The 56,726-nt window shown below is 52.3% G+C and carries 56 protein-coding genes (2 of these 56 cut by a window edge); 25 read left to right on the forward strand and 31 right to left on the reverse strand.

Annotation, left to right across the window (positions count from 1 at the left end; translation table 11 throughout):
• Together N6G83_RS22570 and cynR are read right to left on the reverse strand one after the other, a co-directional pair.
• Nucleotides 1-385, reverse strand: partial view of an ABC-F family ATPase gene (locus tag N6G83_RS22570; protein WP_074423417.1) — the beginning only. It extends 1,208 nt beyond the left edge of the window; 385 of the gene's 1,593 nt are visible here — the first part of the coding sequence; its start codon is at nucleotides 383-385; its stop codon lies beyond the left edge, outside the window.
• Nucleotides 386-561: 176 nt separating this feature from the next.
• Complete coding sequence (gene cynR / locus N6G83_RS22575) at nucleotides 562-1,449, reverse strand: transcriptional regulator CynR (RefSeq protein WP_024531254.1); 888 nt, start codon at nucleotides 1,447-1,449, stop codon at nucleotides 562-564.
• A 118-nt stretch (nucleotides 1,450-1,567) separates the two neighbouring features.
• Here cynR and N6G83_RS22580 point away from each other — a divergent pair, with 118 nt between their 5' ends.
• Together N6G83_RS22580 and cynS are read left to right on the forward strand one after the other, a co-directional pair.
• Nucleotides 1,568-2,221 carry a carbonic anhydrase gene (locus N6G83_RS22580; protein WP_211134763.1) on the forward strand — a complete coding sequence of 218 codons (654 nt, stop codon included), beginning with the start codon at nucleotides 1,568-1,570 and terminating at the stop codon, nucleotides 2,219-2,221.
• 26 nt (nucleotides 2,222-2,247) lie between these two features.
• Nucleotides 2,248-2,718 (forward strand): cyanase, encoded by a 471-nt coding sequence (cynS, locus tag N6G83_RS22585; RefSeq protein ID WP_074031725.1) that lies wholly within the window; start codon nucleotides 2,248-2,250, stop codon nucleotides 2,716-2,718.
• A 56-nt stretch (nucleotides 2,719-2,774) separates the two neighbouring features.
• On the opposite strand, the gene N6G83_RS22590 is transcribed toward cynS, so the two are convergent.
• Together N6G83_RS22590 and N6G83_RS22595 are read right to left on the reverse strand one after the other, a co-directional pair.
• Nucleotides 2,775-3,119, reverse strand: a complete 345-nt coding sequence (locus N6G83_RS22590; RefSeq protein WP_098928001.1) for an antibiotic biosynthesis monooxygenase family protein — start codon at nucleotides 3,117-3,119, stop codon at nucleotides 2,775-2,777.
• Nucleotides 3,100-4,077 carry a cytochrome P450 gene (locus tag N6G83_RS22595; RefSeq protein ID WP_211134764.1) on the reverse strand — a complete coding sequence of 326 codons (978 nt, stop codon included), beginning with the start codon at nucleotides 4,075-4,077 and terminating at the stop codon, nucleotides 3,100-3,102. Before N6G83_RS22595 ends, N6G83_RS22590 begins: the two co-directional genes overlap by 20 nt.
• A gap of 79 nt (nucleotides 4,078-4,156) precedes the next feature.
• On the opposite strand from N6G83_RS22595, the gene N6G83_RS22600 reads away from it, so the two are divergent.
• The 4 genes from N6G83_RS22600 to N6G83_RS22615 all read left to right on the forward strand — a co-directional run bounded on the left by N6G83_RS22600 (nucleotide 4,157) and on the right by N6G83_RS22615 (nucleotide 7,956).
• The gene (locus tag N6G83_RS22600; RefSeq protein ID WP_074031722.1) at nucleotides 4,157-4,840 is read left to right on the forward strand and encodes an ArsR/SmtB family transcription factor; all 684 of its coding nucleotides are present in this window, start codon (nucleotides 4,157-4,159) and stop codon (nucleotides 4,838-4,840) included.
• Between the two features lie 77 nt (nucleotides 4,841-4,917).
• The gene (locus tag N6G83_RS22605; protein ID WP_211134765.1) at nucleotides 4,918-5,625 is read left to right on the forward strand and encodes a glutathione S-transferase N-terminal domain-containing protein; all 708 of its coding nucleotides are present in this window, start codon (nucleotides 4,918-4,920) and stop codon (nucleotides 5,623-5,625) included.
• A 138-nt stretch (nucleotides 5,626-5,763) separates the two neighbouring features.
• On the forward strand, nucleotides 5,764-7,176 hold the full coding sequence (gene phoA, locus N6G83_RS22610) for an alkaline phosphatase (RefSeq protein ID WP_211134766.1): 1,413 nt from the start codon (nucleotides 5,764-5,766) through the stop codon (nucleotides 7,174-7,176).
• Nucleotides 7,177-7,512: 336 nt separating this feature from the next.
• Nucleotides 7,513-7,956 (forward strand): helix-turn-helix domain-containing protein, encoded by a 444-nt coding sequence (locus N6G83_RS22615; protein ID WP_021180553.1) that lies wholly within the window; start codon nucleotides 7,513-7,515, stop codon nucleotides 7,954-7,956.
• 99 nt (nucleotides 7,957-8,055) lie between these two features.
• Here N6G83_RS22615 and N6G83_RS22620 read toward each other — a convergent pair whose 3' ends face one another.
• The 4 genes from N6G83_RS22620 to N6G83_RS22635 all read right to left on the reverse strand — a co-directional run bounded on the left by N6G83_RS22620 (nucleotide 8,056) and on the right by N6G83_RS22635 (nucleotide 13,176).
• Entirely contained in the window at nucleotides 8,056-9,087 is a 1,032-nt protein-coding gene (locus tag N6G83_RS22620; protein WP_071682527.1) for a fimbrial protein, read from the reverse strand.
• Nucleotides 9,084-11,642, reverse strand: coding sequence for a fimbria/pilus outer membrane usher protein (locus N6G83_RS22625; protein WP_211134767.1), 2,559 nt, complete (start codon nucleotides 11,640-11,642; stop codon nucleotides 9,084-9,086). The genes N6G83_RS22620 and N6G83_RS22625 overlap by 4 nt, the downstream gene beginning before the upstream one ends.
• A gap of 75 nt (nucleotides 11,643-11,717) precedes the next feature.
• Entirely contained in the window at nucleotides 11,718-12,449 is a 732-nt protein-coding gene (locus tag N6G83_RS22630; protein WP_024527545.1) for a molecular chaperone, read from the reverse strand.
• 169 nt (nucleotides 12,450-12,618) lie between these two features.
• Nucleotides 12,619-13,176 (reverse strand): fimbrial protein, encoded by a 558-nt coding sequence (locus N6G83_RS22635; RefSeq protein ID WP_021180549.1) that lies wholly within the window; start codon nucleotides 13,174-13,176, stop codon nucleotides 12,619-12,621.
• Between the two features lie 471 nt (nucleotides 13,177-13,647).
• Here N6G83_RS22635 and N6G83_RS22640 point away from each other — a divergent pair, with 471 nt between their 5' ends.
• Nucleotides 13,648-14,364, forward strand: a complete 717-nt coding sequence (locus N6G83_RS22640; RefSeq protein ID WP_074031719.1) for an EAL domain-containing protein — start codon at nucleotides 13,648-13,650, stop codon at nucleotides 14,362-14,364.
• A 21-nt stretch (nucleotides 14,365-14,385) separates the two neighbouring features.
• On the forward strand, nucleotides 14,386-14,976 hold the full coding sequence (locus N6G83_RS22645; protein WP_024527543.1) for a helix-turn-helix transcriptional regulator: 591 nt from the start codon (nucleotides 14,386-14,388) through the stop codon (nucleotides 14,974-14,976).
• 79 nt (nucleotides 14,977-15,055) lie between these two features.
• Here the strand turns inward: N6G83_RS22645 and N6G83_RS22650 are convergent, their stop codons facing one another.
• From N6G83_RS22650 to N6G83_RS22665, 4 genes are read right to left on the reverse strand one after another with little or no spacing between them, the layout of a single operon-like run.
• Entirely contained in the window at nucleotides 15,056-15,307 is a 252-nt protein-coding gene (locus N6G83_RS22650) for a YdgH/BhsA/McbA-like domain containing protein (protein WP_080673319.1), read from the reverse strand.
• Between the two features lie 60 nt (nucleotides 15,308-15,367).
• Nucleotides 15,368-15,658, reverse strand: coding sequence for a pentapeptide MXKDX repeat protein (locus N6G83_RS22655; protein WP_024527541.1), 291 nt, complete (start codon nucleotides 15,656-15,658; stop codon nucleotides 15,368-15,370).
• A 60-nt stretch (nucleotides 15,659-15,718) separates the two neighbouring features.
• On the reverse strand, nucleotides 15,719-16,507 hold the full coding sequence (locus tag N6G83_RS22660) for a molybdopterin-dependent oxidoreductase (RefSeq protein WP_199063718.1): 789 nt from the start codon (nucleotides 16,505-16,507) through the stop codon (nucleotides 15,719-15,721).
• A 10-nt stretch (nucleotides 16,508-16,517) separates the two neighbouring features.
• A complete protein-coding gene (locus tag N6G83_RS22665; protein ID WP_024527540.1) occupies nucleotides 16,518-17,117 on the reverse strand; it encodes a cytochrome b/b6 domain-containing protein in 600 nt (199 codons plus the stop codon).
• Nucleotides 17,118-17,267: 150 nt separating this feature from the next.
• Here N6G83_RS22665 and N6G83_RS22670 point away from each other — a divergent pair, with 150 nt between their 5' ends.
• The gene (locus tag N6G83_RS22670) at nucleotides 17,268-17,981 is read left to right on the forward strand and encodes a response regulator transcription factor (RefSeq protein ID WP_024527539.1); all 714 of its coding nucleotides are present in this window, start codon (nucleotides 17,268-17,270) and stop codon (nucleotides 17,979-17,981) included.
• 3 nt (nucleotides 17,982-17,984) lie between these two features.
• The gene (locus N6G83_RS22675; protein WP_024527538.1) at nucleotides 17,985-19,451 is read left to right on the forward strand and encodes a HAMP domain-containing sensor histidine kinase; all 1,467 of its coding nucleotides are present in this window, start codon (nucleotides 17,985-17,987) and stop codon (nucleotides 19,449-19,451) included.
• Nucleotides 19,452-19,543: 92 nt separating this feature from the next.
• Here the strand turns inward: N6G83_RS22675 and N6G83_RS22680 are convergent, their stop codons facing one another.
• The 10 genes from N6G83_RS22680 to ygbI form a co-directional block, all read right to left on the reverse strand.
• Nucleotides 19,544-21,676: a fimbria/pilus outer membrane usher protein gene (locus N6G83_RS22680; protein WP_211134768.1), complete on the reverse strand. Its 2,133-nt coding sequence runs from the start codon at nucleotides 21,674-21,676 to the stop codon at nucleotides 19,544-19,546.
• A gap of 50 nt (nucleotides 21,677-21,726) precedes the next feature.
• The gene (locus N6G83_RS22685) at nucleotides 21,727-22,215 is read right to left on the reverse strand and encodes a hypothetical protein (RefSeq protein ID WP_024527536.1); all 489 of its coding nucleotides are present in this window, start codon (nucleotides 22,213-22,215) and stop codon (nucleotides 21,727-21,729) included.
• A gap of 410 nt (nucleotides 22,216-22,625) precedes the next feature.
• Nucleotides 22,626-23,291 carry a LuxR C-terminal-related transcriptional regulator gene (locus N6G83_RS22690; RefSeq protein ID WP_233169451.1) on the reverse strand — a complete coding sequence of 222 codons (666 nt, stop codon included), beginning with the start codon at nucleotides 23,289-23,291 and terminating at the stop codon, nucleotides 22,626-22,628.
• A gap of 94 nt (nucleotides 23,292-23,385) precedes the next feature.
• Nucleotides 23,386-24,045 carry a fimbria/pilus periplasmic chaperone gene (locus N6G83_RS22695; RefSeq protein ID WP_029710855.1) on the reverse strand — a complete coding sequence of 220 codons (660 nt, stop codon included), beginning with the start codon at nucleotides 24,043-24,045 and terminating at the stop codon, nucleotides 23,386-23,388.
• Nucleotides 24,046-24,057: 12 nt separating this feature from the next.
• Nucleotides 24,058-25,701, reverse strand: a complete 1,644-nt coding sequence (locus N6G83_RS22700; RefSeq protein WP_211134769.1) for a hypothetical protein — start codon at nucleotides 25,699-25,701, stop codon at nucleotides 24,058-24,060.
• Entirely contained in the window at nucleotides 25,691-28,174 is a 2,484-nt protein-coding gene (locus N6G83_RS22705) for a fimbrial biogenesis outer membrane usher protein (RefSeq protein WP_211134770.1), read from the reverse strand. The genes N6G83_RS22700 and N6G83_RS22705 overlap by 11 nt, the downstream gene beginning before the upstream one ends.
• A gap of 115 nt (nucleotides 28,175-28,289) precedes the next feature.
• The gene (locus N6G83_RS22710; RefSeq protein ID WP_074031712.1) at nucleotides 28,290-28,958 is read right to left on the reverse strand and encodes a hypothetical protein; all 669 of its coding nucleotides are present in this window, start codon (nucleotides 28,956-28,958) and stop codon (nucleotides 28,290-28,292) included.
• Nucleotides 28,959-29,035: 77 nt separating this feature from the next.
• Complete coding sequence (locus tag N6G83_RS22715; protein WP_024527530.1) at nucleotides 29,036-29,626, reverse strand: common pilus major fimbrillin subunit EcpA; 591 nt, start codon at nucleotides 29,624-29,626, stop codon at nucleotides 29,036-29,038.
• A 1,033-nt stretch (nucleotides 29,627-30,659) separates the two neighbouring features.
• Nucleotides 30,660-31,448, reverse strand: a complete 789-nt coding sequence (locus tag N6G83_RS22720) for a transcriptional regulator (protein WP_024527529.1) — start codon at nucleotides 31,446-31,448, stop codon at nucleotides 30,660-30,662.
• A 729-nt stretch (nucleotides 31,449-32,177) separates the two neighbouring features.
• On the reverse strand, nucleotides 32,178-32,942 hold the full coding sequence (ygbI, locus tag N6G83_RS22725) for a DNA-binding transcriptional repressor YgbI (RefSeq protein WP_024527528.1): 765 nt from the start codon (nucleotides 32,940-32,942) through the stop codon (nucleotides 32,178-32,180).
• A 260-nt stretch (nucleotides 32,943-33,202) separates the two neighbouring features.
• On the opposite strand from ygbI, the gene ltnD reads away from it, so the two are divergent.
• The 6 genes from ltnD to N6G83_RS22755 all read left to right on the forward strand — a co-directional run bounded on the left by ltnD (nucleotide 33,203) and on the right by N6G83_RS22755 (nucleotide 38,903).
• On the forward strand, nucleotides 33,203-34,117 hold the full coding sequence (gene ltnD, locus N6G83_RS22730) for an L-threonate dehydrogenase (protein ID WP_260524027.1): 915 nt from the start codon (nucleotides 33,203-33,205) through the stop codon (nucleotides 34,115-34,117).
• Entirely contained in the window at nucleotides 34,117-35,376 is a 1,260-nt protein-coding gene (gene otnK / locus N6G83_RS22735) for a 3-oxo-tetronate kinase (RefSeq protein ID WP_282440832.1), read from the forward strand. The genes ltnD and otnK overlap by 1 nt, the downstream gene beginning before the upstream one ends.
• A 2-nt stretch (nucleotides 35,377-35,378) precedes the next feature.
• Nucleotides 35,379-36,011: a 3-oxo-tetronate 4-phosphate decarboxylase gene (gene otnC / locus N6G83_RS22740; RefSeq protein ID WP_024527525.1), complete on the forward strand. Its 633-nt coding sequence runs from the start codon at nucleotides 35,379-35,381 to the stop codon at nucleotides 36,009-36,011.
• 3 nt (nucleotides 36,012-36,014) lie between these two features.
• Complete coding sequence (locus tag N6G83_RS22745) at nucleotides 36,015-36,791, forward strand: HPr family phosphocarrier protein (RefSeq protein ID WP_211136453.1); 777 nt, start codon at nucleotides 36,015-36,017, stop codon at nucleotides 36,789-36,791.
• 111 nt (nucleotides 36,792-36,902) lie between these two features.
• Nucleotides 36,903-38,273 carry a GntP family transporter gene (locus tag N6G83_RS22750; protein WP_024527523.1) on the forward strand — a complete coding sequence of 457 codons (1,371 nt, stop codon included), beginning with the start codon at nucleotides 36,903-36,905 and terminating at the stop codon, nucleotides 38,271-38,273.
• Between the two features lie 99 nt (nucleotides 38,274-38,372).
• Nucleotides 38,373-38,903 carry a GNAT family N-acetyltransferase gene (locus N6G83_RS22755; protein ID WP_024527522.1) on the forward strand — a complete coding sequence of 177 codons (531 nt, stop codon included), beginning with the start codon at nucleotides 38,373-38,375 and terminating at the stop codon, nucleotides 38,901-38,903.
• Here the strand turns inward: N6G83_RS22755 and N6G83_RS22760 are convergent.
• Complete coding sequence (locus tag N6G83_RS22760; RefSeq protein WP_024527521.1) at nucleotides 38,886-39,761, reverse strand: LysR family transcriptional regulator; 876 nt, start codon at nucleotides 39,759-39,761, stop codon at nucleotides 38,886-38,888. The two genes, N6G83_RS22755 and N6G83_RS22760, sit on opposite strands and share 18 nt — an antisense overlap.
• Nucleotides 39,762-39,855: 94 nt before the next feature.
• Here N6G83_RS22760 and N6G83_RS22765 point away from each other — a divergent pair, with 94 nt between their 5' ends.
• Complete coding sequence (locus N6G83_RS22765; RefSeq protein ID WP_024527520.1) at nucleotides 39,856-40,857, forward strand: nitrilase family protein; 1,002 nt, start codon at nucleotides 39,856-39,858, stop codon at nucleotides 40,855-40,857.
• A 112-nt stretch (nucleotides 40,858-40,969) separates the two neighbouring features.
• Here the strand turns inward: N6G83_RS22765 and ompX are convergent, their stop codons facing one another.
• Nucleotides 40,970-41,488 (reverse strand): outer membrane protein OmpX, encoded by a 519-nt coding sequence (ompX, locus tag N6G83_RS22770; protein WP_211136452.1) that lies wholly within the window; start codon nucleotides 41,486-41,488, stop codon nucleotides 40,970-40,972.
• Between the two features lie 393 nt (nucleotides 41,489-41,881).
• Between ompX and rhtA the strand changes: the two genes are divergently transcribed.
• Together rhtA and nanQ are read left to right on the forward strand one after the other, a co-directional pair.
• Nucleotides 41,882-42,769 carry a threonine/homoserine exporter RhtA gene (gene rhtA / locus N6G83_RS22775; RefSeq protein ID WP_024527518.1) on the forward strand — a complete coding sequence of 296 codons (888 nt, stop codon included), beginning with the start codon at nucleotides 41,882-41,884 and terminating at the stop codon, nucleotides 42,767-42,769.
• A 132-nt stretch (nucleotides 42,770-42,901) separates the two neighbouring features.
• A complete protein-coding gene (gene nanQ, locus N6G83_RS22780) occupies nucleotides 42,902-43,369 on the forward strand; it encodes an N-acetylneuraminate anomerase (RefSeq protein ID WP_024527517.1) in 468 nt (155 codons plus the stop codon).
• 44 nt (nucleotides 43,370-43,413) lie between these two features.
• On the opposite strand, the gene N6G83_RS22785 is transcribed toward nanQ, so the two are convergent.
• The 6 genes from N6G83_RS22785 to N6G83_RS22810 form a co-directional block, all read right to left on the reverse strand.
• On the reverse strand, nucleotides 43,414-44,619 hold the full coding sequence (locus tag N6G83_RS22785; protein ID WP_260524028.1) for an aldose 1-epimerase family protein: 1,206 nt from the start codon (nucleotides 44,617-44,619) through the stop codon (nucleotides 43,414-43,416).
• Nucleotides 44,620-44,890: 271 nt separating this feature from the next.
• Nucleotides 44,891-45,424: a shikimate kinase gene (locus N6G83_RS22790; RefSeq protein WP_211135838.1), complete on the reverse strand. Its 534-nt coding sequence runs from the start codon at nucleotides 45,422-45,424 to the stop codon at nucleotides 44,891-44,893.
• A gap of 66 nt (nucleotides 45,425-45,490) precedes the next feature.
• The gene (locus tag N6G83_RS22795; RefSeq protein ID WP_211135837.1) at nucleotides 45,491-46,453 is read right to left on the reverse strand and encodes an aminoimidazole riboside kinase; all 963 of its coding nucleotides are present in this window, start codon (nucleotides 46,451-46,453) and stop codon (nucleotides 45,491-45,493) included.
• Between the two features lie 23 nt (nucleotides 46,454-46,476).
• Nucleotides 46,477-47,844: a carbohydrate porin gene (locus tag N6G83_RS22800; RefSeq protein ID WP_211135836.1), complete on the reverse strand. Its 1,368-nt coding sequence runs from the start codon at nucleotides 47,842-47,844 to the stop codon at nucleotides 46,477-46,479.
• 181 nt (nucleotides 47,845-48,025) lie between these two features.
• Nucleotides 48,026-49,459 (reverse strand): glycoside hydrolase family 32 protein, encoded by a 1,434-nt coding sequence (locus N6G83_RS22805; RefSeq protein WP_199061990.1) that lies wholly within the window; start codon nucleotides 49,457-49,459, stop codon nucleotides 48,026-48,028.
• 18 nt (nucleotides 49,460-49,477) lie between these two features.
• Entirely contained in the window at nucleotides 49,478-50,719 is a 1,242-nt protein-coding gene (locus tag N6G83_RS22810) for an MFS transporter (RefSeq protein WP_065686931.1), read from the reverse strand.
• 245 nt (nucleotides 50,720-50,964) lie between these two features.
• Here N6G83_RS22810 and N6G83_RS22815 point away from each other — a divergent pair, with 245 nt between their 5' ends.
• The 6 genes from N6G83_RS22815 to glnQ all read left to right on the forward strand — a co-directional run bounded on the left by N6G83_RS22815 (nucleotide 50,965) and on the right by glnQ (nucleotide 55,835).
• Complete coding sequence (locus N6G83_RS22815; RefSeq protein WP_211135835.1) at nucleotides 50,965-51,972, forward strand: LacI family DNA-binding transcriptional regulator; 1,008 nt, start codon at nucleotides 50,965-50,967, stop codon at nucleotides 51,970-51,972.
• Between the two features lie 364 nt (nucleotides 51,973-52,336).
• Entirely contained in the window at nucleotides 52,337-52,840 is a 504-nt protein-coding gene (dps, locus tag N6G83_RS22820; RefSeq protein ID WP_021180512.1) for a DNA starvation/stationary phase protection protein Dps, read from the forward strand.
• Nucleotides 52,841-52,995: 155 nt separating this feature from the next.
• Entirely contained in the window at nucleotides 52,996-53,262 is a 267-nt protein-coding gene (locus N6G83_RS22825; protein WP_024527508.1) for a DksA/TraR family C4-type zinc finger protein, read from the forward strand.
• Nucleotides 53,263-53,599: 337 nt separating this feature from the next.
• Nucleotides 53,600-54,343 carry a glutamine ABC transporter substrate-binding protein GlnH gene (glnH, locus tag N6G83_RS22830; RefSeq protein ID WP_024527507.1) on the forward strand — a complete coding sequence of 248 codons (744 nt, stop codon included), beginning with the start codon at nucleotides 53,600-53,602 and terminating at the stop codon, nucleotides 54,341-54,343.
• Nucleotides 54,344-54,456: 113 nt separating this feature from the next.
• Nucleotides 54,457-55,116: a glutamine ABC transporter permease GlnP gene (gene glnP / locus N6G83_RS22835; RefSeq protein ID WP_024527506.1), complete on the forward strand. Its 660-nt coding sequence runs from the start codon at nucleotides 54,457-54,459 to the stop codon at nucleotides 55,114-55,116.
• Nucleotides 55,113-55,835: a glutamine ABC transporter ATP-binding protein GlnQ gene (glnQ, locus tag N6G83_RS22840; protein ID WP_024527505.1), complete on the forward strand. Its 723-nt coding sequence runs from the start codon at nucleotides 55,113-55,115 to the stop codon at nucleotides 55,833-55,835. Before glnP ends, glnQ begins: the two co-directional genes overlap by 4 nt.
• Before the next feature lie 119 nt (nucleotides 55,836-55,954).
• Here the strand turns inward: glnQ and N6G83_RS22845 are convergent, their stop codons facing one another.
• Nucleotides 55,955-56,726, reverse strand: partial view of a PAS domain-containing methyl-accepting chemotaxis protein gene (locus tag N6G83_RS22845; RefSeq protein ID WP_211135834.1) — the 3' portion only. It continues 533 nt past the right edge of the window; 772 of the gene's 1,305 nt are visible here — the last part of the coding sequence; its start codon lies beyond the right edge, outside the window; it ends in the stop codon at nucleotides 55,955-55,957.

Raw genomic sequence — 56,726 nt, forward strand, 5'->3', positions numbered from 1 at the left:
AGCCGTCCATCTCGCCATAGGCCACTTCCAGATCGGCCACTTTATAACCGTCTTCTTCGCTCATCTCCGCCATGGCGTAGATGCGGTCGCGCTCTTCCTTCACCGCCCACAGTTCGGTGTGGCCCATGATCACGGTGTCCAGCACGCTGAACTGTTCAAAAGCGAACTGATCCTGGCGCAGTTTACCCAGGCGCTCATTCGGATCCAGGAACACGTTACCGCCGCTCGGCGCCAGATCGCCACCGAGGATTTTCATGAACGTCGATTTACCGCAGCCGTTGGCTCCGATCAGACCATAGCGGTTACCGCCGCCAAATTTGACAGAGATGTTTTCAAACAACGGCTTACTGCCGAACTGCATAGTGATGTTGTTAGTGCTTAACACAGCGCTCGCTCTTAATTTGATTGGGAATGTGATTTGGCGCGCATTATGCCATAACGCAACACAGAGATCGTGGGAAGTTTTGGTGAAGATTTGCTCGGCGCTCGGGGTGTGGAGATATTCGCCAGCTAAATATCCCCATCAGAACGAATTAACGGATAACCAAACCCGTCACTTTTTTAGCCCATTTCCTTGACCTGATCTTGCAACATCGCAATCAACGCCCGTGAAGCTGCACTGCGGTAACCCTCTTTGCGTTGCAACACCACGGCATGGCGTTCGGGCATGGGAACCGACAGCTTGATAGGCAGCAGCAGCGGATTACTCCGTGCAATGGCCTGCGGCAGAATGGTCGCGAGCTGGCCGTGGCGCACAATCTCGACGATGGCGCTAATCGCATTCGCCTCCATGGCAACCTGGGGATGGATCGCGTGCTGCTGGCAATATTCGTCCACGTAGTGACGCGTGGCGAAATCACCGTTGAGTAGCACCAATGGCACCTGTTGCACCTCCGCTACGTTCAAGGCAGCGCGGTGCTTGGTAAGCTGATGCCCCTTCCCCACCATCAGTTGCAGCCGCTCCGTGAACAGCCTGGTCGCGGCTATATCCGCAGAGTGAACCGGCTCGAAGGCAATCCCGAGATCCAATTGGTCATCGCACAATAACGCCTCCATCTTATCCTGCGTCATTTCACGGATATTCAGCGTAATACCTGGGTAGCGCCGGTAAAAGCCGTCGACCAACGGGCCAATCAGGTAGGAGGTAAAGGTCGGCGTCATGGCCAAGCGCAGGTTGCCGCGTTCCAACGTCGCGACATCCTGAATGGCCCGCTTGCCAGCATCCAGATCCTGTAATGCCAACCGGGCATAGCGCATCCATGCCTGACCCGCATCGGTGAGTTGCACCCTCCGCCCGGAACGGTCAAACAGTTCTACCTGTAACGTCTCTTCCAACTGTTTGATCTGCTGTGACAAGGTGGGCTGAGAAACATGCAGCACCTCCGCCGCCCGGGTAAAGTTCCCCTGCTCGGCCACCGCCAGAAAGTAACGTATGTGCCGCAGTAACATAACGCCTCAACTATTAGTCATCCCTATCGTGGTGATTATAAATGAGTCTTGGAACCTATAGCTAGAAAAGTCCATTCTTGCCTCCATTGAAAGCAAGCCACACATTGATGGAGTCACCATGCAAGAGGTTATTGACGGTTTTCTGAAGTTCCAGCGCGAGGCTTTTGTTGAGCGTACAGAGCTGTTCAAACGTCTGGCTACCAGCCAGAACCCGCGCACCCTATTTATCTCATGTTCCGACAGCCGATTGGTGCCGGAACTGATCACCCAACGCGAACCAGGCGACCTGTTCGTCATCCGCAACGCAGGCAATATTGTCCCTTCTTTCGGGCCAGATCCCGGTGGTGTTTCAGCCTCGGTGGAATATGCCGTTGCTGCGCTTGGCGTAGAGGATATCGTGATTTGCGGCCATTCCGATTGCGGCGCCATGACCGCCATCGCCACCTGCAAATGCCTGGATCACATGCCCACCGTGGCCAACTGGCTGCGCTATGCCGATGCCGCCAAGGCGGTCAATCAGGCCAATGAACACGCCAGCGAGCACGATCGCATTAACTCGATGGTGCGTGAAAACGTCATTGCCCAACTGACCAACCTGAAAACTCACCCTTCGGTCGCGCTGGCGCTCGATCGAGGCAATCTGCGGCTGCATGGCTGGATCTACGATATCGCTACCGGCTGTATTGACGCATTAGATGGCAATACCCGCCGTTTCGTACCGCTGGCGAGCAACCCGAGCGTCACCGCCAGCCCAGCCATGCAACGTTTCTAACCTATTAATCATCAAGAGGATTTCACATGACACAATCTCTACAAAACACTTGCGCACGCCAGAACCTGACCGACATCATCATGGATGCCAAAATCCGCCAGGGCCTGACCTTTGAGGCGATTAACCAAGGCACCGGCTTGAGCCTGGCGTTCGTCACCGCCGCACTGCTTGGCCAGCATCCGTTGCCGGAACAGGCCGCCCGCGTGGTTGCAGCAAAATTGGGTTTGGATGAAGATGCGGTGCGCCTGCTGCAAGCCATCCCAGTACGCGGCAGTATCCCCGGCGGTGTGCCGACCGACCCGACCATTTATCGTTTCTACGAGATGGTACAGATCTACGGCTCAACCCTGCGGGCGCTGGTACATGAACAATTTGGTGACGGGGTGATCAGCGCGATCAACTTCAAGCTGGATATCAAAAAGGTCCAGGATCCCGATGGCGGTGAACGCGCGGTGATCACGCTGGATGGTAAGTACCTGCCAACCAAGCCATTTTAAGTTATCAAATTATTAAGTTAATACAATCCAGCGCCGGAACCTCGGCGCTGGATCATTCAACCATGAAAATGGCGGCTATCCGCCGGAGCCTGCTCACGCGGTTCCAAGCCATAATCCCGCACCACCTCTGCCACCCGCAGCCGGTAATATTCCAACACCTCATGCCTGCCACGCGCCTGGGCCTGACGGTGTTGCTCCAGGTTGCGCCACTGCTGTACCGCCGCCTCATCACGCCAGAACGACAGCGATAACAACTTGTCCGGCTCGCTCAGGCTCTGAAAACGTTCGATAGAGATAAAGCCGTCAATTTCCGCCAGCAACGGTTTCAGCTCCGCCGCCAACTCTAGATAGGTTTCCCGCTGCCCAGCGGCAGCCCGTAGTTCAAAAATCACCGCGATCATCATCGTTCTCCTCGGCAGTATAAAATTCAGGTACACGCGCATTTTGCGAAACACGCCAGCGAAACTGGCTTAACAGTTCGGGCTTAAGGTTGAGTTTGGATAAATGGCCGATCCCCACCAAGGCGATCAACCATGCCCAACGTTCTCCAGGGCAACGATGAGCACCATGACCAAAGGCAAAACTCTCCTGCGGCGTTTTCAACTGCACCAATACGCTCTGCCCCACCGCCAGCGTTTGACCATCAAGCAACGTAGCCTGTCGCGCAAACCTGCGGGTAGTATGGATCGGCGGAGTTTGCTGCAACACCGCCTGGATCAACGCCTCTGCCGGTTGATGGCGCTGACTTGTCAGTAACAGCGTCTGGCCGATTAATCCGGCGGTCCCCTCACAGGCTTGGAACAGTAGCCCGATGGCATTGGCTATCGCCAGAGCACGATCGCCAATGTATTGGCACAATTGATAGAACAGCGGCCCATCAGCCTGCTGCATACGAGTTTGCAATTTTCCGGCGGCAATGGCCCCCGCAGCCATCTGCTCTGCGCTACCGCCAGGAGCAATACAGCGCACAAAGTCCAACACCTCGTCCACCAAGGCAGATCGATCCTGATGGGCCACGCCCAATAAGTCTGCCAGCACGCAAATCGGCAAAGCGTAGTTAAACCGGGTGAGTTGCTCTGCCGTTGTCAAACCGGCCGCTAACCGTTGAGCCACGCAAACCGTAGTCTGGCGGATCTCATCGTCTGTGAACGCGGCCAGAGCCGCCTCGATCGCCCCCTTTAATTCACGCTGCCCGGCACCATCATTCATACGTACCAGAGAGGCGAAAATCGATTGAGCGGGCGTCCCAATTAAAGCTGCGGGCACCGGCTCATCCTTGGGGCGAACGCCGAGGTGAGGATGGGTTAAGGCTTCACGCACCGCTTGCTGCGATGCAACTGAAAAGGGGCAGGCCGTCATGGCAATTTCCTTCAGATGGTAATAGAGAGTAGCCATTGTCGGGTTAGACGAGCAGCAATACTTCGGTTATTCTCGAAGTATGAATGACAATACGCTTGAAGACCGCCTGGCCGCATTGACGGCCGCTATCGCCGATCGCACCCGAGCGCGCATGCTGTGCCTGCTGATGGATGGGCGCGCCTATACCGCAACGGAGCTGAGTGCGGCGGTGGACGTCGCGGCCTCCACCGCCAGCAGTCATCTGGCACGTTTGCAGGAACAGAATCTGATCGGCTGTGTCAAACAGGGCCGCAATCGCTTTTACCGTCTGGCGGGCAAACCGGTGGCCGACATGCTGGAAAGCCTGATGGCGTTGGCCGGTGTAGAACGCCCGACGGTCAAAAGTAGCACTCCGGCCTCATTACGTTATGCACGAACCTGCTATGACCACATGGCGGGTGAGATCGCGGTCCAATTACATCATCAGTTGCTGGCACGGGCCTGGCTAATCGGGGATAACGACTATCAGCTCAGTGAGGCTGGGCAGGCTGCCTTGACACAGTTGGGTATCGATTGCTCCCCAGCCCCGACCCGGCGGCGCTTTGCCTGCGATTGTCTGGACTGGAGCGAACGTAAGGCTCACCTCGGTGGCGCACTGGGCGCTGCCATATTGGCCGCATTTGAAAAGCGCGGATGGGTTCAGCGCCAGCTAGACAGCCGTGAGCTGCAACTGACCGCCGCCGGTAGAAAAGCGCTGAGCGCACATTTTGGCCTGGCGCTTTAAATGCCTGACGCGCTAGCTTAGCTGCCATACTCAATGGGTTTACCTGTTGACGATCCCGTCATATCCGAGGAGTTATCATGTCCGATATTAACCAATTCCCGATCGCCAAACGTTGGCCCGCCAAGCATCCAGAACGGTTACAACTCTACTCGCTACCGACCCCTAATGGAGTGAAAGTCTCCATCATGCTCGAAGAGATCGGCCTACCTTATGAGGCACACCTGATCGATATCGGCAAAAATGAAACCTGGACGCCGGAGTTCCTGTCGCTCAACCCTAACGGTAAAATCCCGGCGATCCTCGATCCTGCCGGCCCAGACGGCAAACCGTTAGCGTTGTTCGAGTCCGGGGCAATCCTGCTGTATCTGGCAGAGAAATGCGGTCAGTTGTTACCCAAGGACCCCGCCCAGCGTTATGAAACCATCCAGTGGGTGTTTTTCCAGATGGCGTCCGTTGGGCCAATGTTCGGTCAGCTAGGTTTCTTCCACAAATTCGCCGGGCGTGAATATGAAGACAAACGGCCATTTGAACGCTACCAGAAGGAGTCCAAACGGCTGTTGGGTGTGCTGGAAGAACGGCTGCAAGGGCGCGATTGGATCATGGGTTCGGAATACACCATTGCCGATATCTCCCTGCTCGGCTGGGTACGCAACCTGATCGGTTTTTATGAAGCGCGCGACGTGGTGGAGTTCGACAACTTCCACCTTGTTGGCCAATGGCTGGAACGCGGATTGGCAAGGCCAGCCGTACAGCGCGGCATCAATATTCCTGTCCGCCAAGCCTGATAACCTATTGGGATAGCCAGGAAAGGCTATCCCTTCTCACTCGTCTTTCGTCATAAAAATGTCACTTTCCTGCTCTACTCTCCCGTGTAACAAAATAATGCCAACCGTATTTTTGTATTACGACAAGGAGCCCTACCCATGCAGCAGTCCGTTTCCCTGATCGCCAGCGCCGTATTATCCGCTCTGTTATGCTCCACCGCCCTGGCTGACAACAATCAGCTCAACAACCGCGCGGCTCGTGGCGATATTACCGAACCCGGCGGTGCACGCCGATTGGCAAGCGATCAAACCGCCGCCCTGCAAGCTTCGCTGTCGAATAAAACCGCCAAAAACGTGATCCTGCTGATCGGCGACGGCATGGGCGATTCGGAAATCACCGGTGCACGCAACTATGCCGAAGGCGCAGGCGGTTATTTCAAGGGGATCGATGCCCTGCCGCTGACCGGCCAATACACCCACTACTCGCTGGATAAGAAAAGCCATAAACCGGACTATGTCACCGACTCTGCCGCCTCGGCCACCGCCTGGGCTACCGGCGTCAAGACCTACAACGGCGCGTTGGGCGTGGATGTGAATGGCAAAGATCAACCGACGATTTTGGAACTGGCCAAGGCTGCAGGTAAAGCCACAGGCAACGTATCAACGGCGGAACTGCAAGATGCCACACCTGCGGCACTGGTTTCGCACGTAACCTCGCGCAAGTGCTACGGCCCAGAGGAGACCAGTGAGCAATGTGCCAGCAACGCGCTTGAAAACGGCGGGCACGGATCAATCTCCGAGCAGTTGATTAAAACCCGTGCAGACGTCACGCTAGGCGGTGGGGCAAAATCCTTCGCTCAGTTGGCGAAAAGCGGTGAATGGCAGGGGAAAACGCTGAAAGCCCAGGCCGCCGCGTTAGGCTACCAATGGGTGGAGGATGCCGAAGGTCTGAACGCGATTAACCTCGCCAATCAGCAAAAGCCGCTGTTAGGCCTGTTTGCGCCAGGCAATATGCCAGTACGTTGGAAGGGGCCAAAAGCGTCCTACCACGGTAATCTCGATCAACCTGCGGTGACCTGTGAGAATAACCCAGAGCGCGGCACCAATGTGCCAACGCTGGCGGCGATGACCGAGAAAGCCATCGAGCTGCTGAAGAACAATCCGAACGGTTTCTTCCTGCAGGTGGAAGGGGCATCCATCGACAAACAGGATCATGATGCCAACCCATGCGGCCAGTTTGGCGAAACGGTCGATCTGGATGAGGCAGTACAAAAAGCGTTGGAGTTCGCCCGCGCCGATGGTAATACCCTGGTGATCGTCACCGCCGACCACGCTCATTCCAGCCAGATTATTGCCGCCAAGGCCAAGGCACCGGGGCTGACCCAATCATTAACCACCAAAGACGGCGCGGTGATGACCATCAGCTATGGCAACTCGGAAGAAGGCTCTCAGGGCCATACCGGCACTCAGTTGCGCGTTGCCGCTTATGGCCCGCATGCCGCCAATATTGTGGGGCTGACCGATCAGACCGACCTGTTCTTCACCATGCGCGACGCCATGAACATCAAGTGATCCAGAGGGGCATGTTCCCCTCACCCTAACCCTCTCCCAAAAGGAGAGGGGACCGATCGAGTTCGCTGATTTTTCTGCGTAATTCTTCATCCATCTTCTTTCTCATCACGTTCTCGAGCAGCGCAGCCTCATCAGAGACGCAGGGGGGCTCTCTCACCCTATGGGTTGAGGAGCAGCTAAACCCCTACCCCTGGCGGAGCATTTTTCGCCACGTCAATTATCCAAGTTTACCCTTGCGTAACCGCCCATGCGCGCCTATTATCAAAGAATAAACTTGGATTATTAAGTCCCATTTGACTGTGACCCGAATGTCGTCGCTGCAGGAGAATTAAACCAATGGATCGCGCCAATATCATTCACGACTTGCTGAACTGGATCGAAAACCACCTGGATCAACCGCTGCTGTTGGATAACGTGGCGGCAAAATCTGGCTACTCCAAATGGCATCTACAACGTATGTTCCGCAGTACCACTGGCCATGCGCTCGGTAGCTATATCCGCGAGCGCCGTTTGTCCAAGGCCGCACAGGCACTACGCGCTACCCCTCGCCCAATACTGGATATCGCCCTGCAGTTCCATTTTGATTCCCAGCCTTCATTTTCCCGGGCCTTTAAAAAGCAGTTTGGTGAAACGCCAGCGGTCTATCGCCGCACGCCGCAGCAAGATGAAGTGGCCCTCTCCTCAGAACATAGCTATCGGCACAGCACACCGAGCCTGCATTCACTGTACAAGCGTCAATGCGTAGACGAAGGCTGCACTAACTGGGTCGGCCAGCGTTAAAAGCAAAAAGGCCAACGGGTGTATAAACCCATTGGCCTTCTCAGCTCCCGCTAAACGGGCGCAGCAGCACCTCACCCCATTGAACTGAGTGATGTTTTATCAGTTATATTCGAGGGTAAAGGTGGCAATCGATTTGATGGTGCCGCCCTTCATTTTTGCTGCGGTCTGGTAGTAACGCGCCTTGAGCGGCAAAGTGATGGTATTGGTCTGGTTGGCAATGGTATGCCCGGCATACACCGCCGTGCCGCTAGTGATTGGCGTTGAGTTATTGCCGGTCAGCAGTTGGACACCGACGCCGCTGGCGGCATTGCTATCCTGTACCGGCTGGAGTACGCCCGGTGCATTCGAGGCATCGCGGGTATAGTCAAAACGTACGTTAACCAACCCCTCCCCCGTGCCGCCAGGTAACAGTTCCGTCCCCGTACCACCCACACAGTTGATGTTAATCGAAAAGTCCTGCTCTGCGGCGGTACTGCCCACGCCTTTAAACGCCGCAGTAGCCACCGTACTCAGGTTGATCACCTTGTTTTTCGAACCGGCGTCCACCGAACAGGACGAGGTGACAATGGTGATACTGTTTGCCAATACGTGGGAGATCAGGATCGGTCTTGAAGGCCCCGTCCCATCCGCATAGTAAGAAGAATACTGCCCGGGGGCTAACGAGCCGGTACCGGTATTCTGGGCAATTTTGATCACCTCAACCACAAAATACCCCTCAGCCAGATACACCCCGCCGTTACGGTAGATCTCGTGCGGGTAATAGGCACCTTCCTGCGAGCCGATCTGGCGATAAAGCCGCAACCCCACCCCCGGCACGTTGGTGGTCCAGATTTTGTCGCTGATGGAGCTCGGGCCGCCTTGTAAAATGCGACCATACAACGTGCTATTACCGCTGCAAGAAATATTGTTATCCCGGCTGATATCGAACTTGCCGGTGGCCAGGATATCGCCCACCTTGGTATCCGGCGTAATCAATACCCTGCCGACGTTCATAATGATGTCCTGCGGCCTGGTCGTGTTAACCCGACATTGAGCATATGCCTGTTGCCCGGCCAACATCAGTAACAAAAACAGCATGGCTTGTTTAGGGCGCTGGCGCATGGCGGTGAATTTATGGATAACGTTGATCATTTGCAGCTCGCCTCGATAATTTCGTAATCAGTGCTGTTTTGTGTTTTGGCTTGGTAATTCACGGAACACTGTTGTGTCGGCTGAGTACCCCATTTCACCAACAGCAGCCCCTGTAACGCTTCGGTACGCAGATAGATGCGGCTGCCCTGGCCGACGATGCCGATCACCTGGTTACGGGTATCCAATACTTCGGCACCAAAAGGTAATGCCGTGTTGTTCGGGCCCAACGCATGGATAATCAGCGCCTGACCTTTGATGGTCTTGAACTCCAGCTTGGCAATCGCACCGGCATAAGGCGCTACCTGCTGGCTACTGCTTTCCAACTCGACATCGCGTGACATGCCGTTAGGATCCAGCGTGACGTTGGTCATGCGGTATGGGGCAACATAAGGCACCACCGCATAGCCGTTGTCATCGATTCGCACCCCAGGAGAGTTGGTGACGATCGCCCCTGCGGCATCCGGCGCTTCAACCAGCACCATGGTTTGGCCACGCTGAGGCGTCATGGTCACGCCACCGGCATGTGCCACCACGCTGCCGGAAGCCCCGATGGACGACTGGCGGAAATCACGGCCATAGCTGTAAGAACCGTTCATGGTGGCGAAACGACTACGGTATTCCCCATTCACACTGGTGTTGGTCCCGCCGCTTTGGTCGTTAGCCAAGGTGGCACTGTAGCTGATGTTGTTATCCTCCCCGGTGGAACCGTTAATCCCGATGCGACTGCTGTCGTAGCCTTGGTCGTTGTAGGCCAATGCGCTGTTCAGGCTGATGTTTTGCGAGCCAATGTTGAACGGGATCGAGAAGTTCAGGAAGTAACGGGTTTCATCGTGGTTATTAGTATCGGTAGTACGCATGGCGGACAAACCGTAGGTAACTCGGCCGATGAAGTTGTTGTAACCCACCTGATACTGTTTGGAGGTACCGCCACGGTTCCAGTAATCGCGCACCGAACCGGTGATATACAGCGATCCCAGATTGGCACCCAGGCCCTGATTCAGCGTGAGCTGATATTCACTGCGCTGGCGGTTAACCGCATCGGCACTTAAGCCCCGGCTCTCGTTATCACGGGCATACACCGCATCACGCAGTGACAGATAGCCGGAAGTCGAGTAGCGGTAAGCCGCAATGGTGAAGTTGGTGTTGGTTTCCGACATCAGCTTGCTGTAGCTGATCTTGTAGCTCTGGCCGGACAGATCCCCCTGTTTCAGGCGGGTGTTAGCCTGAGTCACGTCGACGGCAAAAGCCCCCAACGGTGTTGCCACTGCACTCCCCAGCAGCACCGCGCTGTAACCGTCACTCACGGTCGCCCCGGTGTAACCAGTCAGAATATTGGTAAACCCGCGCTGATAAGTCGCCTGGAACATCTCGGGCAAGGTATGTAAATTATCATCGCGAACTTGGCCAGCGGTTAACGCATAGCGCTGGATCCCCGGGCGCAACATCTGTGCCACCGAAGCATAGGGAACGCTGAACTGGCGCACGGAACCATCAGCCTCATTGACCGTGACGTCCAGATCGCCGCCGTAGCCGGTCGGGAACAGATCGTTAATCACGAACTCGCCCGGCGCTACCGTGGTTTGATAGATCAACTGGTTGTTCTGGCGAACTTCCACCAAGGCGTTGCTTTGTGCCACACCGCGCACTACGGGTGCATAGCCGTTAAGGGAATCCGGCAGCATGCGATCGTCGGTACTCAGTTGCGCCCCGCGAAAACCGATCGAATCAAAGAAGTCCCCGCTGGTAAACGCATCCCCCAAAGTCAGCATGCCGCGCACACCCGGAATGGCCCGCTGCGCATAGGTGGCCGTATTCTGCCAATGGGTGCTTTCCTGACTACGCCAGTTCACATTCGAGTCATGGCGCAACTGCCAACCGGCAATATTCACCCCGGCGTTCATCGTCAGATAAGCGTTGGTCGAGTCCGAATTCCCGCCGCTATTGGAGCTGTGCGAATTAAAAGCGTTGAAGTTATAGGATAGAAAGCCTGCGGTGATCCCGCGATCCCAGAATTTCGGATCGACATAACCGCGTGCGGTACGTCGCAGCGCGACCTGAGGAACGCTGACATCCATACGCAAAGTGCTGGTATTGAGGCGGTAAGACGCTTCCGGCACCCATTCCCCCAGCGGCTTACAGCTGCTGGTCGTCACCGCCGGATCGCTGCCCATTGCCGCAGTATCGACGCCAAACTCTTCCAGAGACAGCAGGCTAAAGCAGGTATCGGCACTGTCTTTACCCGGCACGCTCTTGAATTCAATGTTCTTTTTACCCTTCCATTCCCCATTGACGTAGACATCCAGAGAATATTTCCCCGCCAATACCGGGTTACCATCACGAAAGCGCGAAAGATCCACGCCTTGTGCCTGGCCAACCAGGAAATTGCTGTTGAAAGTGGCTTCGACCGGTGCAGCGGCCTGGTTGACATCGCTTTGAGCCGCTGCCAGCGAAAATGCCGGGGTGGTCAGGCAAAGGGCACTTCCGGTCAACAGCAGGATGGATCTGTAATTGAAAAGTGCCGACTTGACGGCGGCAGAGATAGGTAACTCGTTCATATCCATGCATTCCTTTACCAAATTAAGCGTCCCCCGTCGGCTGACTTCACATCGCGGCATGGGGCTTTCCAGGAGTTACTTTTGCTGATTTTTGCTGCGTTGAACCCGGCCACCAAAGTCATTGATGGTGGTGTACTCAATATCAGCGATCCGTGAACTATCACCGGAAAAGGCCAGCGTTTTTTCCTGGCCAGGCGCCAGCATGTCGCCATGCGGTGCCAACGTGACTTTCTTACGGTTGACAACGGCATTGATTTCGGTGAAGGAGACATAAAACGGCGTGGGATTTTTCACTTTCACACCGCCAGCCACGAAGTTCCACTGCAGTTTTTCTGGCGCGTCATTGGCTACGCCGCTCAGGCCTTCCGGGCGATAGAACAATTTCACACGGGTTCTGAAGGCCACCTGCAGGAAGTTTTCTGGCGTAGTGTCGGCGGCCGTTCCGGTCGGTGCCGGGGGAATTTCCAGCACGTTCAACCAGAACAGAGATTCTTTGTCCTGCGTCAACGCCGAAGTCGTCAGCGAAACGCGCAGCGCCTGGCCACCGTTTGGCTCAATGCGGCTGATAGGAGGCGAAATAATAAAGGGAGCTTTGCTGTTTTCTGGCGTCGTTTCCGCGTTGCCCTCATCGATCCAGGCCTGGATCAGCGCCGGGGCGGTCCCATTATTGGATAATTGGACGGTCACTTCCCGCTGTTTGGCCGGATAAATAACGCGTGTACCGTTCACAATAACGCTGGCAAAAGCGCTGCTGCTGAAAAGCACGGCCATCAGCAATACGCTGTATTTCTTAATCGATGTTTTCATTTTAATATCACTACTATAGAAATACAGCGGGGGAAAAGTTTCCACCCGCCAGAATAGATACCCGATGATTTTCACTCCCTGCAATTAGAAGCTATCAGGGCGAAACTATTCGCCCCGAAAGGTCACAGGGAGGAAGCAACATTTAACTAGAAAAGGAACGGGTAATAATTTATTGGTAGATGATGGTGTATTGTACGTTAGAGGTCACATCACCAGCACCCGCCGCTGCGGTTGCGAAATATTCAGCGTAGTAGTTCAGGTCAGCTGAATCACCTTCATTGGCCACGGTAACCCACTGGGAGTTAGTCTGTGCACCGTTGTTGGTGGCAGCCAGAATTGGCAGGAACTGGTTGTTGCTACCCAGCAGCTGGATTTGCACGTTGGTCGCAGCATTGGTTTTGGTTTGGTTATTCAAACGACCCGTTTTGAAATCAACGGTTGAACCTGGTTCGAAATAGGTTGCTACCTGGCCTTTAGAGCATTTGGTCAGGTTAATTGCGAATGGAGTACGACCCGCAGTAGCGCTGACCGCATTCAGGGTAGAAGAAGATACGGTTGGCAGGGTAACGGTAAAATCTTTACCACCCGGGGTGCTGATAGTACAGGTCTGGTCGGTCACTTTACCGTTGAAAGTAATAGTACCATCGGCAGCCTGTGCTGAAAGAGAAGGAATGGCGGTGGCGCATACAGTCAGTGCTAATACAGCAGACAGCTTAGAGATTTTCATATTTTCGACTCTCGGTGAATTAATACATCCGTTAAGTACATTCAACGATGCTACTCCCTGTCAGGAATGAAGCCCGATGAATCCATTGCCCGGCGAAATATAGTCCAAGAACATTCTCATTGATAAATCGTTTAAAACATTCATAACGCCCCTCATGATAGGAAAAAACTATCAACAAATACCTATCGATCGATGTTGACGATTTACCCAGTTCGTAATAATCTTAATTCGTCAAGGTTAGCGGTCAAAAAATTCGATAAAACGCCGAAAAACCAGAATATAACTCTGTTATTGCGCTTTTAGCCATCTTGAGCGCAACCGTGTTCCCTCTGAAATTTCAATCTTTTAGAGGAATTTACCACCAGGCAAGATGATTCTTTCTTTAATAAGATTATTACCAATAAACAGTCATTTATTTCTTAGTTTATTGTTTAAAATCATACAGATAAATTTCAATCAAAGGATTGAGGAATGCGCAGCGTTTTTAACGGTAAAAATAACGGAATTAATTATGTTTTCCAGCCCATGTTCGCCAAATCTGGGCAACTGCTGGCCGTTGAATGTTTATCGCGCTTCTCTTTCGATAGCAAATTTGCGCATTTCTCTCCGGAACAATTCTTCCAACAGGCCGATCGCGAAACCCGCGTCGAGATCCTGCATCAACAAATTGAATTGATAGAAAAATACCGTGACTGGTTTCAACAACACCAGATCATTGCCACCATCAATGTCGACGACCATTCGCTGCAGGAGCTGGCGAACGGTGCGTTGGCCGATAAAATCCGCGCGATGAATTGCCTGCATTTCGAAATCAACGAAAACGCCAGCAGGCTGGTAAAAAATCGCGTCCATAACGACCCCTCTCTGAATAATTATTCATTTTGGCTCGATGATTTTGGTTCTGGCTATGCCGGGTTTTCCGCCTTGTATAACAGCCGTTTCCGCTTCGTTAAACTCGATCGACAGCTGCTGTGGGACTTTATGAAAAAGCCCGGTGGCGATGGGTTGATGCGTGCCTTGTTGCGCTTTTTTCACCTGAATCATTACCGGGTGATTATCGAAGGGGTTGAAACGCGCGAACAAAAAAAATGGCTGGACGAAATGCCCTACTATGCACTGCAGGGGAAGCTGTGGCAGGAATCCAGCATCAAAGATTTAAATCAGCTGCTTGCTGCTGAATACTTTTAACTCATTATGGGTATCCCCAATATGTCTAAAAACAATGTCCTGGTGATTAGTGAGTGTAAGTACAGCTATGTCGGGCTTTCAATGCTGTTGAAAAAGCATTATGGCAAGTACGATATCAAGCTGTTTTCGGACTTTATGCACGGTGGCGCAAAGGCGGAGAAAATTATCAAGCATGATATTGCGTTGATTTTCACCTCGCAAAATCTGGAGCAAAGCGTCAACGTGATCGAAAGCCTGGTGTCTGTGCATCAGCAACACATGAGCTCAACGCGTATTCTGGTGTTTTATGATGATGAGCGGGTGGCCAAGCTGTTGGCGATCCTGGGGATCTCTGTAGAACTGGTATCGGCTCGCATGCCGCTTTATTTACTAGAGGAAAAAGTGGAAAACCTGCTGGCGAGCGAAGAGTCGGGGCAATTGAAGGTGCAGAAAACCCGCGAGCTCAGCCCGGCAGAAAGCGATGTGATCTTCAACCTGTTGCGCGGCGATAGTCTGCTGAACATTGCAGCCAAGCGAGGCACCCATCCGAAAACTATTTTTTCACAGAAATACAGTGCATTGAAGAAATTGCGTCTGCGAAATATGAGCACTATTTTCGTCACCAACGGCTGACTCAGGCGAGTATAGTAAAGGGGCGAGTTCATCGATTGAACGTCGCCCCTCGTCGATATACCACCATGCCCTCTCCCGATTATTTATACAAATCCGCGGTGCCGTAAACGTGGTTATTAACGGTAACCGAAGTAATGCGATAAGCACTTGCCCCCTGCCGTTGCGCATCGGCGGCGATCGCCTGTTCAAAGCTGCTCAACGTTGTCGTCTGGCTGGAAACCTCTCCGATTTTTTGCAGCCCTTGTGCAGCACTGCTTGTTACCGGCATGGCCGCCATGACACCGCTGCTGGCTGCAGCCAGCACCAAAGCCAAAATTACAGTTTTCATCATAAAATCCTCTCACTAGCTTGGTGATAACCGGCAGCAAAAGCCGCCGGAGGGATTATGCCTTTACTGACTCATTGCGTCTTTCTTCATGCCATCTTTAGCCATAGAGTCTTTCTTCATGCTGTCTTTGGCCATGTGATCCTTCTTCATGCCGTCTTTGGCCATAGAGTCCTTCTTCATGCAATCTTTATCCATGCACTCTTTTTTCATTCCCTGTTTTGCCATCCCGTCGTGGGACATCTGGCTCATACCGTCCTTTTTCATCGCGTCCTTGCCCATGCTATCGGCCGCATTGGCTCCGGTGATACCCAGCATCAGCGCGCTACACATCATCATGGCAAATAACTTTTTCATGGTATTTCCTTTTCTTGGTTAATCGGCACGCGTCGTGCCATGAAACTACATCAGCGGCAATCAACTACCGCCAAACCAGTTGTATCCTTGGTCTTCCCAGTAACCGCCGGGAAAGTGGTTGGTGACTTCGATCACTTGAATATGTTTGGGATTCTTGTAACCCAGCTTGGTGGGCATCCGCAATTTCATCGGATAGCCGTATTTACGCGGTAAAATCTGCCCGTCGTAGGTTAGCGCCATCAGCGTTTGCGGATGCAACGCCGTGGCCATATCGATGCTGGTGTAATAGTCATCAGCACATTTAAAACCGATATAGCGGGCGTTCAGATCCGCACCAATCGCCTTCAGGAAGGTGGCAAACGGCACCCCACCCCATTTGCCGATGGCGCTCCAGCCTTCCACACAGATGTGCCTTGTGATCTGGCTGATTTGCGTCATCTGATGCAATTGTGCCAACGTCCAGGGCTGCTTGTGCAGCACCAACCCCGCCACTTCCAGCCGATAGTCATCACCATTGATATCCGGCGCCTGATCCTCGCTATAGAAAGCATTGAACGGGAATGGGCGAGTGATCATCGATTCGGCATACTCTGGTGCCAGATGATTGGCATTGAACAGCCAGCCCTGAACCCGATCGTTAAAGCGTGAGATGCGGCTCAAGGCCTGATCTACCTGAGTGTTATCGCTGAGATCGCAGCCAGTCAGCATCGCCACGCCCCCCAGGGTCAAGCCATTGCGCAGAAAACGGCGGCGCGACGACGATGCCAACTGGCGCGCTAGCAGGCGCTGTGCCTCTTTAACGATATCCTGGCCTTCGCTCAGGCTGAGAGGGGGTTTTTCCATTTTCATCTGTGTCTCCTTAGCGCCCACGTAACATGGCCAGCAGCGTACGTGGCACCAGGGCCACCATTACCAGATGGATCACCACGAAACCAACCAGCGTCGTCATGGCAAAAAAGTGAACATAGCGAGCCGCGTCGTAACCTCCAAGCAAGGTGCGAAGCAGAGGAAACTGCACCGATTTCCACAACACCAGCCCAGAAAGCACCATCAGGACGCTGACTGCGATGGCCACCAGATAGGCCACACGCTGTACCATGTTGTAGTGGCGTGGATCGGCGTGTGACAACTTGCCTCGTAGTGCGGCCCATAGATCGGCCACAAACTTCCTGGGGCTGAGCGGCCAGAATTGGCGTTTAAAGCGACCGCTGAACAGGTTGATCAGCAGATAGCACAGGCCGTTGATGCCAAACAGCCACATACCGGCAAAATGCCATTGCAGCGCGCCCCCCAGCCAACCGCCTAACGTCAGCTCATTGATAAAGCTAAAGTTAAACAACGGGGAAGCGTTATAAATGCGCCAACCGCTGGTGACCATAATCAACATGGCAAGTGCGTTCAGCCAGTGTGTCAGCCTTAGCCACAGCGGGTGGATAAGGGTCTGTTTCGCCGTGATCATCGCTTCTCTCCTGCCCCGTATCGGTTCGATGTCAGCAGTATTCAACGGATTTGTTCCCCAAGACCTCACGCAAAGTTAAATAAAATGTGATCACTTCCAGGGTGGGGGTTGTGTAGACTTCAGGTAGACCAGTTAACTGCGGTAGAGAAAATGGAAAAGGCAAAACGAATTTTGATCGTCGAAGACGACGGCCATATCGCCGAACTGTTGCAACTGCATCTGCGCGATGAGGGCTATGACATCAGCCACGCGGCCGATGGCAATCTGGGCATGGCAATGCTGGAACAAGGAGGTTGGGACGCGCTGATCCTCGATCTGATGCTGCCGGGCATCGATGGCCTGGAAATCTGCCGTCGCGCCCGCAATATGACGCGCTATACGCCAATCATTATCACCAGCGCCCGCTCTAGTGAAGTCCACCGGGTACTCGGGTTGGAGCTGGGGGCTGACGACTATTTGGCTAAACCCTTTTCCATGCTGGAGCTGGTCGCCCGCGTCAAAGCCCTGTTTCGCCGCCAAGAGGCGATGACCCGCAACCTCCGGATGGAGGCAGGAACGTTAAGCATGAACGGGCTGGTGATAGATCCCATCGCTCGCGAGGTTTTTCTAAACCAGCAAACGGTGGAACTGACACCGCGCGAGTTTGACCTGCTGTATTTTTTCGCCCGCCACCCTGGCAAAGTATTTTCCCGCCTCAGCCTGCTCAATCAGGTCTGGGGCTATCAACATGAAGGGTATGAACACACGGTGAATACCCACATTAACCGGCTACGGATCAAGATTGAGCGCAACCCGGCAGAACCCGAGCACATCCTCACCGTGTGGGGCATGGGCTATAAATTCGCGGCTTCGCCGCAAGGGTAAATGATGAAAAATCTCACGCTGACACAACGCCTGACTCTGGTTTTCGCCCTGCTGCTGCTGATCTGTTGTTCGATTTCCGGTTGGTTACAGGTGCGCAGCAGCACGCAATATAGCCAGGCGGTGATCCAACGGCTTTCCACCAATCTGGCGCAGCATATCGCCACCAGCAACCCACTGTTGAGTTCGCAGGGCTGGAACGATCGGTCGGTGCATACCCTGTTCGATCAACTGATGGCGGTTAATCCGAGCGTTGAGGTTTATCTGCTGGATAAACAAGGCAATATCGTTGGCAATGCGGCACCTGCCGGGCACATGAAACGCCAAAAGGTCGACCTGTTGCCGATACAGACATTGTTGAACGGGGCCGAAATGCCCCTCTATGGTGACGACCCGCGTAATCTCAATAATCAAAAAGTCTTCAGCGCCGCGCCGCTGCGGGTAAATGGTGAGATTGAAGGCTATCTCTACGTAGTGCTGCTGGGGGAGGATTATGATGCGCTGGCCAATAGCGCCCAGATCAACTCTGCCATTTATACCGCGCTGTGGTCGATGGGGCTGGTGGCGCTGTTCGGGCTGCTGGCCGGTGGCATTGCTTTCCACTGGGTGACACGGCCGATCCGCCGCCTGACTCAGCAGGTTAATGCGCTGGATAGCGATGGCATCGCAGCACTGCAAGCCTATGCCAATACCCCTGCAGAGAGCCACCGCCGTGATGAGGTCAGCCAGTTACAGCAGGCATTCCGCCGTATGGCACAGCGCATTACCGAACAATGGCAAACCCTGTCACAACAGGACCAGCAACGGCGCGAGTTTATCGCCAATATCTCTCACGATCTGCGTACTCCACTAACCTCTCTGCATGGTTATCTGGAAACGCTGTCGGTGAAATCAGCCAGCCTGACACCCACCGATCGTCAACGCTACCTGGAGATCGCCCTGGCGCAGAGCCGCAAAGTCGGGCGGCTGGCGCAAGAGCTATTTGAGCTGGCCAGGCTTGAGTACGGCGTAGTGAAACCTCAGAAAGAACCGTTCTCCCTCAGTGAATTGGTGCAGGACGTATTCCAGAAGTTCGAATTGGCCGCCGAGGCTCGCCAGCAGCGCCTGCTTGCCGATATTCAGCCGGGCATCCCCCAGGTGTTTGCCGACTTGAGCATGATGGAACGGGTGCTGACCAACCTGCTGGATAACGCGATCCGCCATACGCCAAGCGGTGGAGAGATCGAAGTGCGCCTGTGGCCACAGGGTAATAAGGTGATGGTTCAGGTCAATGACAGCGGGCCTGGCATTCCCTTGGAGCTGCGGCCTGATTTGTTTATCCGCCCGTCAATTCTCAACCATGCCCGCCGCCATGCGGGTGGTTTGGGGCTGATGATTGTCAAACGCATTCTGCAGTTACACGACAGTGACATTATGCTGGTGGATCAGCAGCATGCTGGAGCCTGCTTTCGTTTCTCCGTGTCGGTACTATGACTAAAGTACCGACAGCCAGTCCCCATGGAAGGGCTTAGGGCGTATCAGCGCCCTGTATGATTGCCACCTGTTGCCCTCTTCGGCACAGCGATTTAATTGAGCAACTCATAATAGGATAAGGCCCCTAATGTCGGCACTTTAACGACTTCATTGGCTGGCTCACCAAACTCTCGCTCTTGGCCTATCTCGTCATTGACCACGTTGACCTGATAGGGAATGAGATTGGGGATAATGGCATAACCACGGCTGTCGGTAACCACATCAACCTGCTCAGGGATCGTCGCATTGGGATACTTTTTGCTATATACCAGTGCGTTAGTGTCACCTAACGTTGGCCCTAAGGTGATCCCCGCCTGATGGGCAACCAACGAACCTGAGCTGTTCGCCGAGTAGAGCGCATAGTTTGTTCCAGACTGGTATCTGATAGCCGATTCCCCCGCAGCATAGCGGTAATTGGCATTCGCCTGATAATTTGCCTTGCTCTTTTTTCCCCTGCGGCTAGTCACCCGGTAGTTAAGGTTGTTATTTAAATGTCTACCGCTGACGCCAAGTTCCGTTTGATAGTGATCGTAGGGGTTATAGCTGTATCCCAGATTCAGGCTGGTGTTATCAATCCCCATGCTCTTTAAGGGTACCCTGAAGGTAATACCAAAGAGCATTTCATTTTTTTGCGTAGGATATTGATAGTATGTCAGGTCAAGATCATAGGATAAGTTGACGGTGTTTTGCATAAACTTCAGTGAGTAGAACGTCCGCTTGCCTTGATCTTCTTTGTATTTTTCCTGGTTAATACTTAACGATAAGCTCTGTGAGGTGCCGATCAATGCACTTAGCGAAAAATCAAAACCATATTCCTTTTTATAGTAATCACAGCAATAGTAATCTGTTTTAGCATTATAGGAGTAATTATTGAAATCATTATAATGAGGTTGTAGATAATACTCGCCATTTAACCTGATGCTGGCATTCGCCTTGTTGAAATTAGCCACATAGTGTAAACGCAACTTCTCACCGGTTACCTTTCCCTGCTCTGCCGATGTTATACTGCTGTACTGGTGATTAAAGGTAATATCACCGAATTGATTGAGTCGCTGACCAATACCCAGTGAGTGGCTATAGTAATTTTGCGCTATCAACGCGCCACCAAATAAAGAGCTTTGTGCAGTGAGTCCATACCCAGCGCCACCCTGAAAAAAATTGGGATTAGACTCCTCCATTCTCTCACTACTCATAAACTTTCCGAATGAGATATCATATTTCCACCTATTCTTATCCAGGATATTGTCAAGTCGACTCCAGGGTACGTCATAATAAATGATACTCCCGTCGCTTTCTCTCACCGTCATGGTAATAGAACCCGACTTGTCAAACAGTTTGATATTTCTCAGCACGAAGTCCCCGGATTGAACCATCGTTCGATAAACCGGTTTGCCGTTCTGCCGGATCTCAACTTCAGCATCACTGGTGGCCACACCGTATACCCAAGGCAACACCGGCCCCTGTGTCGAAGGAAACATATTATCGTCCGAGGACAATTTTATCCCGCGATAAGGAAAGGGATCCAGATAGAAAGTATTATTGTAACCCTCACCAAAATGCAGGCGAGAATTTATCACGGAGATGTCTCTTTCAGCGTAGAGATCGGAAAATTTTATCCGTTGCTGTGGCATACCTTCATTATCATGAAACTGCCGTGATCTTAACCGCCAGTGTTGATAGTTGATACCTGACTCTAACTCCACCACCACGTTATCTTTTCTTTTCCTCCTGACATAACGCTCGCCCTGATATTTCTTATAGTTAATATCATAGTTTATCAAAATGGCTGGAATGCCTTCATCTCTATACTCGATAGCCAGGCGAGGATCGGCCTTAACCTCCGTCGACTCCAAGAATGTAAAAATGAGAAAATTCACCTTATCAATTAAGGTAACGGTAATATTTAATGGATAAAGATCTTTAACTTTGATACAGCCGGTTTCTGGTACCTCACTGCTGTTTGCGGGTGAGAGGATGTGCCATTCTATAAGCTTTTGTCTATCAAAACACGGAAAACCGTCGTCCGCCACGTCCAATTCAATATGGCCTATATCCCGCTCTCCTTCGGATATATAAAAATACTCCCCTGCATTGGCAAAACAGGCTGCCATTAATAGAATAGGGAAAACGAATAAGTTTTTATTCATATTGCGCGGATGGAAATAATGGGATTTATAAAAATGCACCGGCAGTCATCATTAAACATACCGGTACATTATTATTTAATTAGAACAGGTTACTTACCTTCGACAGAAGGCAGGATCGCATCTAATTTATCAAGCTCACGCATCATAGCACGATAAACATAGAGTTTGGACTGAGCATGGCGCCCATCCAATTTGTTTGCTGCGGCAAGATCACGAAGCTTTTTAACCAATTTCAGGGTATTGGGTTGGTTGGCATCAGCCTTAGGAATGGCGCTATATTCTGCAAAGAGATCCTGCCACTCGGCTTCCCAAGCCTCTTGCTGGTTGTACCCTGGGGTGATTGCAGTTCTGGTTTTAGCGGCAACGGATCCGCAATATTTATGCGCACCACCGCGGGTGCCGTAAATAACCCAGAGAGGTGATTTATCCCGAGGATCATTGCCATATGACTGGATATCACTGACGCACTTGGTGACTTCATTACGCATATTTTGCTCTTGGCTGCTGATACCAGCAAAAGCATTCGCAGAGAACGCCAGAGTACCGAGCATCAAAAGCCCAATTTTGCTTTTATTCATCTATATAGATCCTTCTAGAATAATTAATTAAAAACATGAATACGCCGTTCTTAAAGGCAAAAGGACCTTAATTTATAGCATTTATTAAGACAATAAAATTCAGCTGAAATGTTTTACTTTCAGATCTTTCATGAGAAATTCTTTAACATAGCCAGTTAATTCTCAAATAAACACTGGAAATGATAATATTATCATGCTATTAATCACACCAAGATCGAACGCTTTATAACCAACTGTAATGTAAAACAGCGACCTGGTTCGCTTACAAGTGACCTATATCATTAAGAAAGCGTCTGAGATTCAGAATAAATCCAGACAAAGGCGACCTGACTAATTTTAGCCAGGCCGACTGACAGAGGAATTGTTTGAACTCACGCAGCTGGCGTAAACTCAGAAGGAGTCCTTCTTTCCTAGTGCGGTGATGCCGGATGTATTCCAAAAATGGCAGTTTCATCCCAGTAACGGGTTCTGAACGCCAACAGCAGCTGCATAAAGCCAACCGGATTCAGCCCCAGCTTGCGCATAATATTCAGCTTATGGGTGCAAACGGTCTTATAGCTCCGGCCAATAACCTGAGCGGCATGTTGCGCATTAGCTCCGGAAACCATCAACCCCAAAATGCGCCATTCACACGCTGATAATGGCAGCTGTCTCTGCGACAATAGCTGTCGCATCGTTGGGCTACGAAAACTGGCCGTGGGATGGGCCGCCGAAATGGCGGCCAGCAAATAATTCACCTTATCACGCTTGGCTACTAATGAGAGGTGTTTTTGCGCCGCAAGCAGCGATAAAATATCCGGGTTGCCGAGGTCGGTGAAAACCACCAAGGACGCCTTTGGCCAAAGCTTACCGGCGGTCAACACAAATCGCACCACCTGATAAATGTCTTCGGTATAATGGTAGAGCTCCATAATAACCGTTTGCTGTTCATTACTGTTGAGTGATGAAACAATCTCGTTCAGACTACTTAGACGGCTGATTTTTTTATTTTTCGGGTCAATCAATGACTGCAGACCGATATTGACCAAAGGATGGGGATCAAAGATAATAAAAGTATCGTTATAAAAGGTATGCATAATCAACTATTCCATTGAAATATTTTATTTTTTAGCTTATAGAAACCACCTGAAACCTGCGTTCCCTGCCGAACGGTCAATAAAAACCAGCTATTTAAGTGCAACTTTTATCCACGTTGATAAACTTATCGTTATAAATAATAAACTTCTGCCCCTGCAATTTGATGCCCGGATGCGACAGCGTATCCCCAGGGCGTAAATACTCGGTGATCCCCTCTTCATCGGTGCTATCACAGCCAGGTTTCAACAGAAACTTAAAAAAGGTATTACCGGTGTTTTTGAGCGTTCCGCGCTGCTTGTCAAGCTGGTAGTCAAACTTGCTCACACGCGGTCTGACCACCAGAATGGTATCCATAACCACGATCGGCTCCAGGTTGGCACCGGCTTTCTTGTTCTGCCCAGCCGTCAGCAGGTTAGTCGGTACCTCGCGAAATGAAACGCGATAATAACGCTCTTTATTATCCTTCGGCCCATGGTAATAGAACTTGTAATATTCCCCCTGCCCTGCCCGCAGTGTCAGTTGCTTAGGGGCAAACAGCAATTCACCCTCTGCCGGGCGGGTTCGCACCTCTTGCTCCCCTGGCCGATCGATGGCACGAATGGAAACCTGATAAAACCGGGCGCTGGCGTTATTGTTCAACACCCGCTTAGCGACAAAGGACTGATCCTGATCCATCGCAAACGTCATGGTACCCACGTTGATCGCCCCGGCGGTAAAGGGCAGGAATATTAGCCATAGCAGCAGAGTTTTCACATTACCCCCCCTTTAATTGATATTGCGCCAGGTTGCCTCAACGTGAATTTCACCGGCGGCATGCACATCGCCATACCAGGCGTTACCGTCCACCGTTTTCAGCGAGATCGGCGCGTTCATCGGGATCCTGAACTTGACCTTGGTCTTGTTCATCACCCCCACGTCACCGGAAATATCGTTCCATGGGGTACTGCTCCACAGAGCGTTGGTCATATCGTGCCACTGGCTGTCACAACCTGCATCAAACACCTGCTCAGTCCCCGTGCTGGTGGTGATACTGAGCTGAGCCGGGAAGGGTACCTGCGCGGTATTATCTGGCGAGGAGAAAATGCAGTAGTTGATCCCTCCCAGTGACTGAGTTGGACCGGTCGCCATCACCCTGACCTGATCGGCATTGGTCTTGGCGCTGGTGGTCACAATATAGCCAAACTCCAACGGTGGCTCTGAGGGGCCAACATAGCCTTCCCGGTGCGGGCTGTTATCGAAATCCTCGGAAATAATGCTGATACTGAAATCACGAGGCTTGATGATCAGTTGGTTAGAGGTCGAGAACTCATACCAGCCCGATTCCGGCGAAGTGGTGTTCTGGAAACGGAAGTTAATCAGATCGTGCGTACCGCCGTCGGTGATCCCCAGCCTGACCATCTGTTTGAAGAAATTACTGGCAAAAAACACGTAAACGGCATTGCTGCTCTTCAACTCGTTAAACGTATAGTAGCTGCCGGTACCCGAGGTATTTTTCCAACTGTTGCCATTCAAACTGAATTGCAGATCGGCCGCATTAACCGCCGATGACAGTGCGGCATGGTTGATCGACGGAAAAATATGGATCGAGGTGTTACTGACGCTGCCATCCGTTTGCAGATCGTAGCTGACCATCTTGCACATGATACCGCTGCGGGCACCGACGGTTTGGTTGCGGCAGTCCGCATTACCTTCACCGATGATCGGTATCCCATCACTGTTGACGAACACTTCCGATACCGCATTGGTATTGATAAAACGCAGGTGTGCCGCCTTGGCATGGGTGACGGTACGTCGATACCAGGTGCCACGTGCCTGATCCTGACAACGTTCGCCGTTGCTGGCATTGTAGACAACGTTGGTCTGACAACCGTTGATCTGCATACTGAACGAAGTGCCCGATCCCATCTGTTTCAGGTACTGATAAAAACTCGGTGACATCATGCCGTGCATCCATTTTGCCCCACCAGAGGTGACGACAGCACCGTAAAACCCTTTCTCATCGGTGGTTTCAGGCAAGATCAGGCTGGTGTCCATATTGCAACCGGCATACCAGTTGATACAACGCAGGCCGAGGAACGGATTTTTAATAGGCGCATTTTCCAGCCACATATCAAAGCGGTTGTTCGCCGTCAGCCCATAGTTATAACCATTATCAACGTAGCCCAGGCTCTGTTGATAAATGGTGCCGGATCCGCCATATTTCAGGCCGGTCCATTTATTGGCACCGGTCATACGCGGATCTAGCCCCCCTGCCGGGGTCACAAAGAAGTTATCGTCCGCATTGTTCTCAACAAAGACAAACTTCATCGTGGCGGCATCTCCCAGATTGGTCGGGTTCACCGCCTGCGCCGGGGCGATGCTCAGCAGGCCGCCGATCAACAACGCCAAACGTATGCTATTAGCCTTCATTGCTCATATCTCCTGGTTGGCCCACTTTGGCGTAGGACTTCAAGCCGCGGCAAACCACGTCGCCGACCCAGACCGCACCCTGTGCCTTGCTCAGATCCAGTGCCACCTCACAGCTTTGATTGTGACGGTAGGTAAAATCGATTACCGGGAATTTCTTGTCCACATCCATCACGAACTCCCCTTTTTCATCCGTACGGGTACGCCCGATATGGTTGTTGATATTGGCGTTGGCCAGCAGCGTACCGTCCTCGGCCTTGATGCGGCCAAATACCGTCACCATCTGCTTGATTTGCGGTTCGATGACCGCCACGTTGCCCGGGTACAGCGTCAGGCTGTTCTTACGGTTGGTGACGATGTCGAAACTTTCCGCCGAGTTTTTGTTGTTCATCAACTCCACCACATACTGACCATAAGGGGACAGTGGCAGATAGTTCTTGTCTCCGGTCAGCTTGACGACGCGGCCATCCACGCGCGCGGTCAGCATGCCTTCATTTTCCAGGCCGGTATTGATAATGATCCCTGAGTTACCTTCATTACGCCCACTTGCCGCGATATGACGCCCCTGCCAACCGACGCTACCGTTAGCGGTCAGGCTGGTATTCACATAACCGTCTGCGGAGCTGCTAACGTTGACGGTGCCGGTAGAATACTTGGTGTCAAAACGGGCGTAGGCACCGCCGTTAACGCTGTTATCACCGTTGGTGTCCCCGGAGATGGCGCGCGACATATTGGCCCCCACGGTACGGATCGGCCCATCGGCAATCTCTTTACGCGCCGCAATATTGGCCGTGGTGTAGCCGTTCTGGTTAGAAACCCCGGCGCTGAACCAGTTGCCCAGCGGCAAGGAGAAATCGAGCGCAATGTACTTACCGGTATTGCCGCCGGAATGACCATTATTGTATCGCTGTACCCCGGCACGTATGCCCAGCGTGCCGTAACGGCCGGTGAACAGATTCTGGTAGTAATCCACGTTGTAGTAATGGCTGCTATTTTTCTTGTCGTCGTTATAACTGACGCTGAGCGTGCCGAGGTGAGGCACAATCGCCCCCAGGTTCAACGAGCCGCCGATCGCCCGGTTATGGGCATCGTTTTGGCGCAGTTTGTTGCCGATCACCGTTTTTTCTTCGTTGGCCCACAGCGTACTGAAACCGCCGGGCAGCGTGGCGCTCACGGTGTTGATCAGCGTCCAGGATCGGTCTGTGGCTACCATGCTCTGGGTGCTAACCTGCACCGCATCGATGATCGGTATGCTTAAACGGCCTTCCGCCACCGAGGTGCTGTCCAGAGAATAACCGGAAAGCGCCCAGTTAAAACGAGACAGGTAGCCAGAGGCTGAAGCCCCCAACAGGTAGCTATCTTTAGCCTCAGCGAAGCGATCGTTGTCGCCACGCCACTCATCCATTCGCACCATGCCGCCCCAATACTGCCAGAACATTGGCGCACCCGCGGCGTGCAACGGACTATAGAGTTTGTTAACCCGTTGCATACGGCGGTTGATCACCTGACCATTGACGATCACCTCAACCTGCACATCGTAAATACCAAAAGGCAGCGTGCCGGTATCCACTTCATGGTTACCCATGGCGAAATTCTGTACGCTGAGCAGGCGGCCATCACGCGACAGGTGAACCTCACCCGCCGAAGGAAAGAAGGCAACAATCGGCGTTAACGACTGGGTATTATCAAACACCGTCGAATTGGCCCGGCTACCATAGGACATGCCGTAGATTTTGCTCGAATTGATGGTGGTCACTGGGCCCAGCGATTGCAGGTTCCAACTGTCGAGCATGCCTGCGGCAAAGCGTCGGCCAGCGAAGTCACGCTCATACATCACCTTATACAGCGTCGAATCCTGGTTGCTGCTGCCAATCCCATAGACAGAACCGTTCACTTCCACATGATGTTCACGCAGAGAGGTGACGTTATTCAGCGATAAATAGCTGGAGGTAAAACCTTCGCTGGCTTTGGTGCGGTTGTCGTAAACGCCCAGGTTATAGGCCAGCGTGCTGCTTATCTCATCAACACTCGACGCACCAATATCGCTGGCGCGCTCACGCAATACCGTACCCAGGGCCGATTGCTTGACCACCAATTGCAAGTTCAACTGGCGGAAATCCAATGCCAGCCAGGCATCATCCGACAGCGTAATGCGTTGCTTATCGTCAAAGTTGGCGTCATTGAGCGCATTGAGCTGCTTGGCGATCGCGGCGGTCAGCTGTGCGCCCCCCTCGTTATCTTCCAGGGTAATTTCGCTAATTTTCAGATGATTATCATCAAGCACCAGCAGTGCGCGCCCAATGCGTTGATCGTCTTTCTGGGTGTTGTTTTGTTCAAAATGCAGCAATAGCGGGATGCTCATCCCCTCACGCAATGCCATGCTGAAAGTCTGGGGGATCAACACGCCATCAATTTGGGTTAGCCCGGCGGCAAGAGCCGACTGCCCAGGGATCATCACGGCAGGGATAACGCTCATCCCCACCGCTACTGATATTTTGAGTAATGCACTATCCAGTGCTAGTTTCACGTCTAACTCCTTGAACTATTATGCATCCCTTTACTGCAACATCCCGTGGCAGCCCAACTTGGTGTTATTTGACTTGAATAAATTGCTCTCCATACCAAAGCGCAACGTGGCTTTTTTTGTCATTGATATCCACTTTGGACAGGCCACGATCTTTACCTGGCATGACAAAATAGTTTTCCTTGCAGTTGCTGCCTTCTTTCTTATTCTTGCAGGGACCATAGGCCACCATTTTGAAGGTAGCATTGCCGGTATTGACGACTTTGTTATTGGCAAACTGATGATTAAAATTAGCCTGCCGGGGCGTAACCACTAAAATGGTGCCAATACGCGCCGAGGTGGTGGCCACGCCATTGCGTTTGGCGGTATTCTGCCCCGCATCCGTTAATGCCTGATCGAACCAGACAATCCGGTAATAGCGTTCTTGGTTATCTTCTGGGCCCTTATAATAAAAACGGATCACGTCCCTGGCGTTGGCTGGCATCATCAGGCTGGCCGGTGACAACAGCATTTCGTCTTTCGTCGCCATCGGGATCACCACGCCGGATTCCGTCGGGTCGGAAATCCTTTCTATTTTTATATTCACCAGGCGGCCGCTATCCGTCGTATTTTTAATTTCTTTACTTAGCGTCGCGCTATTACTGGGCATAAAGGAACTGACCGAGCCAACATCCAGCGCCAAGGCGCTATGGCACAGGGAAAGCAACAGGGGAATAGAAAAATAGAAACGATTCATAGCGGTATTCCAAACTCTTTAGCTGACAAAAACAGGGGGTTTCCCCCCTGTTAAGACGCATTACTCTGGGGAAACGATTATGCTGTAGTCCAGGTAGCGTTGAACTCTACGCTCACGTCGCCACTCCAGATACCTTCAGGCAGGGTGCTGAAATCAGTCACAGCAGTTGTGCCATCAGCCGTTGCGCCGATGATGCTGAAAGTGAACTGATCTTGTGCACTGGTACGAACAGCTTTATCGTAAGCGCCAGACAGTGCGCTCAGGTTGCCACCCAAAATACCGGCTTTAACATCGATCATAGGGGTTTGAGCGGTTTTCTCTACGGCAGCACCGTTATAGTTAACGCCCACTTCCAGGGTAGAACCAGAGGTGTCGAGCTGAGTCAGAGTGTTGGATACCAGCTTGGAGGTCAGTTTAAAATCGGTGGCGGTTCCTTCGCCCTCGATAGTCACGTCGAACAGACCTTTCTGGCTGTTGAAGCCTTTGATGCCTTCAGCATACTGGAAAGACAGGCTGCCGATTGGCGTAACAACCAACTTGCTGGTGGTATCTTTCTTGGCAGTGGCTGACCAGGTAGCCAAGGCTTGTGCGGTAACTTCTGCTGCCTGAGCGGTGCCCACTACTGCGAATGCTGAAACGATTGCCAGAGCAAGTGTGATCTTTTTCATGGTAAAACTCCCTAAGTTATAGATTTCTATTGTCCGTTAAATTTGCCTTGCTTTGTCATCTCCACTCACTCTGGTATTGCCAGTTGCTAGCGGGATAACGCCAAGTGTTGATAGGCAACGTGAGTATGCCTCTCGTCCCACTTGGCGAGAAAAATCTTAACCCAAATAAATCTTAAGATAATCATTAACTAGTAAATGTGAAATGTTTAGATTTAAATCCTGCGTTTAATCTTTTTAATGCTGAATTAAGGATAAAAACTCCACCCATGCAAAGTGGGTAGCAGAATTATCCTAGATTAATTCGATCAAACATTAACCTTATTATAACTACCGTTATTCGGTGCCCTTTCTGGTGAAAAGTTAGCCTGTACATTTAATGTGTGTCAGTTAAGGCACCCATTTCCCCTCACCCCAACCCTCTCCCAAAGGGCGAGGGAGCTGGTACGGTGCCGTGTTCAGGTGCAGAAGTGAGCTGCAATAGGGTTGATGCAGAGGCGGAGTGCCGTAATAAATTGCGGCATGTTCGGTCGTCTCTCCTTTTGGACGAGGAAGTTGGTACATTGCCGTGCTCAGGTGCAGAAGTGAACTGTGACCGGGTTGATGCAGAGGCGGAGTGCCCTAATAAAATTGTGGCACGTTCGGTCCTCTCTCCTTGTGGACGAGGGAGTTGGTACATTGCCGTGTTCAGGTGAAGAATTGAGCTGCAATAGGGTTGATGTAGAGGCGGAGTGCCGTAATAAAATTGTGGCATGTTCGGTCCTCTCTCATTTTCGACGAGGGAGCTGGTACGGTGCCGTGTTCAGGTGCAGAAGTGAACTGCAATAGGGTTGATGCAGAGGCGGAGTGCCGTAATAAAAGTTTGGCACGTTCGGTTCCCTCTCCTTTTGGGAGAGGGCTAGGGTGAGGGGCATTACTATTTCGGGGTAGTGAGCCGACGGAATAAGGGGGATAACGTTAATGAAGTGGTTTAATCTAAGGTAAAGATGCTCTGGCTGTCGGGTGTTTATCCAGACAGCCAATCAGCATCATTCAATTAAAGGGAGGATTCGCTTTCCAGGCCAGAGCAAAGTTCAATCTTATGCTCTCGCAAAATCTTGCAGCGGAGAAAAAATAGCCGTGATATGCCAGAAATATACGACTTCACCTGATTGCCACGCATCAGCAACAGGTATTCATCCGGCTGGCATTGGATTTTTTGCCTTACTACCTGCGTCAACACATCATCGCTGAATGCCGGATCTGCCTGAACCGTGGAGTTCGACATGAATACCGCGCAGTTACCCGATTTGCCCAAATAGCTCTCTTGCCGGATGCTTGGATTGAAAATATAGAACGCAATGCTGGCCAATACCACGCACACAAAGCCCACTATTCCCCAGCCATAGCGCAAGGAAGCACAGGAGAACACCTTGCCTACCACCACGGGTATGGTTTTAGCGGCTGATACCGGCGGTTCGGCAGCAAGGATCGGCGTATCCTTTTCATCCTCACAAGACACAATCTGGATTTCGCTGTGCAGCATAAAACCCACTTTGGGAACCGTGACGATCACCTCCTCATCAATTCCCAGCGCCTTGATCACTCTACGTAACTTGCTCACACACTGGTTAAGATTATTGTTACTGGAAATCATCCCATAATCATCCCACACCTTTTTGAAGATCACTTCACGGCTCACGGCATCGCCCTGGTGGACAATCAGTAACTGTAACAGGCGTTTGGATGGGTTGGAGATGGTGACAGTATCGTCAAACAGATCGCTCAAACTCAGCGTTCCGCTATCGACATCGAAGATAATACGGTCATTAAATTTATATTTCATTATATTCACGACTTTCACTATAAAAACAGACAACCCAGGCATTAATCGTTAATAAAATCATTTGATTAAAATTAAAAGAAAGCCTTTGTGAACGTTTTTATCGCTAGTAAATAGACCGCGGGTAATTGTCATTAACTGTGGCATTTTTCCTTCTCCCTGGAATAAGAATTTTCTCATGACCAAAACAAAGATTATCGAAACGCGCTGACTATTGATATATTGATTCGTTAAATTTCACAAGGTTAGATTTTTATGTTGTCATAAATTTTTTTATAGCGAAAAACTTCATAAAAACACCATATATGGCATGTTTTAATGTAAAAATATCGCAGATTTAACTCTCACCAAGATCTTACATGACTGAAAAAGCAGGCGCTTTCGGCTAGCGTTGATAGTCTTTATCATTTAAATCAATGGTTTTAACCTGTCACACTGCCAGGTAGCTGCCTTAGCCTGACACTGACTTTACATAGCGATATAACCTGGTGTTACCCATACATCGTCAGGATGTATACCAACACCACATTAAGGTGAATCCTTAAAAATAAATCATTAACGTTTTATGAGTAAATATTATGTGGTAGCAGGCTGACTGTGCCACCGGCTGGCACCTGGACGTGATGGAATTATTGCGACTCAATGCCTGTATTATCTGCTGTGGAGTCTGTGGCCAGGCCCTTGGGGCAGCGATAACTACCCCGTTGTTTATCAGATTAGCGGGATTGAAAGTCACTGCACCGCAGTAAGCAACGTAATATTTGCCTGCATAATCGCCTCACGCGCCGCTTCCGGCAGGTGATCGTCAGTGATGATCACCTCAAAGACTGAAATCGGCAGCGCCAGATAGGTAGCGACCTTGCCATATTTGGAAGTATCACTCAGCAAAATGCGGCGGCGACTGGCCTCAACGATGGCGTTTTTCACCACCACCTTATCCTCGTTCGGGGTAGACAAACCACGCATACTCCATGAGGAAGCAGAGATAAACGCCAGATCGATAAACAGATTACGTAAAGCCTGAGCCGCAGCGGCCCCCACGCAGGAACGGTTTTCCCGGCATACCGTACCGCCGGTGTGGATCAGCTTGCACTGGCTATGTTCGAGCAGATAGGCGGCGATAACAAAATCGTTGGTCACCACGGTAATATCGTCACGCTCGCCGAGCTGGCGCGCCAGGGCCAACGTGGTGGTGCCTGCGTCCAGATAGATGCAGCTGTTGGCCGGGATCTGCCGCGCGGCCAGTTGCCCAATGGCGGCTTTCTGCTGGCTGAACATTCCTTCCTTATCCTGATGCGAAGGCTCAATCGCCACTCGTTCGGCCGACTGCACACCGCCGGAGACGGGGAGTACGCTGCCCTGCTCTTCCAGTTTTTGCAGATCGCGCCGGATGGTCATGTGCGAGACCCCCAGCCTTTCGGTCAGTTCAGCTATGCTGACTGCTCCGCGCTCGGACACCAGCGCCAAAATTTGTTGGTGGCGTTCAACAGGTATCACGGTTCCCCCTCTGTGACTACGATGATAATAATTGTGATTTTACGTCAATTTTCGTGCGACGGTAGTAAAGCTTTTCAGGCTGTGAAGCCGGTCATAATCATAAAAAACATTTAAAAGCATTATGTTAGCAAGAGTAACCGTTTTTTAGACTGTTCGTTGCATTGTTAATTATTGTGAAGGCGATCACCGATATCCACGCCAATAACGCTTACATTTAACACATCAAAACAAATAATCACTAAAATTAACAGAGGTGCATCATGGCACAACCAGGAAACTACGCAGTTTGTATCGTCGGTTTGGGGTCAATGGGCATGGGCGCGGCTACGTCCTGCATCAATGCCGGGCTGACCACCTATGGCGTCGAACTCAATCCACAGGCATTGGTGGCGCTACAGCAGGCCGGTGCCAAACAGGCCGCCACCAGCGCAGCAAACTTTGCAACCGAACTGGATGCAGTGCTGCTGTTGGTGGTTAACGCCAACCAGGTAAAACAGATCCTGTTCGGGGATAACGGCCTGGCGGCACAGTTGAAACCGAATACGCCGGTGATGGTGTCTTCCACCATTGCGGCGGCGGATGCCAAAGAAATCGAACAGAAACTGTTGGCGTATAACCTGCCAATGCTGGATGCCCCAGTTTCCGGCGGCGCAGCCAAGGCAGCGGCTGGTCAAATGACCGTGATGGCCTCGGGCAGTGAGAGCACCTTTGCCCAATTGCAACCGGTGCTGGATGCCGTCGCCGGGAAAGTGTACCGCATTGGCGACGAAATCGGCCTGGGGGCAACGGTCAAGATCATCCATCAATTGTTGGCAGGCGTACACATTGCCGCCGGTGCCGAAGCGATGGCGCTGGCCGCTCGCGCCGGTATCCCGCTGGACGTGATGTACGATGTGGTCACCAACGCCGCAGGCAACTCCTGGATGTTTGAGAACCGTATGCGCCACGTGGTCGATGGCGACTACTCACCAAAATCTGCCGTAGATATCTTCGTCAAGGATCTTGGGCTGGTAGCCGATACCGCCAAAGCGCTGCACTTCCCGCTGCCATTGGCCTCCACGGCGTTCAACATGTTCACCTCCGCCAGCAACGCAGGTTTCGGTAAGGAAGATGACAGTGCAGTAATCAAGATCTTCGCCGGGATCGAGCTGCCGAAGAATAAGGAGAACTCATAATGTTACTCGGAGTGATTGCAGACGACTTTACCGGCGCCACCGATATCGCCAGCTTCCTGGTGGAAAGCGGTTTGCCTACGGTCCAGCTCAATGGCGTGCCGCAGGATGATACCCCTGTCGACTCGCAGGCAGTGGTGATCAGCCTGAAATCGCGCTCCTGCCCGGTCGACCAGGCGGTTGAGCAGTCGTTGCAGGCTTTGGCCTGGCTACAACGCCAGGGTTGCCGCCAGTTTTACTTTAAATACTGTTCCACCTTCGACAGCACAGCCCAGGGCAATATCGGACCGGTTACCGATGCCTTGCTCGATGCGCTTGGCGAACAGCAAACGGTGATTTCCCCTGCGCTACCGGTAAATGGCCGCACGGTATACCAAGGTTATCTGTTCGTGATGGACCAGTTGCTGTCGGAATCCGGTATGCGCAACCATCCGGTGACGCCAATGACCGACAGTAATCTGATGCGGCTGATGGAGGCCCAGGCCAGCGGGCGTTGCGGGCTGGTCAACGCGGCAGAGATGGATCGTGGAGCCGGTGCGGTGCAGGAAAAGTTGCAACAGTTGGCACAGCTTGGCGTGCGCTATGTGGTATTGGATACCCTGAACGAACAGCATCTGCTAACACAGGGCGAAGCGCTGAAAACCATGAAGTTGGTCACCGGAGGTTCAGGGCTGGCGATCGGCATTGCCCGCCAATGGGCGCAACCTGGCCAGGAGAAAGCCCAATCTGCCGGAGCGCCACAGGGAAAGAAAGCCGTGATACTTTCCGGCTCCTGCTCCACCATGACCAACAAGCAGGTAGCACGCTACCGCCAACAGGCTCCGGCACAGAGTATTGATGTCTCGCGCTGCATCACAGCAGGAGATCGCAGCGCCTACGCAGCCGAGCTAAGCACATGGGTTGAACAACAGGCCTCACAACTGGCCCCATTGTTGTACGCCACCGCCGAGCCGGAGCAACTGCAACAGACCCAGCAGCAATACGGCACCGAGGCTGCCAGCCAGGCGGTAGAAGCCCTGTTTGCCGACGTAGTTAAACGCCTGCAACAACAGGGTTTCAGCCGCTTTATCGTTGCCGGTGGTGAAACCTCTGGCGTGGTCACCCAGGCGTTAGGGATCCGCGGTTTCCATATCGGCCCATGCATTTCTCCAGGCGTGCCTTGGGTACGCGCAATTGAACAACCGGTATCACTGGCCCTGAAATCGGGCAATTTCGGCGATGAAAACTTTTTCGCCAGAGCACAAACGGAGTTTTCAGTATGACGATGACCGCTGACACTGAACGGCTGGCAAGGGAAGAGATGGTGCGTCTGGGGGCTTCGTTCTTCCAGCGCGGCTACGCTACCGGTTCAGCAGGCAACCTTTCGCTGTTGTTGCCAGACGGTACCCTGCTGGCCACTCCCACCGGCTCTTGCCTGGGGGAGTTGCAGGCAGACAAACTGTCGAAAGTCAGCCTGAGCGGTGAATGGATTTCCGGCGACAAACCCTCGAAAGAGATCAGTTTTCACCGCGCGCTGTACCAGAACAACCCGACGTGCAAGGCGGTAGTGCACCTGCATTGCACCTATCTGACCGCGCTTTCCTGCCTGCAAGGGTTGGATACGGCAAACGCCATCAAGCCGTTCACGCCTTATGTGGTAATGCGCGTCGGCCAGGTGCCGGTGGTGCCTTACTATCGCCCCGGCGATATGCGGTTGGCGGAAGATCTGGGCAAGCTGGCCCCAAGCTACAAGGCTTTCCTGTTGGCGAACCACGGCCCTGTGGTCACCGGCGAGAGCCTGCGGGAAGCCGCGAACAATACCGAAGAAATGGAAGATGCGGCCAAGCTGATTTTCACCCTCGGCAACCGCCCAATTCGCTATTTAACCGATGATGAAATTGCCGAGTTACGGAGCTGAACCATGCCAAAATTTGCTGCCAATTTATCGATGATGTTTACCGAGCACTCGTTTCTGGATCGTTTTGATGCCGCTGCGGCGGCCGGATTTAAAGCGGTAGAGTTCCTGTTCCCTTATGATTACCCCGCCGATCTACTGGCGGAGAAACTGCAACAAAACGGTCTCCAGCAAGTGTTGTTCAATACCGCGCCGGGCGATGTGAGTGCAGGCGAATGGGGATTGGCGGCGTTGCCCGGCCGCGAGCAGGATGCCCGTGCGGATATCGATCGCGCTCTGGAATATGCCATCGCCCTTAAGTGCCCTAACGTTCACGTGATGGCTGGCGTAGTGCCGCCCGGCGAAGATATTGCCCGCTATCGGGAAACCTTTATCAGCAATATCCGTTACGCCGCCGACGCCTTTGCCCCTCACGGCATCAAGGTGTTGATCGAAGCGCTCAGCCCACCGATCAAGCCCAACTACCTGTTCTCCAGCCAGCATCAGGCTGCGGAGCTGGTGGCCGCCATCGATCGCCCGAACGTGTTTATTCAGTTCGACTTTTTCCACGCACAGTTGGTGGACGGCAATATCAGTAATCTGATCGCCTCACTGGCCGGGCGCTATGCCCATATCCAGATCGCCTCGGTGCCAGACCGAAATGAACCCGATGACGGTGAACTGAATTATCCTTGGCTATTCGCCCAACTGGATAAGGTGGGTTACCAAGGCTGGATTGGTTGTGAATATAAACCCCGTGGGGAAACGACGGCGGGTCTGGGGTGGGTGAAACCTTACCTGTAATCAAGAACTCGTCGCGCCAACACCAGTTTCAATAACATAAAAAATAAACGCACCCGTATCGCCCCAGGGCGATCGCGGTGCCGGACTCTTACCTGAATTAAAGGCTATGCTATGTCTCCAACTATGCTACTGATCATTGCCGTACTGGGTGTCGTACTGCTGCTATTGATGGTCATCAAGGCGAAGGTTCAGCCGTTTGTCGCCCTGCTGGTCGTTAGTCTACTGGTCGCGCTTGCCAGTGGGATCCCAACCGGCGAAGTCATGAAAGTGATGACCGCCGGGATGGGCGGCGTACTCGGCTCGGTGACTATTATCATCGGCCTGGGTGCGATGCTGGGAAGAATGATCGAACATTCGGGCGGCGCAGAATCCCTGGCGCAGCGTTTCAGCAAAGCGCTGGGGCCAAAGCGCACCATTGCCGCGCTTACCAGTGCCGCGTTCGTCCTGGGCATTCCGGTGTTTTTCGACGTCGGCTTTATCATCCTGGCCCCGATCATCTATGGCTTTGCCAAAGTGGCTAAAGTCTCACCGTTGAAGTTTGGCTTGCCGATGGCCGGTGTGATGCTGACGGTGCACGTAGCTCTGCCACCACACCCAGGCCCGGTCGCGGCGGCGGGGCTGTTGAGTGCCGATATCGGTTGGTTGACCATTCTCGGCCTGATCATCTGTATCCCGGTGGGGGTGATTGGTTACTTCGCGGCAAAATATCTCAACCGTAAAGCCTACCCACTCTCCATTGAGGTGTTGGAACAACTGCAACTGGCAGCCCCTGAACCTGCACCGGAAGGCAAAGCGCAACTCAGCGATCGGATCAATCCTCCTAGTGCCGGATTGATTACCGCGCTGATCGTTATTCCTATCGCCATCATTATGCTAGGCACCGTTTCTGCCACCCTGCTGCCAGCAGGTTCGCCGGTGCGTGATGCCTTGTCATTAATCGGCTCACCAGGCGTAGCGTTAATGATCGCTCTGGTATTGGCGTTCTATCTGCTGGCAATCCGTCGTGGCTGGAGTCTGCAACACACCAGCGATGTGATGGGAGGGGCGTTACCAACTGCGGCAGTAGTCATTATGGTTACCGGTGCGGGCGGCGTGTTCGGCAAGGTGCTGGTTGAGTCTGGCGTGGGTAAGGCGCTGGCAGATGTGCTGACCACTATTGGTCTGCCACTGATCCCGGCTGCATTTATCATCTCGCTGGCACTGCGTGCCTCACAGGGGTCGGCTACCGTCGCCATTCTGACGACCGGCGGGTTGCTGTCCGAAGCGGTTATCGGGCTTAACCCGATGCAGCTTGTATTAGTCACGCTCGCCACCTGCTTTGGCGGCTTGGGCTTATCGCACGTTAACGACTCCGGCTTCTGGATCGTTACCAAATACCTTGGCCTGTCAGTGGCTGATGGCCTCAAAACCTGGACAGTATTAACCACCCTGCTCGGTTTAAGTGGCTTCGCCTTTACCTGGCTGCTGTGGCTGGTCGTGTAACTTCCCGGTATTGCTAGAGCCAAAGCAGTTCGGCTACAGTGGTGAGTATCTTGAGGCGTTGCTCCGGCAGCGCCTTTTCCCTTGTTCAGGAAGGAAGCCATGACCACTCACACCGTTGCCCCCACCTTGATCACCGAACGTCTGATCCTGGATGCCCACCGGCTGGAAGACTTTGACGATTTGGCCGCCATGTGGGCCGATCCTGCGGTGGTGCGCTATATCGGCAGCACGCCACGCGACAAGGAGGACAGCTGGGGCCGCCTGTTGCGCTACATCGGCCACTGGAAATTGCTGGGGTATGGCTACTGGGCGGTGCGGGAGAAAAACAGCGGCAGGTATATTGGCGGAATTGGCTTCGCCGATTTTCACCGTGATATTCAACCCGCACTCGATGTCCCCGAAATGGGCTGGACGCTGATCACGGCTGCGCACGGTAAAGGCTATGCCACCGAAGCCTTGAATGCCGCGCTGGTCTGGGCCAAAGAGAATTTCTCACAGGACAGAGTCGTTTGTATCATTTCGCCGGATAACCGCCCTTCGCTTGGCTTGGCGAAGAAAGTCGGCTTTGTGGCAAGCCACCGCAGCGAATACCACCAGTTACCAACGGTAGTGTTATACCGACCGCTCTGAGTTCAAGATACCCTGGATAAAATTATCCCGCAGCGCATCAGGCCGCTGCGGGTTCCACGCCAGCCCAACCTGCCATTGCGTCTGCTCGCCGCTTAACGGCAGAATATCGACCCCAACCGGAGCAATAAACGCAATGCTTTGCGGCAACAGCGCCACGCCTATCCCCGCCGCCACCAGCGCCAGCAAGGTTTGGATATCCTCCGCCTGCTGCACCACGTTGGCCCGCAGCCCCTGAGCGGCAATAAAACGCAGCACCTGCTCGCTCAACCCTCGGCCACGTGAAGGTTCCAACTGCAGCAGAGGAAAACGGTGGAAATCCGCCAACAGGTTCTCCTCCTGCAACGCCATCGCTCTCGGCACTGCCAGCACTAGCCGATCGGTCAGCAAAGGCTGTGCCTGCAAGGGAGCAACAACGGGCAAGCGTACAAAGCCAGCCTGTAGATCGCCGTTTAGCAACAACTGGCATTGCCGTTCCGAAGGAAGATCCTCCAGGCCAACCACCACCGCCGGAAAGCGCTGACGAAATGCCGCCACCCACTGTGGTGCCAGATGAAAACTGGAAAGCCCAAAGCCTAAGGCCAGACGCCCGGTTTCCCCCTTCACCACCTGCAACGCATACAGATGAAACTGCTCGTGTTGGGTCAATAACTCCAGCGCTCTGGGGAACAGCGCGGCACCATTGGCAGTCAGCCGTGCCCCCTGGCGGCCCCGCTCGAACAGCCGGGTACCCAGTTGCAACTCGATAGCTTGAATTTGCTTGCTCAACGCGGGCTGGGTGATACACAGCCGCTCGGCGGCCAGGTGATAGCGCCCCAGTTCAGCCAGCGCGACAAAGGCACGTAATTGACGATTATCCATTCCATTAGGTTATCAAAAGAGGATTTTAATTGATTATACAGTAATCGATGCGGCTGCTGTAATTAGCGAACAAAACCCCCCACAGGAGCTTGCTATGACCACGACCCTTCGTGCTGCGTCGGTACAATTTCAACACCGCGCCAATGACAAGAACTACAATCTCGGCGTTATGGAAGACTTTATCACCCAGGCCGCCGCCGACAACGTACAGGTCCTCGCCTTCCCGGAAATGTGCATTACCGGTTACTGGCACGTACGCCACCTGGCCGACAGCGAAATCACTGCGCTGGCTGAGCCTATCGCCACCAGCCCCTCACTGGCGCGCATCCGCCCGCTGGCAGAGCGGTATCGAATGGCCATCGGCGTTGGGCTGATTGAGCTGGGTGAAGATGGCCAACTGTACAACGCTTATGCGGTTTGTCTGCCGGATGGCCAAACCCATGTTCACCGCAAGCTCCATCCTTTTGAGCATGCGCTGATCGCAAAAGGCGATAGTTATACCGTGTTTGACACACCTTGGGGCGTACGTATGGGGATCCTCATCTGCTGGGACAACAACCTGGTGGAGAACGCACGTGCCACCACGCTGCTGGGTGCCGATATCCTGTTCGCCCCTCACCAGACCGGTGGGACAAATTCACGCAGCCCGCACGGCATGAAGCCGATACCGCTGACGCTATGGCAGCAACGTAAAGAAAATCCGGCGGCGATCGAAGAGGCTTTTCGCGGCGACACTGGCCGCGGTTGGCTACTGCGCTGGCTGCCTTCTCGCGCCCATGATAATGGCCTGTTTATTTTGTTCAGCAACGGTGTGGGGCGAGATGATGATGAGGTGCGCACCGGCAATGCCATGCTGCTGGACCCTTATGGCCGCATCCTGTCAGAGACCTGGACAGCTCAGGACGCCATGGTTACCGCCGATCTGGATCTGAGCTTAATCCCCATGAGCAGCGGGAGGCGTTGGATCCATGGCCGTCGGCCAGAGCTTTATGGGCTGCTTACCGAGCCGCAAGGATATGAGCGCGATCCCCGTACGGCGCGTTTTTCATTGCAACCGACCACGGTATTGGGCAAGCCAAATACATCGATAGATTAAATATAGAGTCGGATGTGGGTTACCGGCAAAAAAAATCCGCCCCTAAAAGGCGGATTTTCATTGGGCATGACCAACAAGGTCACACGCTCATGCCCGAAGGCATGGGGAAATCTTAGAAGCGGTAACCTACGCCCACGTTCCAGGTGCCAACGTCAACGCTGCGGATACGGCTCTGCTCGTAACCCACGTCCAGAGCAACCTGTTGCATTGGGTTGAACTGCAGACCAGCACCGTAGGTGAAGCCGTAGTCGCTGGTGTTGTTGTGGTCAGTACCGTTTTGAGCGTTGGAAGTGAACTTACCATAGCCCACACCGATCACACCGTAGATGCTCGCCCAATCGTTGAAACGATAAGCCGGGCCAGCAGTGATGGAGCTGTATTGTGCTTTGTTGTAGAAGCCGTCTTCAGAACCGTTCTTTTCCAGGTGGGTGAAAGAACCGACCACACCCAGTGGGCTGTTGTCGTACTCGTAACGGTACTTCAGGTTGAAACCGTCGGCCTTGTTGGCAACGCCTTGGAGATCGCCCTGGGCATAGCCAGCGGATACGGTGCTCTCACCAGCAAATGCGGTACCTGCTGTTACGGCCAATACACAAGCTGCTACTGCGGAAAGACATGCAATTTTTTTCATAACCACCTCAAACGCGTTTTATTATTAAAGTGCTTCAATTTCTCATACATTGAAAATATAGCAAAAATTAGCGTGAAACTCTGCCTTTAAATGAGTGTCTAAATCTTTGTATCGTGTAACAGAAGATTTCAAGAACACTATAGCATACTAATTTTCCTGTATTTTTCCCGAATTATACTCCTTTTTGTGACGCTAATCACCTATCCGAGATCCAGAATACTCTTAAAAAAAGAGCACTTATTGGTTGCTTGAACCAAGTTGGCGCATATTTTTGACAGATTCAACTCGGCCCCCCGTTTTTCGCCAACACCTTGCTGTCAATTCCTTTACACTGTGCAACACCTGTACTCAATACCTTCCCAGACGCTGGGGAGTTCCATAAGGCCAGAAAGGATGTCTTCGTCTGTAACCACTAAAGCGTCTTCCACGCTGGTGCCCGTGTGTTTACTGATCATTGCAATGATCTCGATCCAGAGCGGGGCTTCATTAGCCAAAAGCCTGTTCCCGCTGGTGGGTGCCGAAGGCATCACCACCCTGCGCCTGAGCATCGGTACGCTGATCCTGTTTATCATTTTCCGTCCGTGGCGCATGCGTTTCGCCGCCGGTAGCCGGTTGCCATTGCTGATCTATGGTCTGTCACTGGGAGCGATGAACTACCTGTTTTATCTTTCTTTACGCACGGTGCCACTCGGTATTGCGGTGGCGCTGGAGTTTACCGGCCCGCTGGCGGTGGCGATGTTCTCTTCCCGCCGCCCGATCGATTTCATCTGGGTGGCGCTGGCCATTGCCGGTTTGTGGTTCCTGCTGCCGCTTGGCCACGATATGGGCAGTATCGATCCCGTGGGAGCAGCCTGTGCGTTGGGTGCCGGTGCCTGTTGGGCGATATACATTATTTTCGGCCAGAAGGCCGGGGGAGATCACGGGCCGGGCACCGTAGCCGTGGGATCGTTGATCGCCGCCATCGTGTTCTGCCCGATCGGTGCCTGGCAAGCCGGCAGTGCGCTGTTAAACGTGGATATTCTACCGGTGGCTTTGGCCGTCGCGGTGCTGTCTACCGCGTTGCCATACTCTTTGGAAATTATCGCCTTACCCAAGATCCCCGCCCGTACCTTTGGCACGCTGATGAGTCTGGAACCGGCAATGGCCGCTCTTTCCGGCATGATCTTCCTCAACGAACATCTTAACCAAACGCAATGGTTGGCATTGGCCGCCATCATTACCGCCTCCATGGGGGCTACGTTAACCATCAAACCCAAACCAAAGGTTGAAAGCCTCTCGTAAGCCCGCTGGCGTCTGGCGGCAAGTCCCCGGCGCCACGCTCAAAAGGTTGCATGATTGCAAGCCAGTTAACTTTTTTCCTGAACAATAATAGACATACTCGCAGCAGGTCTTTTTTTATTAGGGAGAATCAGGATGATCTACGGCAGTTTGTACAACCCCCGCTTCGGACGTGGCCTCTCACCCGCTTTAGCCAATATCCTCAATACCGTGCGTCAGTATGATTTGCCTGGCCTGCCGTTAGGGCGGCATGAAATCGATGGCGATCGGGTGTTTATGAACGTGATGGAACTGATGACAGAACCGGCGGAAAGCAAACGCGCCGAACTCCACCAGGAGTACCTGGATATCCAGATCCTGATCGGCGGCGAAGAGCGGATCGATTTTGGCCTGCCAGACAGTTGGGAAAGCGGCGATCTTTACGATGAAAGCAAAGATCTGCAATGGCTGGATATCAAACGCAGCCCGCAGACCCTGAACCTGACGCCGGGCATGTACGTGATCTTCTTCCCATTGGAACCCCACAAACCCGGCTGCCAGATCACTGAGCCAAAAAATATCAAGAAAGTGGTGGTGAAAGTCCACTACGAACTGCTGCTTTGACGCCAAAGAGCCGGTCGCTTGACCGGCTCCCCCTTCACCAGACGCTATTCCACCGCAATTGGAGTCTCGACCAGTTTAACTTCTCGGTCACCTTGCAGCGTTTTTATCTTGTTTTGGTACTTTTTTACTTGTTCAGCATTTTTCAGCAACGTGTAAGTCAGCTCGAAATCGGTACTCTTCCCAGGCTGTAATTGTTTGATTCGCCCCTGCTCACGTTCGATTTTTACCGGATACGCATAGCTGGTCCCTGGCTCAATCCCGGTAACATAGCCCTGACGTTCCGTGTCAGTGTTTTTCCACAGCGTCAAAACCGGCAACTGATGGGTATCAAAACCAATCGCAACACCCCGATCCCCTTTCTTGTTGTTCATCATCGCCAGGGTTTTTCCTTGCGAATCACTGTAAGGCACGATGTTGAACACCATCTCATCGAAGCCTTTGGTTGGCCCCTGGTAAGTATGCCAATCTTTCAAACCGCCCTTGGCATAATCATTAAACGGCGAAATCTCTTTGATTGCCGCACTGAACACGGCCCCCTCTTCCAGCAACGGCTTACCGAAGTTACTGTGATAAATAATCTGATAGTCACGAGGATAATCAGCACGATTGGTTAAACGATCGTGAACCGTAAACTGTTGAGTGCCGGGAACGTAACGCAGCTCAGTCCAGGTTTCCAGATTACTTTTCTTGAAGGTATTTTCTTTCAGCAGGCCGCGGATACGGACTTCATAAGGCGCTTTTTCAGCAATATCTACCACCACCTTGGAAGCCGGGGTGTTTCCTGCACGGCCATGTAACGTATACAACGTGCCGTTTTCTACCCCCGGGTGCCCGGTCCATTCGTAGCCGCAGCGCACCATCATTTCGTTAAAACCGTCAAGCCAACCCACCCCGTTGCGACTCTCCAAGTTGATATAAGCCGGATTGACCACCTCGGTCACCGGTGAATCCCACCCCAACCTTACGCCCGAACCGTTGACATGCAGAATATCCATACCACGCGTTGGGCTAAGGGCGATGGTCAACCCATCACTGGTTAGGGTAAGGACTTTCGATCCCTCTTGCTTGCCACCGTGCAAGACTTGCTGTTGCAGGCTGAAACGCGGGCCGGGAATATTCAGCTGTGAGCTGTCAATCCGCCAGTTGCCAAGTTCAATACCGTTCTCACTGTCGGTCAATACGATAGCTTGAGCACTGGCATACCCAGAAATCAAAGAGATAGCGAGCGAAAGTACAGTAAGCTTTTTCATTTATTGTTCCTTCCTGGTTAGCTGAATGGTTTTAGCAAAACCATCACAAACTAAGTTCTTAGCCCGTTTTAAAATGCGATGAGGGTCACTTTTTCAACAATCAGGATGGAAATAACAAAAATTTCGTGACTAAAAGCGAGAAAAATAATGAATACTGAAGCTTAGCTGACAAATTAATCAGATGAAGATCGTGTTTCAGGCTGAAGTAGATTCAGCCTGAAACAGAGGCTCATGCATGGCGAACATAAAAAGCTGAATCGAGTAAAGCTCACTAACAGAGGCTAGCCAGAAAAGCCGCTGTTTCCGCCGGAGAGCGCAGTTGGATAAAGCGGATAGAATGATTGGCTGCGTCCTGCTGGTCTGCCAGATACTTTATACGATTCTTGCGGTAGGTTTTGATGGTCCACAAGATGATCGACTCACGGCTAAAGAAAGAGCGGCGAAAGCTCTCACAATTGCCGGTGCCGGGCCAGAGCTCAGTCTTGTGCCAAGCCCGCACCGATGCACGGCGAACGGCCTGCCACAGCGTGCGACAGAATCCGTAATCAACCCAGACAACCCAGTCAACGTCCCGCCATTTCACGGCTTTGGTCCGGGTATAGTTGCCATCCAATACCCACCCTGCACGGGCCGATACCAGCGCCTGTCCGACCAGATGCAAGAACTCGTCATCTGAGGCATTTTGCCAGTTTGGCCGCCAGTAAAGCTTATCCATCTCGATATAGGGTACGGCCAGCTTTTGCGCCAATTGGCGGGCAACGGTGCTTTTACCGCTGCCGCTGGTGCCCACCACGTTAATTTTCATGCTTTGCGTCGATATCCATTTTAACTGACTTATAGACATCTTATATTACAATAGGTCTGCTGCATTTCACTCATCAGGGTTTAGAGAATTAACCTTAAATGTCAGTCTATGCTCAGATCCAATAAAACTTCTGACACTCTCCGCATCGGGTAATGCTGATAAAGCTCCTTTTTGTGTAGTCGCCAGCGCACCACAGGCGCTGGCTTGCGTTAGCGCTAATTTCAATTGTTCAAAATCAAGCAAACCATTTCCAAGAGAGATATTTGCCAACAGCCCAGCGATAAAGGCATCTCCTGCCCCCGTCGTATCTATACTTTTCACCTTGTACGAGTCTACGTGTATGGCCAGCTCTTGCCATAAGACAATAGCCCCTTGGATACCACGGGTGACAATTTTAAGGCTAGAAGGAAATCGCTTAACTCTTTCCAACGCTTTTTCATAATGAGTCGTACCGGTTATCCAGTATAATTCTTCCTCTGAGAGTTTTAAAATATCTGACTGATGAGCAAATTGAGTTACCGTTGCCAGCATCTCCTGTGGATTCCCCCACATTTTCTCCCGCAGATTGACATCAAAGCTCAAGATGCCACCGCGTTGCTTTATTAAACTTATCGCCTTGACCAAGGTCTCCCGGCTCTGCTTGGCAACCAGAGCCAACGAACAAAAGTGCAATATATCATCATCAAAATCGGGTAGATTTTTAGAGGATAAAAACTGGTCGGCAGAAGGATTTACCAGAAATGTAAAACTGCGATCGCCATCATTCCCCAGCGCTACCAGCACGGTACTGGTATGATATTGCTCATCAAATTGTATATGCTGCGTTTCGACTCCCTCTGAATAGAGTGTTTGCTGGAGAAAGTGGCCAAATGGGTCATCACCGACTCTGCCAATAAAACCACAATCACATCCCAAACGAGCTGCACCCACAGCAACATTAAACGGCGCACCACCAGCGCAAGCTTTATATTGCATATCTGGCTGAGGTAATAAATCGATTACCGCATCGCCAACTGTCCACAGTTTCATAGTGTTTCCTTAACCCCCCAATTTTAGAATAAATATTTGAAGCGCACCCTCATGCCATAGCGCATATCGGTGTCACCTGGATTTATTGTCGAAGCATCCAGCCAGGAAGCATAAGCCCCTAGGTAGGTATTAAAGTTTGGCATATCCATAATATTCGGCAGTTGCCAGGAAGTATGAATAGTGTGGATATCGTAGCTTCCTGGTGCCAGGATCGCGCAATCGCCGTCGCATTCAGCATTCACACTGTCCATATTGAATCGGTCGATTTTATTATGCGCGTAGATATAGCCCAGCTCAACGCGGTGCCATAGCGCATTGATACCTGCGCTGAAGTTCTTTTCATCCGTCGCATCAAGATATGCGGTGCTCAGGTTCACCACCGCCCCGTTCTGCGCATCGGTTTTCAGCGTGTTCCAGCTCATGGTCATACCGTAGCCGGTACGCCTGGACTGGTCGACCCAAAGGCCCTGCTGATTCTGATAGCCGTAGGCATTATTAACAAGGTTGCTCTCCAGCGCTGCAGCCACCGACCACTCTCCGGATTGCCACGCGGCTACAGGGCGCACGTAAACCACGTTTTTACGGCTATCCAGCGCGTTGCCGTGATAGTTCTGATCGACAAACAGCGAACTACCGTCCTCCACCAGCGTATTCACTTCAAAATACCAGTTATCAAGTGTTTTACTGAGCAGGAAGTTGCCTCCGCTGCTGCTGCGCCCGCGCCCCTCTTTCATCATGTAAATGTAACCGTAGCCGTCGGAATACAGGTCGTTGGCCGTATTACCAGAATATTCAATAAAGGTATCCTGATTAAGCGGAAACATATCAAAGGCCTCAAAACGACCCATTTTAATCTTCCAGTCATCCTGCTGGCCGAAGAAAAATGCCGCGTCATCAAGATTCGTTTTACCATTCATATCCGCAAGCGGCTGTACGCTGAAACCGGCATATTTCCCATTCGACCCTTTACGTAATCCATCAAAGCCAAGCAGGATACGCCCGTTAATATCCCAGCGCTCTTTATCGCCCGGCGCCCAGTTTTTATTAGCACTGGTTTTCAACGAGGTCAGACTGCCGGTACGGCTAGCGCCATCCATATTAAACTCAACGTCACCATAGAATTTTAATTCACCATAGTCATTAAGCTGTAATGCCGGCTTGGTTGGCGTCGCGTTGGCCATCGTTACCGGTGTATCCTGCCGTTTCAGCGCACGAATCTCCGTTTCCGCACGGACGGCCCGCTGCTCGGTCTCTTTCAGTCGCTGTTCCAGGTGCGCCAAACGCTCCTCGATAGATTGAGGTGCTTGGGCGTTCGCGCAAGCGCTTGCTAAAAACGTGAGCAAACATCCGACCCGGATTTTTTTTACATGTAAACCACCATTATTTTTCATCGTTAATCCATTATTATTTAATTTATATTTATGGGTGAAACTCGATGATGACGACAACAATTACTCCCGTCACACCAAACGGGTTATTAAAATATTTAAATCCTATGAATTGAAGAATTCGGGATGCGGTACAAGCGTACACAATACTTTGTTTTCCACATCCCTTGCATATGAAAATAGATTATTCGAGCTGCCAGGCCCCCGCCTCGGATATGGAGGCCGAACCGCTCCAGGCAAATAGCATTAGCTCACGGCGCGCAGCATCCGGGTAAATACGACTGCTGAGGCACGCTTCGCCATCATTGGCAAAAACTTCCACTGAAGAGCTATCAAAGAACAACCGCAGTTTCAGCGATGCTCCGGCGGTCAACGGTACGCTTCGTACTCCGCACAGGCCATACTGCGGATAACGGCGCTCCAGAACCAGACGCTGCATCTGCGCATCAACATAAACGCGCAGACCGTCGCCGAAGCTGATGCCGTACTGTTCTGCGTTGCTGTTAGCACAATCCCAATTTAGGATCACCTCCATCGCTTCGCAGTTTTCCACCATCGTGGTCTGCTGATTTTTCAACGTACTCACTGGCCATGGGAACCATGCGCCGCGCAGACCTTCAACCTCTCTGGCCGGGCGTATTTGCAGACGGTTATCTGCGCCGAGGCTCAGCTCTCGCGGAAGAGAGAGCATTCCCGCCCAGCCATCTTGCTGTTCGGGCAACGGCGATTCCCACATATCCAGCCAGCCGATAACGATGCGGCGGCCATCGGGAGTCAGGAAGCTTTGCGGTGCATAAAAATCATGACCGTGGTCGATTTCAATAAACTCGCTTTTGCGAACAAACGGCTGCCCCGGCTGCCATTCGCCAAGCAGATAGCCGCTCTGGAACAGATTACGGTTGTTGAAACCTTCAGCCGCCATCCCCTGAGGAGAAAACATCAGTATGCGTTTATCCTCGAGGGTGAAGAAGTCCGGGCACTCCCACATATAGCCCATCTCTTTTTCCGCCTCATCAAGAACTCCGGCATCGTGCCACTGATGCAGGTCTGCAGAGCGATACAGGCGCACCTGGCCGGTCTCGCCATCGCGAGCGCCGACGATCATGTACCAGCTATCCCCTTCACGCCACACCTTCGGATCGCGGAAATGGTGCAGGCCCGGCGGAGTATCCACCACGATCCCCTGACGCTCGAAGCAGACCCCGTCGCGGCTAGTCGCAAGACACTGCACCTGATAAAGGTTAGCCTCATCGCTGGCGTCGCCATGGAATTTATGCCCGGTATAAATCAACGCCAGGGTGTCGCCATCAACCACCGCCGAGCCAGAGAAACAGCCGTCTTTATCTTCCGGGCCTTCCGGGGCCAGCGCGACCGGCAGATGCTCCCAATGAACCAGATCTTTACTGCGTGCATGCCCCCAATGCATCGGCCCCCACTGCGTGGAATAAGGATGATGCTGGTAAAAAGCGTGATACCAACCGTCAAACCAGACCAGGCCGTTAGGATCGTTAATCCAGCCCGCGCGTGCGGCAAGATGGTAGCGTGGATACCAACGCAAGTTCAGCGTTTCACATTTAGCCTGCAGTTCCTGTTCAGCCTTGGATATTGAATACGTCATATTCTTTACTCTTTTCAATCATATAGCAGAAGGTTGCGACATCAGAGGATCTGAAGATAACTTACTGGAGCGCAACAGGAAGATGGAGATAAAGGTGGTGCAGAACACCAGTAGTCCCATAATCAGATAAGACTGGGCAAAGCCGTATTTTTCGTAGCTATAGCCTGCCAGCGGCGACAGTACCGAAGCGATAACCGAACTGGTACAGGCGAACCCCACCAGGTAGAGCGTGGCAGACAGGCGTTTGTCGAAATTCAAGCTGTTGTATTTAAAGATAGCGACCAGCAGGATCGGCAACTCTACCGCGTGCAACAGTTTAGTGATGGAAATCAGCAGCGGCCCTTCCACCAGCCCGGAGGCCACCATACGTAACGCCATCACCATCCCAGCGAAAATCAGGCCATTTTTTGCGCCGATGCGGTTCACTAACCACGGGGCGCAAAACATCCCGGCGGCTTCGAGGAACACCTGGAACGAGTTAAGATAACCGTACATGGCGTTGCCTTCCTGCAACGTGGCGAATTGTGAAGAGAAGTAAACCGGGAACTGCTGATCGTAAACGCCGTAAATACAGGTACCGATGACGAAAAATACCAGCGCCCAGAAGCGCGGTAACGTCAGCAGACGCAGCACGTCATCCAGCTTCACTTTGCCACCGGACACCGCCTCCTGCATCGCGTGCGGGGCAGAAGACACCCGCAACCGCGCCAGCAGGATAAAGAACACCAGCCCGGCACAGCTGGAGACCGCAAAGTTGAGTTTCGGGTTGATGTTAAACAGAAGTCCTGCGAAGAACGTCGCCACTGCCCAACCCAGCGATCCCCACATCCGCGCCTTGCCGAATTCGAACTGGCTCTGGCGCGCCACACGTTCGGTATACGATTCCAGCACGCCGATACCGCCGTTGAAGGTTATACCGATATAGATCCCACCGAAGAGGCTTCCGAGCAATATATTGATTTGTAACAGATAACTAAACAGCAAATAGGCAGGCCCGGAAAGGATTAACAGCCCGGTAAGGGTCCAGAGCAGGTTTTTACGCAGGCCGAGTTTATCCTGGATAAAGCCGTAGAAGATTTGCGCCAGTAGCGCGGAGACGGAGAGCACCGCGTAGATAATACCGGTATCTCCGGCTTTGAGCCCCACTTCCTGGTGCAACCAGATAGAGAGTAAAGAGCCAGTAGAGGACCAGGACACGAAAAAGAAGAACAGTAATGCACTGAGTAGTGGGTAGCTATGAGAGTGATGCGCTTTCATTATGGCATTCTCGTATTGGAGTAATGCCAGCATGGTAACGTTAACAAATAAAAAAGCGCTTGTCGTTTTGCTGAGATTCATGATGTTAATCACAAAAGTTAACGTTAACATTAAAAAAGTGAGATCGAGATCAAAAATTACTCGCTACGGTTCTTTCGCTTTCTACGACAGAATAGCCGCTGAACCTTTTACATCAGTAACTTCGTCGTATAGCCTGTTACCTGAAAGTAATGACGGGAGTAATAGATATGGCATCTCTGAAGGATGTGGCGAAACTGGCCAATGTGTCGCTCATGACGGTCTCCCGCGCGCTCAATAGCCCGGAAAGGCTAAAGCCTGAGACCCTGGCACGCGTGCAGATCGCCATCAATGAGACCAATTACGTTCCCGATTTGTCAGCGAAAAAAATACGCGGTGCTCATGCTACGCCGAATACTATCGGGGTGCTGGCTCTCGATACTGTTACCACACCATTCTCGGTGGAAATCACTTTGTCGATCGAAGAGACCGCCCGGGCGTATGGCTGGAACAGTTTCGTGGTAAATATGTTCTCTGACGATAACCCAGATACCATTGTCGACCTTCTGCTTTCACACCGGCCAGACGGCATCATCTACACCACCATGGGGCTACGTCAGGTGCCACTACCGCCCAAACTGCTCACCCTCCCGTGCGTGCTGGCCAACTGTGAAAGTTTGCACGATCCGGTAGCCAGCTACATTCCGGACGACGAACAAGGTCAGTTCGAGGCGGTGCAGGCTCTGCTCGCGGCAGGTAATCGTCAACCACTCTGCCTGCATCTGCCAAAACACCATCTTGCCACCTTGCGCCGCCGTCAGGGATTGGAGTGCGCCTGCCGGCAAGCAGGTATCAACCCTGACGCCCTCATGCATGTCTATATGGAGCATGGCGATGAGCACTACCGTGATATCCCAGCCATTGTGTTAGCGCATATCAAGCAGGGTAATCCGATGTTCGACTCAGTCATTTGCGGTAACGATCGTATCGCCTTTATGGTCTATCAGACGCTACTGGCGCAGGGCCTGCGCATCCCGCAAGATGTGGCGGTCGTGGGTTACGACAATATGGTTGGCATTGGTGAGCTATTCTTACCGCCGCTCTCGACGGTACAGCTACCGCATTACGAAATAGGTCGCCATGCTGCGCTGCATATTATCCAGGGCAAGACGCAGACCGATACGGTCAAAATACCAGCTCCCTTGCTCAACAGAGACTCGATCCATATCAAGCTGTGATTGTACAAAAAGAGTTACGGCGCACACCTTAGGGATAATTGGCTATCAATATGAATTAATGGAAAAAAACAAGCCCTATTTCAACACTCAGAAACACCCTGCAATAATTACGCATTGAAATATCCCTTCAATCGGTGTCTATTATTAGTGGGGGATCTCAACCCTTATCCTCTAAAAGCTTAAAAACGTTTCTTATCAACACCTCACGAATCATAAAATATGCCATACGCCTTTATGATAAAAATATCCAGCGGTTATTACCTATTTATTTAATCGCCCTTTTCGCCCTGCAAAATAAATTTAAGCTGCTATAATTTCTCCCGTAACAAAATAGGATTACACCCATCAAGAAGAGGATATCTATATGAGTACCGCTAAACTGGTGAAAACGAAATCTTCTGACCTGTTGTACACCCGTAATGACGTGGATGAGAAAACCAAGCAGGCCGCCATCAAGGCGCTGAACCATCAGGTTGTGCAGTTCATCGATCTGTCGTTGATCACCAAGCAGGCGCATTGGAACATGCGTGGTGCCAATTTTATTGCCGTGCATGAAATGCTCGACGGCTTCCGCACCGCCATCACCGACCATCAAGATACTTTTGCAGAACGTGTCGTACAGCTCGGTGGCGTTGCGCTGGGTACGGTACAGGTGGTGAATGACAAAACCCCGCTGAAAAGCTATCCGACCAATATTCACAGCGTGCAAGATCACCTGAAAGCGCTGGCCGATCGTTATGCAGCCGTCGCCAACGACATCCGCCAAGCCATCACGGAAGTGCCGGATGAAGACACCGCAGACATGTTCACCGCCGCATCGCGCGATCTGGACAAATTCCTGTGGTTTATCGAATCCAATATCGAGTAAAGCCAGGCATCTTGGCGGCGAAACAACAGGTTGTGGGCCTTGCCCCAGCCTGTTTTTTTATCTGTAAGCCGAGTGGTATAAAAAACAGGCTGGATTACACTGAATATGATCCAAGCAAGATTGCAAGCATTCACAGGTTCAATAGTGAGGTGGGCATGGCAGGCGGATGGACAGCAGACGGCGCGGTGCAGGATCAAATCGACTCAACGGTAGATGATGCCGTGCAACGTGCTCGTCAGGCGCTCGGCCATGGCGAAAGCGAGCACTATTGCCAGGAATGTGGCACAGAGATCCCCGAAGCCCGGCGTCTGGCGCTGCAAGGGGTGCGCTACTGTGTTAACTGCCAGACTGAAATGGATAAAAAGCAGGCCTCCAGTAGCCTGTTCAATCGCCGGGGCAGCAAAGACAGCCAGCTGCGTTAACCCTACTTCCCTTCAAAACACGCCAGTTTGCACCAAATGAAATCTGACTATAGCTATAAAGTTAGAGTTAGTTATCATTATTGATCGATAATTGTTAATTATCGGTTGTTTCCCGGCTATTGTTTAGTTGATGATAGCTCAGTTGCACCACGGCGGTCGCGATGCACCATTTTGGTGCCCGCCGGTGGTGCATAAAAATTATAATTGGCTATCCAAACCCAACATCATAACGCAAACCCTTGTTTTTACAATGATTGCAAACTTGGCACGATTCTTCCATAGCACAAAATGCAACATAAAAAATGGGTAATCCGCAACCTGTACAGGAATTCCTCTCATGAAGTCTATTTTTAAAGTTTCCCTGGCCGCACTTTCCCTGGCCTTCGCCGTTAGCTCTCACGCAGCAGACAAGCTGGTTGTCGCCACGGACACCGCTTTCGTGCCGTTTGAATTCAAACAAGGTGACCAATACGTCGGTTTCGATATCGACTTGTGGGCGGCGATTGCCAAAGAGCTGAAGCTGGATTACACCCTGAAGCCAATGGACTTTAGCGGTATCATTCCTGCGCTGCAAACCAAGAACGTCGATCTGGCGCTGGCAGGTATCACCATTACCGACGAACGCAAAAAAGCGATCGAATTCTCCGACGGCTACTACAAAAGCGGCCTGCTGGTGATGGTTAATGCTGACAACAACAGTGTAAAAGGCATCCAGGATCTGGATGGCAAAGTGGTGGCAGTGAAGAGCGGCACTGGCTCGGTGGATTACGCCAAGCAGCACATCAAAACCAAAGATCTGCGTCAGTTCCCGAACATCGACAACGCCTATATGGAACTGGGCACCAAGCGTGCTGACGCTGTGCTGCACGATACGCCAAACATCCTTTACTTCATCAAAACCGCGGGCGCTGGCAAGTTCAAAACCGTAGGCGAATCCATTGAAGCCCAGCAGTATGGCATCGCCTTCCCGAAAGGCAGTGACGAACTGCGTGAAAAGGTCAACGGCGCGCTGAAAACTCTGCGCGACAACGGGACTTACAACGAAATCTACAAAAAATGGTTTGGTACCGAACCTAAGTAATTGATGAAGTTAATAAGCCAATAAGTTATTAGTTAAGCACAGGGGAGGTGTACCCGCCCCCTGTGCTTTGTTGTTTATTGATCCCCTTGCTTGGATCACCGGGAGATAACGCTATGCAATTCGACTGGAGCGCCATTTGGCCCGCCATCCCAATTTTGTTAGAAGGCGCCAAGATGACCCTATGGATTTCGGTCCTCGGTCTGATTGGCGGCCTGATCATCGGACTGGTTGCCGGTTTCGCACGTACCTATGGCGGCTGGATCGCCAACCATGTGGCACTGGTATTCATTGAAGTGATCCGCGGTACGCCGATTGTGGTACAGGTGATGTTTATCTACTTTGCCCTGCCCATGGCCTTTAGCGATTTCCGCATCGATCCTTTCACCGCCGCCGTGGTCACCATCATGATCAACTCGGGCGCCTACATTGCGGAAATTACCCGTGGCGCGGTGTTGTCGATCCACAGCGGCTTCCGTGAGGCCGGGCTAGCACTGGGGCTGTCGCGCCGCGAAACCATCCGCTATGTGATCATGCCGTTGGCTCTGCGCCGTATGCTGCCGCCGTTGGGTAACCAATGGATCATCAGCATCAAGGATACTTCGCTGTTCATCGTGATCGGGGTAGCGGAACTGACCCGTCAAGGGCAGGAAATTATTGCCGGTAACTTCCGCGCGCTGGAGATCTGGAGCGCCGTAGCGGTGATTTACCTGATTATTACCCTGATGCTTAGCTTCGTGCTGCGTCGTCTGGAAAGAAGGATGAAAATCCTGTGATTGAATTTAAAAACGTCTCCAAGCACTTCGGCCAGACCCAGGTGCTGCACAATATCGACCTGAACATCAAACAGGGTGAAGTGGTAGTGATTATCGGGCCTTCTGGCTCCGGTAAGTCAACTCTGCTGCGCTGCATCAACAAGCTGGAAGAGATCACCAGTGGTGAACTGGTCGTAGACGGCCTGAAGGTGAACGATCCTAAGGTTGACGACCGCCTTATCCGTCAGGAAGCCGGTATGGTGTTCCAGCAGTTCTACCTGTTCCCGCACCTGACTGCGCTGGAAAACGTGGCCTTTGGCCCGATCCGCGTACGGGGCATGAAGAAGGCAGAAGCCGAGAAGCATGCGCGCGTTCTGTTGGCCAAGGTAGGTCTGGCCGAACGGGCTCACCACTACCCTTCCGAGCTTTCCGGTGGACAGCAACAGCGTGTCGCTATCGCCCGGGCGTTAGCAGTGAAGCCTAAAATGATGCTGTTCGATGAGCCCACCTCGGCGCTCGATCCGGAATTACGTCACGAAGTGCTGAAAGTGATGCAGGATTTGGCCGAAGAAGGCATGACGATGGTGATCGTGACTCACGAAGTCGGCTTTGCCGAAAAAGTGGCCTCACGCCTGATCTTTATCGACAAAGGCCGGATCGCCGAAGATGGCAACCCTCATGACCTGATCAACAACCCGCCAAGCCCACGCCTGCGCGAGTTCTTACAGCACGTTTCCTGAAGCGATAATAAAAAGCCCCGCAAGGGGCTTTTTATTGATGCCAATATTGATCAATCCCATGTTCAACCTAAGAGCGACGCTCGCTGCGCGCGTTCAACAGTCTGCAACTCTGCAAAACCTCAGTGGATCACATCGCCCTGTTTGACCGAGGTAAACGCCTGCATCAGCTTGACCACGTCCTGCATACCCACATTAACCTGATTGATTACCTCCCCGGCATCCTTGGCTAGCGCCACGCCGCCGCCCGCCTGTTCCACGCAGGTCACCATCTTGTTGATAGCCGCCGTTACCCCCTGCTGAATGGTTTTGGTAACTTGCTCAATCTCGCTGGCCGCCTTACGGGACTGTTCGGCCAAGGTACGCACCTCATTAGCCACTACCGAGAAACCGCGCCCATGCTCACCCGCATGCGCCGCTTCGATCGAGGCGTTAATCGCCAGTAGATTGGTCTGGGCGGCAATTTTGCGGATCGCCTCAACCATATTGCCAATCTGTTGCGAACAGCGCCCCAAGTCGCTGACCACGTCTGAAGTCTGCCGCGCGGCCACCTCTACCTGCTGCATGCCCTGCACCGCCTGCTGAACAATGATCGCCCCTTGGGCAGCGGTTTTATCGGTCCCCATGGAGAGATGGTGGACATTTCGCACCATTTCCTCTTCATGCTGCTGTTGGAAAGTCTGGCGGGTGATGTCCTGGGCAATTTTCACCACCTTTAATACCCGCCCTTCATTGTCGATGATTGGGTTATAGCTGGCCTCCAGCCATACCCGCTCCCCACGCCGGTTGAGGCGTTCGAAACGCCCGGTCAAAAACTCCCCCTGGGCCAGCCGTTGCCAGTGCTGATGATACTCGTCAGAGTCGGCGAACTCCGGCGTACAAAGTATGCTGTGT

This window comes from Serratia sp. PL7 (assembly GCF_945957435.1).

What these genes read in the sequence shown, in the direction of transcription:
- cynS (WP_074031725.1), top strand. Translation starts at nt 2,248, where the DNA reads ATGACACAATCTCTACAAAACACTTGCGCACGCCAGAACCTGACCGAC.
- N6G83_RS22620 (WP_071682527.1), bottom strand. Translation starts at nt 9,087, where the DNA reads ATGATCAACGTTATCCATAAATTCACCGCCATGCGCCAGCGCCCTAAA.
- N6G83_RS22650 (WP_080673319.1), bottom strand. Translation starts at nt 15,307, where the DNA reads ATGATGAAAACTGTAATTTTGGCTTTGGTGCTGGCTGCAGCCAGCAGC.
- N6G83_RS22795 (WP_211135837.1), bottom strand. Translation starts at nt 46,453, where the DNA reads ATGAAACTGTGGACAGTTGGCGATGCGGTAATCGATTTATTACCTCAG.
- N6G83_RS22600 (WP_074031722.1), top strand. Translation starts at nt 4,157, where the DNA reads ATGAATGACAATACGCTTGAAGACCGCCTGGCCGCATTGACGGCCGCT.
- phoA (WP_211134766.1), top strand. Translation starts at nt 5,764, where the DNA reads ATGCAGCAGTCCGTTTCCCTGATCGCCAGCGCCGTATTATCCGCTCTG.
- glnP (WP_024527506.1), top strand. Translation starts at nt 54,457, where the DNA reads ATGCAATTCGACTGGAGCGCCATTTGGCCCGCCATCCCAATTTTGTTA.
- N6G83_RS22805 (WP_199061990.1), bottom strand. Translation starts at nt 49,459, where the DNA reads ATGACGTATTCAATATCCAAGGCTGAACAGGAACTGCAGGCTAAATGT.
- nanQ (WP_024527517.1), top strand. Translation starts at nt 42,902, where the DNA reads ATGATCTACGGCAGTTTGTACAACCCCCGCTTCGGACGTGGCCTCTCA.
- N6G83_RS22675 (WP_024527538.1), top strand. Translation starts at nt 17,985, where the DNA reads ATGAAAAATCTCACGCTGACACAACGCCTGACTCTGGTTTTCGCCCTG.
- N6G83_RS22765 (WP_024527520.1), top strand. Translation starts at nt 39,856, where the DNA reads ATGACCACGACCCTTCGTGCTGCGTCGGTACAATTTCAACACCGCGCC.
- N6G83_RS22755 (WP_024527522.1), top strand. Translation starts at nt 38,373, where the DNA reads ATGACCACTCACACCGTTGCCCCCACCTTGATCACCGAACGTCTGATC.
- N6G83_RS22720 (WP_024527529.1), bottom strand. Translation starts at nt 31,448, where the DNA reads ATGAAATATAAATTTAATGACCGTATTATCTTCGATGTCGATAGCGGA.
- N6G83_RS22700 (WP_211134769.1), bottom strand. Translation starts at nt 25,701, where the DNA reads ATGAAGGCTAATAGCATACGTTTGGCGTTGTTGATCGGCGGCCTGCTG.
- N6G83_RS22790 (WP_211135838.1), bottom strand. Translation starts at nt 45,424, where the DNA reads ATGAAAATTAACGTGGTGGGCACCAGCGGCAGCGGTAAAAGCACCGTT.
- N6G83_RS22710 (WP_074031712.1), bottom strand. Translation starts at nt 28,958, where the DNA reads ATGAATCGTTTCTATTTTTCTATTCCCCTGTTGCTTTCCCTGTGCCAT.
- N6G83_RS22815 (WP_211135835.1), top strand. Translation starts at nt 50,965, where the DNA reads ATGGCATCTCTGAAGGATGTGGCGAAACTGGCCAATGTGTCGCTCATG.
- N6G83_RS22665 (WP_024527540.1), bottom strand. Translation starts at nt 17,117, where the DNA reads ATGATCACGGCGAAACAGACCCTTATCCACCCGCTGTGGCTAAGGCTG.
- N6G83_RS22580 (WP_211134763.1), top strand. Translation starts at nt 1,568, where the DNA reads ATGCAAGAGGTTATTGACGGTTTTCTGAAGTTCCAGCGCGAGGCTTTT.
- N6G83_RS22685 (WP_024527536.1), bottom strand. Translation starts at nt 22,215, where the DNA reads ATGAATAAAAGCAAAATTGGGCTTTTGATGCTCGGTACTCTGGCGTTC.
- ltnD (WP_260524027.1), top strand. Translation starts at nt 33,203, where the DNA reads ATGGCACAACCAGGAAACTACGCAGTTTGTATCGTCGGTTTGGGGTCA.
- N6G83_RS22825 (WP_024527508.1), top strand. Translation starts at nt 52,996, where the DNA reads ATGGCAGGCGGATGGACAGCAGACGGCGCGGTGCAGGATCAAATCGAC.
- glnH (WP_024527507.1), top strand. Translation starts at nt 53,600, where the DNA reads ATGAAGTCTATTTTTAAAGTTTCCCTGGCCGCACTTTCCCTGGCCTTC.
- N6G83_RS22605 (WP_211134765.1), top strand. Translation starts at nt 4,918, where the DNA reads ATGTCCGATATTAACCAATTCCCGATCGCCAAACGTTGGCCCGCCAAG.
- N6G83_RS22630 (WP_024527545.1), bottom strand. Translation starts at nt 12,449, where the DNA reads ATGAAAACATCGATTAAGAAATACAGCGTATTGCTGATGGCCGTGCTT.
- N6G83_RS22640 (WP_074031719.1), top strand. Translation starts at nt 13,648, where the DNA reads ATGCGCAGCGTTTTTAACGGTAAAAATAACGGAATTAATTATGTTTTC.
- dps (WP_021180512.1), top strand. Translation starts at nt 52,337, where the DNA reads ATGAGTACCGCTAAACTGGTGAAAACGAAATCTTCTGACCTGTTGTAC.
- N6G83_RS22705 (WP_211134770.1), bottom strand. Translation starts at nt 28,174, where the DNA reads ATGAGCGTTATCCCTGCCGTGATGATCCCTGGGCAGTCGGCTCTTGCC.
- N6G83_RS22635 (WP_021180549.1), bottom strand. Translation starts at nt 13,176, where the DNA reads ATGAAAATCTCTAAGCTGTCTGCTGTATTAGCACTGACTGTATGCGCC.
- N6G83_RS22760 (WP_024527521.1), bottom strand. Translation starts at nt 39,761, where the DNA reads ATGGATAATCGTCAATTACGTGCCTTTGTCGCGCTGGCTGAACTGGGG.
- otnK (WP_282440832.1), top strand. Translation starts at nt 34,117, where the DNA reads ATGTTACTCGGAGTGATTGCAGACGACTTTACCGGCGCCACCGATATC.
- ompX (WP_211136452.1), bottom strand. Translation starts at nt 41,488, where the DNA reads ATGAAAAAAATTGCATGTCTTTCCGCAGTAGCAGCTTGTGTATTGGCC.
- N6G83_RS22715 (WP_024527530.1), bottom strand. Translation starts at nt 29,626, where the DNA reads ATGAAAAAGATCACACTTGCTCTGGCAATCGTTTCAGCATTCGCAGTA.
- N6G83_RS22750 (WP_024527523.1), top strand. Translation starts at nt 36,903, where the DNA reads ATGTCTCCAACTATGCTACTGATCATTGCCGTACTGGGTGTCGTACTG.
- N6G83_RS22615 (WP_021180553.1), top strand. Translation starts at nt 7,513, where the DNA reads ATGGATCGCGCCAATATCATTCACGACTTGCTGAACTGGATCGAAAAC.
- N6G83_RS22785 (WP_260524028.1), bottom strand. Translation starts at nt 44,619, where the DNA reads ATGAAAAAGCTTACTGTACTTTCGCTCGCTATCTCTTTGATTTCTGGG.
- N6G83_RS22745 (WP_211136453.1), top strand. Translation starts at nt 36,015, where the DNA reads ATGCCAAAATTTGCTGCCAATTTATCGATGATGTTTACCGAGCACTCG.
- N6G83_RS22645 (WP_024527543.1), top strand. Translation starts at nt 14,386, where the DNA reads ATGTCTAAAAACAATGTCCTGGTGATTAGTGAGTGTAAGTACAGCTAT.
- N6G83_RS22660 (WP_199063718.1), bottom strand. Translation starts at nt 16,507, where the DNA reads ATGAAAATGGAAAAACCCCCTCTCAGCCTGAGCGAAGGCCAGGATATC.
- otnC (WP_024527525.1), top strand. Translation starts at nt 35,379, where the DNA reads ATGACCGCTGACACTGAACGGCTGGCAAGGGAAGAGATGGTGCGTCTG.
- N6G83_RS22655 (WP_024527541.1), bottom strand. Translation starts at nt 15,658, where the DNA reads ATGAAAAAGTTATTTGCCATGATGATGTGTAGCGCGCTGATGCTGGGT.
- N6G83_RS22670 (WP_024527539.1), top strand. Translation starts at nt 17,268, where the DNA reads ATGGAAAAGGCAAAACGAATTTTGATCGTCGAAGACGACGGCCATATC.
- cynR (WP_024531254.1), bottom strand. Translation starts at nt 1,449, where the DNA reads ATGTTACTGCGGCACATACGTTACTTTCTGGCGGTGGCCGAGCAGGGG.
- N6G83_RS22590 (WP_098928001.1), bottom strand. Translation starts at nt 3,119, where the DNA reads ATGATCGCGGTGATTTTTGAACTACGGGCTGCCGCTGGGCAGCGGGAA.
- rhtA (WP_024527518.1), top strand. Translation starts at nt 41,882, where the DNA reads ATGTCTTCGTCTGTAACCACTAAAGCGTCTTCCACGCTGGTGCCCGTG.
- N6G83_RS22625 (WP_211134767.1), bottom strand. Translation starts at nt 11,642, where the DNA reads ATGAACGAGTTACCTATCTCTGCCGCCGTCAAGTCGGCACTTTTCAAT.
- N6G83_RS22595 (WP_211134764.1), bottom strand. Translation starts at nt 4,077, where the DNA reads ATGACGGCCTGCCCCTTTTCAGTTGCATCGCAGCAAGCGGTGCGTGAA.
- N6G83_RS22800 (WP_211135836.1), bottom strand. Translation starts at nt 47,844, where the DNA reads ATGAAAAATAATGGTGGTTTACATGTAAAAAAAATCCGGGTCGGATGT.
- N6G83_RS22690 (WP_233169451.1), bottom strand. Translation starts at nt 23,291, where the DNA reads ATGCATACCTTTTATAACGATACTTTTATTATCTTTGATCCCCATCCT.